42 protein-coding genes (2 of these 42 cut by a window edge) are annotated in these 57,671 nt (G+C 41.9%); 5 read left to right on the forward strand and 37 right to left on the reverse strand.

Translation table 11 applies throughout. The annotated features are described in order from the left end of the window. From ligA to JOE49_RS02865, 26 genes are all read right to left on the reverse strand, one after another. A protein-coding gene (gene ligA / locus JOE49_RS02745; protein WP_209940510.1) for an NAD-dependent DNA ligase LigA crosses the window boundary here: on the reverse strand, nucleotides 1-156 show its start. Its footprint begins 1,860 nt before the window's first position; the window shows 156 of its 2,016 coding nt (coding positions 1-156); the start codon lies at nucleotides 154-156; its stop codon lies beyond the left edge, outside the window. 89 nt (nucleotides 157-245) lie between these two features. After that, nucleotides 246-2,570 (reverse strand): DNA helicase PcrA, encoded by a 2,325-nt coding sequence (gene pcrA, locus JOE49_RS02750; protein WP_023990577.1) that lies wholly within the window; start codon nucleotides 2,568-2,570, stop codon nucleotides 246-248. A 41-nt stretch (nucleotides 2,571-2,611) separates the two neighbouring features. Continuing rightward, nucleotides 2,612-3,304, reverse strand: coding sequence for a heptaprenylglyceryl phosphate synthase (gene pcrB / locus JOE49_RS02755; RefSeq protein ID WP_481856216.1), 693 nt, complete (start codon nucleotides 3,302-3,304; stop codon nucleotides 2,612-2,614). A gap of 144 nt (nucleotides 3,305-3,448) precedes the next feature. After that, entirely contained in the window at nucleotides 3,449-4,321 is an 873-nt protein-coding gene (locus JOE49_RS02760; protein ID WP_209940511.1) for a phosphatidylinositol-specific phospholipase C/glycerophosphodiester phosphodiesterase family protein, read from the reverse strand. Between the two features lie 106 nt (nucleotides 4,322-4,427). Continuing rightward, nucleotides 4,428-5,828 carry an undecaprenyl-phosphate glucose phosphotransferase gene (locus JOE49_RS02765; RefSeq protein ID WP_209940512.1) on the reverse strand — a complete coding sequence of 467 codons (1,401 nt, stop codon included), beginning with the start codon at nucleotides 5,826-5,828 and terminating at the stop codon, nucleotides 4,428-4,430. Beyond that, a complete protein-coding gene (locus JOE49_RS02770) occupies nucleotides 5,825-6,733 on the reverse strand; it encodes a glycosyltransferase family 2 protein (RefSeq protein ID WP_209940513.1) in 909 nt (302 codons plus the stop codon). The genes JOE49_RS02765 and JOE49_RS02770 overlap by 4 nt, the downstream gene beginning before the upstream one ends. A 371-nt stretch (nucleotides 6,734-7,104) precedes the next feature. Beyond that, on the reverse strand, nucleotides 7,105-7,197 hold the full coding sequence (locus tag JOE49_RS26885; RefSeq protein ID WP_219727884.1) for a putative holin-like toxin: 93 nt from the start codon (nucleotides 7,195-7,197) through the stop codon (nucleotides 7,105-7,107). A 184-nt stretch (nucleotides 7,198-7,381) separates the two neighbouring features. Next, nucleotides 7,382-8,293, reverse strand: coding sequence for a glycosyltransferase family 2 protein (locus JOE49_RS02775; RefSeq protein WP_209940514.1), 912 nt, complete (start codon nucleotides 8,291-8,293; stop codon nucleotides 7,382-7,384). 191 nt (nucleotides 8,294-8,484) lie between these two features. Continuing rightward, nucleotides 8,485-9,357, reverse strand: a complete 873-nt coding sequence (rfbD, locus tag JOE49_RS02780; protein ID WP_209940515.1) for a dTDP-4-dehydrorhamnose reductase — start codon at nucleotides 9,355-9,357, stop codon at nucleotides 8,485-8,487. A 1-nt stretch (nucleotide 9,358) separates the two neighbouring features. Continuing rightward, on the reverse strand, nucleotides 9,359-10,378 hold the full coding sequence (gene rfbB, locus JOE49_RS02785; RefSeq protein ID WP_209940516.1) for a dTDP-glucose 4,6-dehydratase: 1,020 nt from the start codon (nucleotides 10,376-10,378) through the stop codon (nucleotides 9,359-9,361). A 27-nt stretch (nucleotides 10,379-10,405) separates the two neighbouring features. Further along, a complete protein-coding gene (gene rfbC, locus JOE49_RS02790) occupies nucleotides 10,406-10,954 on the reverse strand; it encodes a dTDP-4-dehydrorhamnose 3,5-epimerase (protein ID WP_209940517.1) in 549 nt (182 codons plus the stop codon). 23 nt (nucleotides 10,955-10,977) lie between these two features. Further along, the gene (locus tag JOE49_RS02795) at nucleotides 10,978-11,721 is read right to left on the reverse strand and encodes a sugar phosphate nucleotidyltransferase (RefSeq protein WP_160788780.1); all 744 of its coding nucleotides are present in this window, start codon (nucleotides 11,719-11,721) and stop codon (nucleotides 10,978-10,980) included. Continuing rightward, on the reverse strand, nucleotides 11,718-12,539 hold the full coding sequence (locus JOE49_RS02800) for a glycosyltransferase family 2 protein (RefSeq protein ID WP_025723449.1): 822 nt from the start codon (nucleotides 12,537-12,539) through the stop codon (nucleotides 11,718-11,720). Before JOE49_RS02800 ends, JOE49_RS02795 begins: the two co-directional genes overlap by 4 nt. Before the next feature lie 20 nt (nucleotides 12,540-12,559). Further along, nucleotides 12,560-13,375, reverse strand: coding sequence for a sugar phosphate isomerase/epimerase family protein (locus JOE49_RS02805; RefSeq protein ID WP_160788781.1), 816 nt, complete (start codon nucleotides 13,373-13,375; stop codon nucleotides 12,560-12,562). Continuing rightward, the gene (locus JOE49_RS02810; protein ID WP_209940518.1) at nucleotides 13,375-14,154 is read right to left on the reverse strand and encodes an NAD-dependent epimerase/dehydratase family protein; all 780 of its coding nucleotides are present in this window, start codon (nucleotides 14,152-14,154) and stop codon (nucleotides 13,375-13,377) included. Before JOE49_RS02810 ends, JOE49_RS02805 begins: the two co-directional genes overlap by 1 nt. Nucleotides 14,155-14,170: 16 nt before the next feature. Continuing rightward, complete coding sequence (locus tag JOE49_RS02815; protein WP_160788783.1) at nucleotides 14,171-15,145, reverse strand: glycosyltransferase; 975 nt, start codon at nucleotides 15,143-15,145, stop codon at nucleotides 14,171-14,173. Continuing rightward, the gene (locus JOE49_RS02820) at nucleotides 15,142-16,254 is read right to left on the reverse strand and encodes an FAD-dependent oxidoreductase (protein ID WP_209940519.1); all 1,113 of its coding nucleotides are present in this window, start codon (nucleotides 16,252-16,254) and stop codon (nucleotides 15,142-15,144) included. Before JOE49_RS02820 ends, JOE49_RS02815 begins: the two co-directional genes overlap by 4 nt. Nucleotides 16,255-16,301: 47 nt before the next feature. After that, nucleotides 16,302-16,652 (reverse strand): DMT family transporter, encoded by a 351-nt coding sequence (locus tag JOE49_RS02825; RefSeq protein WP_053326203.1) that lies wholly within the window; start codon nucleotides 16,650-16,652, stop codon nucleotides 16,302-16,304. A 440-nt stretch (nucleotides 16,653-17,092) separates the two neighbouring features. Next, nucleotides 17,093-17,407, reverse strand: coding sequence for a hypothetical protein (locus tag JOE49_RS02830; RefSeq protein ID WP_209940520.1), 315 nt, complete (start codon nucleotides 17,405-17,407; stop codon nucleotides 17,093-17,095). Between the two features lie 78 nt (nucleotides 17,408-17,485). Further along, a complete protein-coding gene (locus tag JOE49_RS02835) occupies nucleotides 17,486-20,503 on the reverse strand; it encodes a hypothetical protein (protein WP_209940521.1) in 3,018 nt (1,005 codons plus the stop codon). Then, nucleotides 20,475-21,587, reverse strand: coding sequence for an acyltransferase family protein (locus JOE49_RS02840; protein WP_068938847.1), 1,113 nt, complete (start codon nucleotides 21,585-21,587; stop codon nucleotides 20,475-20,477). Before JOE49_RS02840 ends, JOE49_RS02835 begins: the two co-directional genes overlap by 29 nt. Before the next feature lie 151 nt (nucleotides 21,588-21,738). Beyond that, nucleotides 21,739-24,078, reverse strand: a complete 2,340-nt coding sequence (locus JOE49_RS02845; protein ID WP_068938849.1) for a glycosyltransferase — start codon at nucleotides 24,076-24,078, stop codon at nucleotides 21,739-21,741. 9 nt (nucleotides 24,079-24,087) lie between these two features. Further along, nucleotides 24,088-25,584, reverse strand: a complete 1,497-nt coding sequence (locus JOE49_RS02850) for a hypothetical protein (protein WP_209940522.1) — start codon at nucleotides 25,582-25,584, stop codon at nucleotides 24,088-24,090. Next, nucleotides 25,584-26,573 carry a class I SAM-dependent methyltransferase gene (locus tag JOE49_RS02855; RefSeq protein WP_069080808.1) on the reverse strand — a complete coding sequence of 330 codons (990 nt, stop codon included), beginning with the start codon at nucleotides 26,571-26,573 and terminating at the stop codon, nucleotides 25,584-25,586. The genes JOE49_RS02850 and JOE49_RS02855 overlap by 1 nt, the downstream gene beginning before the upstream one ends. Nucleotides 26,574-26,577: 4 nt before the next feature. Further along, a complete protein-coding gene (locus JOE49_RS02860) occupies nucleotides 26,578-27,882 on the reverse strand; it encodes an ABC transporter ATP-binding protein (RefSeq protein ID WP_081376926.1) in 1,305 nt (434 codons plus the stop codon). Further along, entirely contained in the window at nucleotides 27,879-28,682 is an 804-nt protein-coding gene (locus JOE49_RS02865) for an ABC transporter permease (RefSeq protein ID WP_025723433.1), read from the reverse strand. Before JOE49_RS02865 ends, JOE49_RS02860 begins: the two co-directional genes overlap by 4 nt. Nucleotides 28,683-28,817: 135 nt before the next feature. Between JOE49_RS02865 and JOE49_RS02870 the strand changes: the two genes are divergently transcribed. Further along, the gene (locus JOE49_RS02870; RefSeq protein WP_053326210.1) at nucleotides 28,818-31,274 is read left to right on the forward strand and encodes an O-antigen ligase family protein; all 2,457 of its coding nucleotides are present in this window, start codon (nucleotides 28,818-28,820) and stop codon (nucleotides 31,272-31,274) included. A gap of 83 nt (nucleotides 31,275-31,357) precedes the next feature. Here the strand turns inward: JOE49_RS02870 and galU are convergent, their stop codons facing one another. From galU to JOE49_RS02890, 4 genes are all read right to left on the reverse strand, one after another. Continuing rightward, a complete protein-coding gene (gene galU / locus JOE49_RS02875; RefSeq protein WP_028542106.1) occupies nucleotides 31,358-32,239 on the reverse strand; it encodes a UTP--glucose-1-phosphate uridylyltransferase GalU in 882 nt (293 codons plus the stop codon). Between the two features lie 197 nt (nucleotides 32,240-32,436). Then, on the reverse strand, nucleotides 32,437-34,947 hold the full coding sequence (locus tag JOE49_RS02880; RefSeq protein WP_013312213.1) for a U32 family peptidase: 2,511 nt from the start codon (nucleotides 34,945-34,947) through the stop codon (nucleotides 32,437-32,439). Between the two features lie 703 nt (nucleotides 34,948-35,650). Beyond that, a complete protein-coding gene (locus JOE49_RS02885; protein WP_209940523.1) occupies nucleotides 35,651-37,564 on the reverse strand; it encodes a stalk domain-containing protein in 1,914 nt (637 codons plus the stop codon). A 48-nt stretch (nucleotides 37,565-37,612) separates the two neighbouring features. Then, nucleotides 37,613-38,857 (reverse strand): S1C family serine protease, encoded by a 1,245-nt coding sequence (locus JOE49_RS02890; RefSeq protein WP_209940524.1) that lies wholly within the window; start codon nucleotides 38,855-38,857, stop codon nucleotides 37,613-37,615. 359 nt (nucleotides 38,858-39,216) lie between these two features. Between JOE49_RS02890 and JOE49_RS02895 the strand changes: the two genes are divergently transcribed. Next, nucleotides 39,217-40,842 (forward strand): nitrite/sulfite reductase, encoded by a 1,626-nt coding sequence (locus tag JOE49_RS02895; RefSeq protein WP_209940525.1) that lies wholly within the window; start codon nucleotides 39,217-39,219, stop codon nucleotides 40,840-40,842. A gap of 112 nt (nucleotides 40,843-40,954) precedes the next feature. Here JOE49_RS02895 and JOE49_RS02900 read toward each other — a convergent pair whose 3' ends face one another. The 3 genes from JOE49_RS02900 to uvrB all read right to left on the reverse strand — a co-directional run bounded on the left by JOE49_RS02900 (nucleotide 40,955) and on the right by uvrB (nucleotide 47,603). Continuing rightward, nucleotides 40,955-42,166 carry a hypothetical protein gene (locus tag JOE49_RS02900; RefSeq protein WP_023990602.1) on the reverse strand — a complete coding sequence of 404 codons (1,212 nt, stop codon included), beginning with the start codon at nucleotides 42,164-42,166 and terminating at the stop codon, nucleotides 40,955-40,957. A 412-nt stretch (nucleotides 42,167-42,578) separates the two neighbouring features. Continuing rightward, nucleotides 42,579-45,440, reverse strand: a complete 2,862-nt coding sequence (gene uvrA / locus JOE49_RS02905; RefSeq protein ID WP_023990603.1) for an excinuclease ABC subunit UvrA — start codon at nucleotides 45,438-45,440, stop codon at nucleotides 42,579-42,581. 171 nt (nucleotides 45,441-45,611) lie between these two features. Beyond that, a complete protein-coding gene (gene uvrB / locus JOE49_RS02910) occupies nucleotides 45,612-47,603 on the reverse strand; it encodes an excinuclease ABC subunit UvrB (protein WP_160789175.1) in 1,992 nt (663 codons plus the stop codon). Nucleotides 47,604-47,811: 208 nt separating this feature from the next. Between uvrB and JOE49_RS02915 the strand changes: the two genes are divergently transcribed. Then, the gene (locus JOE49_RS02915; protein ID WP_160789174.1) at nucleotides 47,812-48,639 is read left to right on the forward strand and encodes a flagellar motor protein; all 828 of its coding nucleotides are present in this window, start codon (nucleotides 47,812-47,814) and stop codon (nucleotides 48,637-48,639) included. Next, nucleotides 48,623-49,438, forward strand: a complete 816-nt coding sequence (locus JOE49_RS02920) for a flagellar motor protein MotB (RefSeq protein ID WP_160789173.1) — start codon at nucleotides 48,623-48,625, stop codon at nucleotides 49,436-49,438. The genes JOE49_RS02915 and JOE49_RS02920 overlap by 17 nt, the downstream gene beginning before the upstream one ends. A 236-nt stretch (nucleotides 49,439-49,674) precedes the next feature. On the opposite strand, the gene JOE49_RS02925 is transcribed toward JOE49_RS02920, so the two are convergent. Together JOE49_RS02925 and JOE49_RS02930 are read right to left on the reverse strand one after the other, a co-directional pair. Next, the gene (locus tag JOE49_RS02925) at nucleotides 49,675-49,902 is read right to left on the reverse strand and encodes an aspartyl-phosphate phosphatase Spo0E family protein (protein ID WP_023990607.1); all 228 of its coding nucleotides are present in this window, start codon (nucleotides 49,900-49,902) and stop codon (nucleotides 49,675-49,677) included. A gap of 204 nt (nucleotides 49,903-50,106) precedes the next feature. Further along, entirely contained in the window at nucleotides 50,107-51,516 is a 1,410-nt protein-coding gene (locus tag JOE49_RS02930) for a DNA-binding protein (RefSeq protein WP_028542115.1), read from the reverse strand. A 254-nt stretch (nucleotides 51,517-51,770) separates the two neighbouring features. On the opposite strand from JOE49_RS02930, the gene JOE49_RS02935 reads away from it, so the two are divergent. Then, entirely contained in the window at nucleotides 51,771-52,151 is a 381-nt protein-coding gene (locus tag JOE49_RS02935; protein ID WP_028542116.1) for a helix-turn-helix domain-containing protein, read from the forward strand. An 88-nt stretch (nucleotides 52,152-52,239) separates the two neighbouring features. Here the strand turns inward: JOE49_RS02935 and JOE49_RS02940 are convergent, their stop codons facing one another. Continuing rightward, the gene (locus JOE49_RS02940; RefSeq protein WP_209940526.1) at nucleotides 52,240-53,637 is read right to left on the reverse strand and encodes a DNA-binding protein; all 1,398 of its coding nucleotides are present in this window, start codon (nucleotides 53,635-53,637) and stop codon (nucleotides 52,240-52,242) included. Between the two features lie 187 nt (nucleotides 53,638-53,824). After that, nucleotides 53,825-57,671 carry the 3' portion of a glycosyl hydrolase gene (locus tag JOE49_RS02945; RefSeq protein ID WP_209940527.1) on the reverse strand. It continues 209 nt past the right edge of the window, so the window shows 3,847 of its 4,056 coding nt (coding positions 210-4,056); its start codon lies beyond the right edge, outside the window; its stop codon occupies nucleotides 53,825-53,827.

Here is a 57,671-nt window from a genome sequence, read left to right on the forward strand (position 1 = left end):
CAGCACAAGACCGCTCGTCTGTTCAAGCGCTACCAGCTCGTCATAAAGCACATCATATTCTTTGTCGCTGATCTTGGGTTCATCCAGTGTGTAGTAATGATAGTTATATGTGTTCAGTTCAGCAACAAGCTGCTCCATCCTGTGCATTGGGTTCATGCAGGCGTATCCCTCCGGGAACTTCATCAGGGCAGAGGCCTAAGCCAAGCTGCCACTCATGAGGTTCGAGATTTAATGATGTTTGAGATTTATTCTACTTTTGTAATTGGTGCAAAGCCAGCCAGCAGTCGTTTAACCCCTACTGGAGCCGGGAAAGCAATTTGAAGCTCCATATCATTACCCGTCCCTTTTACAGCGACAATGGTTCCAATCCCCCATTTGCCATGCTGTACCTTGTCTCCAGCCGCAAAAATGGAGGGGCCTCCTGCCGAAGCAGCCGGAGTTGCTTTCGCAGATGAAGATGTCGTTACTGTTACGCGGGGTGACGCGGAAGCGGACGAACCACTGCGGCTCATCGTATCAAACGAGCGTTCTCCACCAAAGTTGCTGCCACTACCTTTATTCAGTCCGCGCCCACCATAAGATCCGCCTACATTGCCTGAACGGCGGTAGCGGTCACGTTTAATGATCGTATCCTCTTTTAACTCGTCCGGAATCTCTTCGAGAAAGCGGGAAGGCGGGTTAGCTGTGGTGCGGCCAAACAGAGTGCGCATCTGTGCGCATGTAAGGAACAGTTGCTCCTCTGCACGGGTAATCCCGACATACGCCAATCTGCGCTCCTCCTCCAGCTCTTCGTTATCCAAAAAGGCACGACTATGAGGGAATACTCCCTCCTCCATACCGACAATAAATACGATAGGAAACTCCAGTCCTTTGGCGCTATGCATGGTCATCAATACAACCGCATCGCTTTGTTCTTCTTCATCGTCATTCATGGAATCAATATCGGCAATCAGAGCAAGGTCGGTCAGGAAGGAGACGAGTGACTTGTCTTCCGCTCCTTTTTCAAATTCCATGGTTACCGACAGGAACTCATCAATATTCTCCAAGCGCGAGCGTGACTCAAGTGTATTCTCGTTTTGCAGCTCCAATCGATATTGGGTGGTTTCCAACATTTTTTCTGTTAACTCGGTAACCGACAGGTAGTCTACCATCCGACTTAAACCTTCGATCATATCGTAAAACTCTACCAACGCATTGCGCGTACGTCCTGCAAAGCCCAAATCGTCTACAACTTGAAGGACACGGAAAATCGAAACTCCACGTTCCGCTGCAGCTGCCTGCAATTTACCGACGGTCGTGTCTCCGATGCTTCGTTTTGGCACATTAATGATTCGGATCAAGCTGATGTCGTCGTCAGGATTGGAGAGTAGGCGAAGATACGCCAGCAAATCCTTAATTTCTTTACGATCATAGAACTTGATACCGCCCACGATCTGGTAAGGAATATCCGATTTAATCAAAATTTCCTCGACAACCCGAGACTGAGCATTCGTACGGTACAAAATGGCATGATGGCTATAGGTTTTGCCCGCATTAATATTCTTATGAATTTCTGAGGCGATAAAGTAGCCCTCATCATGCTCGGAGTCAGCACGGTAAACTTTAATCTTGGCTCCGCCTTCTTTGTCAGTCCATAGTTTCTTCGGCTTGCGGCCTGTATTTTGACCAATAACTTCGTTGGCAGCATTGAGAATATTTGAGGTGGACCGGTAGTTCTGCTCCAGCAAAATGGTGCGCGCTTCCGGGTAGTCCTCTTCAAAATTCAAAATGTTGCTAATATCCGCCCCCCGCCACCGATAGATGGATTGGTCACTGTCACCTACTACGCAAATCCGGTGATGCTTGTCGGCCAGCATTTTGCACAGCATGTACTGCGCACGGTTCGTATCCTGATATTCATCAACATGAATGTATTGAAATTTCTTCTGGTAGAAATCCAGTACCTCAGGTACTTCTTTAAATAGCTGAATCGTTGCCATGATCAAATCATCAAAATCAAGAGAGTTGTTGTTTTTGAGCCGTTGTTGGTACTTGGTATATACCTTCGCCACAATCCCCTCAAAATAGTCGCCAATCTTGCGCTCATACATTTCGGGAGTGACCAGTTCATTTTTAGCCGTACTCATCATAGACTGAACCGCTTTGGGTTCAAACTTTTTGGTGTCTATATTCAGGTCCTTCATGCAGCTCCGAATGACAGACAATTGATCCGTAGAATCCAAAATGCTGAAATTGGAGGTGAAGCCAATCCGCTCGATATCCCGACGCAAAATACGCACACACATCGAGTGGAAGGTGGATACCCACACATCTCTCCCCTGCGGGCCAATCAGCTTGGATACGCGATCTTGCATTTCACGCGCAGCCTTGTTCGTAAAGGTAATCGCCAAAATGCCCCATGGAGCCGTCTTGCGGGTCGCGATGAGGTAAGCTATTCGGTGCGTGAGCACCCGTGTTTTACCACTGCCTGCGCCAGCCATAATCAGCAGCGGACCATCTACCGCCTCCACAGCCTGACGCTGAGGCGGATTAAGGCGAGCTACCGCCTCGTGTATATCTATTGATTGCATGCGTGCATGCTCCTTTCCCTGAGCTTCCATAAATTCACGTTCTATACTTCCAATTTCACAGCTATCGTCTCCAGCGCCTTCGCCAAATCACGATAAATGATGTTACCTACTACAATGGTGTCACAAACAGCAGCCGCTTGTAACGCGGTAGATTTATCCACGATTCCTCCCCCGTATAGGACACGAGAGCGCTCAGTACTGCGATGTATTTTTTGCACCAGCTCCATATCTCCAAAAGCACCGCTATATTCCACATATACAATCGGCAGATGCATGAGCTTGTCAGCAATCTGTGCATATGAGGCGGCAGATGAAGCATCCAGCGAAGCATCTGCTCCGGTAAGCTTAGCGACCGTAGAATCACCGTTCAAAACAATATATCCTTCCGCCACAAGCAAATCCCACGGGATCATATAACCAAACTGTTCAATCGCACGTTGGTGCTGCCCTAGAATCCAATTACTGTCAGTGGTATTCAGTACCATGGGAATCATATATAGATCAAACCCTGGCACTACAGCCTCCAGATCGGACACCTCAAGCACACACGGCACCTCATAACGCCGAACCCGTGACAGCAAATCCACCGTATTTTCATAGGTTACGCCCGATGAACCTCCTACCATAATGGCGTCCGTACCAGACATACACACGGCGTCAAGTGCCTCGTCATCCAGTTCCTTGTCAGGATCAAGCTTAAACACATGCTTCCATGATTGAATTGAATCTGCCAACACACATTCCTCCAGCATCCATTGCTTTTGTTATGATCCAGTCGAGCCGAATTCCAATATCCAAAAGCGTTCTATGCTAAGTCTATGACAGTGCTTAAAAGGTGTCAATGTTCGTATCAAATGGGAACACCCCGTTCAGACAGCTCATGGTCGTAGCGCATACAACCAACTGCGTTTACTAAGTTCTTTTTCCGTTAAAATATCTGTATAGAAACCTCGCACACCCATCTGTTCATACTCAGCCGCATCCTTCAACTCATTAATGGTATTTACGTAGCACACTGCTCCTGCCTGGCGCAAACTTTCCACTAAAGCACCACTCACCCGATTCTCTGGTAAAGTTACTGCCGTTATATCATTTTGCTGTACAAATCGAAGGATCTGGTCATCTTTATCCTCTGTGGCGTAGAGCGTATAAATAACGGATGGATAGGGATAAATACTCCGCAACGTTTGCAGCATTTCTTCATTGTAAATTTGAGGAACAATACGGGACAAAAGCTCGGGGTTTTTCTCCTGTGCCTGACGGGTCAGTTGTGCAAACAACTGTTTGATTTGGGCAGGGTCCTGTTCTTTCGTATCGGTCACAATATAAGCATCCGGGTATGTTTCCAATAGATCCAATACATCCTTCCAATCTACTGGAGTATAGGAACCGTGTATGGGTGTGTTTTTAAATTGATGATAGCTCCAAGGTTTTCCGCCCTGTTCTGTAGCAACTGCGTGTTCCTGTTGCATTTGCTCTGTAAAAGATTCTGTCCATTCATGGCGCGCCACCAAATGTCCGTCCGAAGTAAACATCAGGTCGACCTCGAATACGCGGCTGCCTTTTTTATAATTTTCCACAAACGCTTCACGCGCATTAGTATAGGCCAAACCATCAACGGCTCCCATGGCATGCGAAATCACACGGTGCGTGGTAAAGCCAATATGTTCTTCTGTAGATTGCCCTTTGTAAGCCAGTAAAAATGTGCCGATTAACATTAAAAGAATGACCGTAGCAATCAATCGTTTCATAGGGTGTCACATCCTTTTCGTACAGGTCAATACCCCACATACGCATACTCAAAACAACTGCCAGACGCAAAAACACCCTCCGGCTAAACCGAAGGGTGACTCTGGATTAATACGCGTTCTTGAAACCATTGCGAATCGTACGGAAAATAATTTTAATATCGAATAAGAGCGACCAGTTCTCAATATAGAAAATGTCATGCTTAATCCGTTCCTCAATAGATGTATCTCCACGCAACCCGTTGCTCTGTGCCCAGCCTGTGATTCCAGGACGAACATGATGCTTCACCATGTATTTTGGAATTTCCTCACGGAACTGATCCACATAATAGGGTCGTTCTGGGCGTGGACCAACGACACTCATATCACCCAGCAGAACGTTGAAAAATTGCGGCAACTCGTCGAGACTCGTTTTACGAATAAAAGTACCAAAACGTGTGCGTCTTGGGTCATTAACAGTCGTCCAGCCCGTATCTTCAGTTCCAGGGGGCAGCACCTTCATCGAACGAAATTTGTACATTCGGAAGGTGCGACGGTTCAAGCCTACCCGCTCCTGCTTAAAAATGATTGGCCCTCTGGATGTAATCATCACACCAATCGCCACCCCTAGCATGATCGGAGAGGTCAGGAGAATCGCGAATAAAGAGAATAAAATATCGAACAGACGCTTAAACAATCGATTCCCCGCCACATCCAGTGGAATATCCCGTACATTGATCATCGGCATACCTGCAAAGTTGTCAAAGTACGGGCGAGCCGGCAAATAATCGAAAAAGTCGGGGATTATAAGCGTGCGCACTCCAGCTTTTTCACACATGTTGATAATCTTGGGGTACTTATCATGAGCATCCAGCGGCAGCGCCAGAATGACCTCGTCAATCATCAGACGCGACAGCGTAGCCTCCAATTGATCTAAGCCTCCAAGAATCGGGCGAAAATGCGCCTCTTCCTCTTCACTCCAATGCCGCTTATCATCCAGAAAACCCACTACCTCGTATCCCAGATCAGGATACTGTCCAAGGTTATGATAAAATCGTTGGCCTAGAGTACCCGCCCCGAGAATAAGCATGAATTGCTTGTTGTACCCTTTTTGACGGAGAGCTTTAAGAACTTGCTTCAAAAAAAATCGGTAAAACAAAATAAGCAGCACGTTTCCAACCATATAGATTGCCAAATAGGACCGCGAAATGTCGATTTGCTTCACGAAGAACATCACACTCAATAGCACGAACAGGCCAACGATATGAATCTGGGTGACGCGGAATACGTCGTCTGCAAACCGTTTTTTGCGTTTGGGCGAATAGAGCGAAAATAACATCCCCAACACTACAGCAATCAGGCCGTAGATTAAGCTCCAGCCTCCATATACTTGAATAGGAAGCGGTTCTTTATAGGTGATCCATTCACTTTCAAATTTGAAAAACCAAGCGATCAGAAAGGACAACTGAATGACCGCGAAATCCGCCACAATATATAATTGGGTTAGAAAACGCTGATTTCTGCGTATCATGCTTTCACCTCAGTACGAGATTGTTCCCCGCCGTCTGGCTTGACCGGTGCGGACAACTTATTTTTTAGAAAGGCCATTCCAAATTTCACGGTAATTCCCGCATATACAGCCATATTGGTGATCCAACTGTATTGCTGTTTATAATGCTTACGATGAAATACCCACATTGCTCTATGAAACTCATAAATAATTTTCAAAGGACGACGGCGCGCGCTGCCCCCTTTGATATGAATAATATATGTGCGCGGGTAGTAGTAAATGCCCCACCCAGCTTGCTTAATCCGGTAACACCAGTCAATATCCTCACCATACATAAAAAAGGTTTCGTCCAAACCCCCGACCTGGTCAATCGTCTCCCGGCGCACCAGCATAAAAGCACCTACCAGTACATCTACAGGATACTCATCGTCCGGGCTTAGATGCCCAAGTTGATATTGATTGTACTTCGGGTTATCCGGGTAATGCTTCGACCAGCCGAAAGCGTAGTAAAAAGAAGCTGACGGCGTTGGAAATCCTCGCTTACAAGCCTTGTCTAATGATCCATCCGGCAAGATGACCTTGCAACCCGATGCCCCCATCTCCGGATGCGTATCCATAAACTGAACCATTGTATCCAGCGTGTCCGGTTGCACCAACGTATCGGAGTTCAATAACAATATATAACGCCCGCTGGCTACTTCCATCCCCTGGTTGTTCGCCTTGGCAAAACCTGTATTATTCTTATTGGCTATCAACGTAATCTCCGGGTATGCAGCACGAATAGCCTCAACAGATCCGTCACTGGAGTGATTATCAATAACAATCACTTCATATCGGTACTGCGACTTTGACGCATACACCGATTGCAAACAATCCAGCGTCAATTGACACGTATTATAGTTGACGACCAGTATGCTTACATCCATATTTAAAACGCTCCTGACAAATTCAGTAATCTATTCTACTATCGCCTATTATAGCATACCGCGCAGACCACGGGGCGCAAAAAAGCACATAACTTGTAACCTTACATAGTTAGTAGAATTTCACAAAATTCGATTCCTGTCGCTCCAAAGTGCAAATATAGACAAACGAAACCATTTCGATCTATATATTGTTCATTGGGAGTCGTTTATTAGATTTTTGTAAAATCCTCGGTTGAGGTCTAAAATTCATCGTGGTAAGATATACATGGAAAAAGGGCTGGTGCCAGCCAGCCCCTGCGCAACCAACGCTCCAAGAGCGGACGGTTTTGGAACAATCAGGCCGAAAATAGACCCTTCCTTGCGGGGGCGGTCTATTTTCGTTTGTTAAACTCTAACAGTGTGACGATTAACGCCCCGAACGTCAGCATTAAACTGAGCGCCTCAAACACTGTCACAGGCTTCACCCCCCTCCTCGGGAGAGTTAGCCGACCGCCCTTGCCAGCTCTATCGGTTGCACGTTTCAATTATACTATATTTTTCCATAAAGGAACACGCATTCGATGGTATTTTATCTAGTATTCATTTGCACCTTTGACTATTTGACGCTCATATATGGAAAAAAGTTTCAATATTTTTCTTTCCATACCTCTATAACTTCCTCATTATGAAAACCAACTTATAAATCCAGTTGTCCAACCGTGACTGCCTATAAAATGGAGACTGCCAAATATATTTCATACGAGAAAATACGCCCTTTTGGTAGCTTTCCAGGAACTGATCCATATCTTTATACATTTGAGGAGACATGTCTTGTCCATAAAGTTGAATAAATTGCTGGGCTTGTTTGCTTAAAATATAGCGATTTTTTCCTTTTATAAATCTACTTAGTCTTTTCCTCCACTTGCTAACCCAGCCATCAGTAGAACCTCCCAACACATTGTTTTGATGCTGCCGATACAAAATGGACGGCTCGGGGTCAAAAACAACCTCACCAAAAGAGGAGGTGCATAAGTAAATCCACCAGTCATGCATAATAATGTTATCCAAAGAAGTCGGAATTCTCTTTTTCACGAGCTCGAGTGTTTCTGTATTGATCACCATGGTACAACCTACACACACATTCTCAATGAGAGCATTATAGAAGGATACAGGTCGCGGGATGTCAGCTGGCCATACTTTGAGTGGTTCCAATGTTTGAGAGACCATTTGTGTAGCAGAACAGTACATCAGCGGCCGACTTCCATCCTGATCCCTGAGATGAGACACAGCCTGAGCGAGTTTGTTCGGCATCCACACATCATCCTGATCACAAAAAGCGTAATAGTCGAATGTCTCAGACGATCTTTGAATCAAATCAAAAAAGCTTTTAATAACCCCTACATTGCCCTCGAGGCATAAAATAATCTGTTGAGGATAACGTTGCTTCAGCACTCTCAACTTGGCAACCGTATCATCTGTCGAGCCATCATCACGAATTAGAATCTGAACTTCTACGTCTTTTTGATTGATGAGACTTTCTATTTGCTCATCTAAATAAGCTGCTCCATTATATGTAGACAATAAAATTTGTATGTTAGGTCTGTTCAGAGTAATGACCTCCTTCTTTTAAAATGTGTAATAGAGGGACAATAGGTTCCATCTGCTTATACATTATAATGCTCAGCGTCCTTAATCAACATAGGCTTTAATATAATAAAATCTCCCAATCATGAACTGATGGGAGATTGTTGATATTTATAATAAGGTTTTAATTACTCGGATTTACTAAGACACTCCTGCAAAAAATCACGCAATCCCTCACGCCAGTCGCGCAAATCATTTAACCCGTTGGTTCGGATCGCTATATGCTCCATAACAGAGTTGCGTGGCCGCGCTGCCGGTCTGGGGAATTGCTCTGTGCTGCACGGCTCCAATTTCGCTGTGATCTTGGCATCTAATATTTCCGCCGCATCCTGTAAAATAGCTTGCGTAAATTCATACCAGGTACAGGAGCCACTATTGGATGCATGGTATACGCCATACTTCTCCGTTTGAATCAATTCCGCCAAAAAACGTGCCAAATCCACTGTATAGGTAGGTGAACCCTTCTGATCATTCACCACCTGCAGGAGCGGCTTCTCCTGACCAAGCTTCAGCATCGTTTTGACAAAATTGTTCCCGTGCAATCCATAAACCCAAGATGTACGAACAATAAAATACCTAGAGGAAAGTGTTTGGGTCAATACCTCTCCCGCCCGTTTGGACTTTCCGTAGATACTCTGCGGATTGGTATTATCGTACTCATGATATGGCTGCTTTGCCGTTCCATCGAACACATAATCTGTACTGATATAAACCAGCTTGGCCCCAACCTTTTCCGCAGCCAGCGCCATATTACGTGTACCTGCCACGTTGACTTGATAAGCCCCGTCTACATCGGTCTCCGCTGCATCCACAGCCGTATACGCTGCACAGTGGATTACGACATCAGGTTGATATTGTCCTACAATCTTCACCGTCTGCTGCAAATCCGTGATATCCAATTGTTCGCGATCGTAACCCAGGACATCATGTCCTTGCTCCTGAAAAACCTTTACTACGTCTTTACCAAGTTGGCCGGATGCTCCAGTAACCAATACCTTCATTCTACGCATCCCCCAAGCGGGAACCGTACTGCTTTGCATAGTATTGTTGATATTCGCCAGATTGAATGCGAGTCCACCATTCTTCGTTGTCTAAATACCAGCGAATCGTTTCTTTAATGCCGGTTTCAAAAGAGTGCTTTGGCTTCCAGCCCAACTCATTCATCGTCTTCGTTGGATCAATACCATAACGGCGGTCATGACCTGGACGATCCTGCACATACGAAATCAGAGATTCTGGCTTGCCCAGCTCCTCCAATACCGTTTTGACGATATGCACATTTGTCCGCTCGTTATTTCCCCCGATATTGTATACTTCACCCAGTTTACCCTGATGAATGACCAGATCAATTGCACTGCAATGATCCTCTACATACAACCAGTCGCGAATGTTCAAGCCATCCCCGTATACAGGTAACTGTTGATCGCTCAGTGCACGTGAGATCATTAGCGGGATCAATTTTTCAGGAAACTGGTATGGACCATAGTTGTTAGAACAACGCGTGATATTCACTGGTAAACCGAAGGTTTCATGATATGCACGAACTAGCAGATCGCCACCTGCCTTGGATGCAGAATAAGGACTATTAGGCTGCAACGGAGTTTCCTCCGTAAACAATCCTGTTTCTCCCAGAGAACCGTACACCTCATCTGTTGATACCTGTACAAACTTGGTCACGTTATATTTCTTGGCTGCGTCCAGTAGCACTTGCGTACCCAATACGTTTGTTTTCACAAACACTTCCGGTTCCAAAATACTCCGATCCACATGTGACTCCGCTGCAAAATTAACTACCACATCGATTCCCTGCTGCATCAGCTGGTCAATCGCTTGTGCGTCGGTAATATCTACTTTGATGAAGCTATGTTTGGGGTTATTTTCAATGGATTTCAAATTTTCCAGGTTACCTGCATAGGTAAGAGCATCTATATTTACAATTTCATAATCTGGATGGTGTTTTAACATATACAATACAAAGTTACTACCTATAAATCCGGCCCCGCCGGTGACAAGAAGTTTCATACAGACCTCCTAAATCTTATTATTCCTCTAATCAAAATTAATGTTTGCGTCAGCCAGTGCTGGATGCTTCTGATCCTTCTCCGAAAGAATAGCATGAGAAGTTGGCCAATCAATCCCTAGTGCAGGATCATTCCACAGAATTCCACGATCATTTTCAGGTGAATAATACTCGTCTACCTTATACAGCACTTGAGTGTTAGGAACAAGCGTACAGAACCCATGAGCAAAACCCTTAGGCACCAGTAGCTGACGTCTATTATGCTCGCTTAAGATGACTCCGACCCATTGACCGAACGTCGGAGAACTTTTACGAATATCCAAAATCACATCGTAGATAGCTCCAGAAAGCACACGAATGAGTTTGGTCTGTGCTTTAGGATTAAGCTGGTAATGCAAGCCACGAATCACACCGGCTTCTGCAGACAAGGATTGGTTATCCTGAATAAAAGCATGGTCTATTCCGTTTTCTTTCATGATCTGTTCATTGTAACTTTCCATAAAAAAACCACGGTGATCACCATGAACCACGGGTTCAATGATTTTTGCATCTTCTAGTTTCAAAGGGATTACCTTCATTTCGTTCTCATCCTCCCTTTATTTTAAATCTTTAGCTTTCCAAACTCTTCACCAAACACGATATCCTTAGCCAATTCATTAGCTCGCGCAAGAGATGGGTGAGTTCCTGCATCTGTCCACCAGCCTTGAAGAACATCGTACGTCAATGTTCCATTAGCAATATATGCATTGTTAACATCAGTGATCTCAAGTTCTCCTCGAGCTGAAGGTTCGAGCGTTTTTACAATTTCAAACACACTATGATCGAACATATAAATGCCTGTTACAGCATAATCACTTTTTGGTTCTTTAGGTTTTTCTTCAATTGACACAATACGCTCCCCTTGAAGCTCGGCCACTCCAAAACGATGTGGATCCTGTACCTGTTGAAGAAGAATTTTTGCACCCGTGGTTTGATTACGAAAATTATCCACGAAAGGTGCAATATCATCTTCAAACACATTATCGCCTAAAATAACAACCATTTGATCATCACCTACAAATTGCTCAGCCAGATCAAGAGCTTGTGCGATCCCGCCTGCCTCATCCTGAACTTTATAAGTGAATGTTACTCCCATTTCACGCCCGCTACCAAGAAGGTTAACGACATCTCCCATATGCTCTTTACCTGTAACGATAAGAATATCTTGTATGTCAGCTTGCTTGAGCTTGGATACGGAGTGGAAAATCATTGGATATTTACCCACAGGCAGCAGATGTTTATTTGTTACTTTGGTTAAGGGGTAGAGGCGAGAGCCTGTACCTCCTGCAAGAATTATACCTTTCATTGCTCCTCCTTAATTACTTTCAGATTATTTTTGGTATCATATTTGCGCAAATATAAGTTTAGCAATATTTTAATAAGTAGTAGATTTCCTCGAAGTGGGCTAATCTTAGTAGGTACTTTCCCCTTTGGATATGAACGTTCAACAGGAATTTCCGTAACTTTATAGCCTAATTTGGGCGCTTTAACTGACAAATAGCCCAACAGCTCATAAGTCTCGAAAACATCTCTAAAGGGATGTAATTCAGGATCTTTTAAAAATCGAGCAGAATGGGCTCTAAATCCATTGGTAGTGTCTGTATAATGATATCCTGCAACTAATGATATAAACGGGGCATGAATAAGTTTAATAGCAAGTTTTCTTGATACAGGAGTATTTATTTCCTTACCTCCTGGTACATATCTTGAACCTTGCACAAAATCATAGCCTTCATCAAGTTTCTTAATGAATTCAGGAATTGATTCAACACTATCTTTATTATTCCCATCCACAGTAATGATGCCCTCATATTGCTCTTGTAATGCGTAAGCGAACCCTATCCGTAATTGTGCACTCAACTTACCCTTATCTTTTTTCACTAGGATAGCTCTTACACGATTATCTAAAAGAAATGATTCATCCAAAGAACCATCGGTGCTCCCACCATCTAAAATGATAATATCAACAGTTTCTGCAAGTGATTTTAACTTGCTAAGCTGCTTTTGAATTTTAATTCCCTCATTAATAACAGGAATACAAACACAGTATTTACTACCTTTTGACTTGAACTCTTTAAGCTCAAAATTAGGTATTGACCAATTTTCATTTTGTATAGCATTCATTGGTAGGATTTTCCCCTTAATTATACATAAATTTCTGAAGCATATTTTAGGGCCCGCTCAACTGTTCCAGCATTCGAATTGTCCCCGTTCTTCATTTCAATAGACACCCAGTTTTTATATTCGTTTTCTTTTAGCACCTCTGCTATTTCCCTATGTGGTGACACACTTCCCTCGCCACCGACCTTATTAAGATAAGGTTCGCTAATATGAAAATGACTCAAATAAGGCATACTTTTTTCAATAGCAGAAGAAATATTTTCGTTATTTAAAGTAAGAGCGCCCGCATCCAGATGCAATTGAAAACCAGCATGGTTTACTTCCTGAACCAATTGTATACCTTCATCACTATTCGTAATGAAATCACAACCATATTGGGATGGATTAGGCTCTATACATAAGGTTACATTTTCTATAACAGCAGCCTCAGCAAGTTCCGCAAAAAATGGAATAGCAATGTCCAGTTGCTCACTCTTAGACAGTCCATTGGAAAGTCGGTTCTTAGGAGATCCAAATACCAGCGCTTTAACTCCTATTTTTCCCGCCAAGTCCATTATACCCAGTACATATTCCTTTAGCTTGTTACGAGATTCAACATTTGAAAACAAATTCAGCCCATGCTGTCCAAATAATAATGATTGCATAGCAATTAGTTGAATATTTCTTTGTTCCCAATATTGCTTAAATTGTAGTAATTCGTTAGGTCCGCAATCTAATGGTCGTTCCCAAAATTTAGTAGGGGCAATTTCTAGTCCACGAATGCCAAGTTTATTAAGCAACAGAATGATCTCTTCATCCTCATTACTATTCCACGCAATATTGGAAATAGAAAGTTTCATTAAAGAGCCCTCTTTTCTTCCTCAATAAATGCTTTAATCTCCTGTAGAACTTCTTTCTTAGATTTCATATATTCTTTATTGTCACGGTCACTGAAAATATGTGAATACAAACTCCTCATATCATATAAAACAGGCTTCTTCTCCGTTTCATTGGAAAAGTTAATATTCAGTCCAGCCCGAGCAATTTCTTTTGCACTCACAGGCTCTGTAGCAAAATTCACTATGCTTAGCGAATTATCAAGTGCGATTTGAATATCATCCCACAAATGGTTCATATTATAAAATTGAAATTCACTTAGGTGATGAGTTAGATGTAAAGCATTGTCGTGAATTAAATCATAAATGAAGTTTTTCTTAAGTCCTTTGCCAAATAGACCAGGGAGACGAATAATCAAATGGTCATGAAAAGTTTTGGTAACGAATTGTTCTAAATAAAAGCGATGTTTTCCGTAAGGTTCTGCTGTTTCTGTTTGTATATTCGCAGACTCATCAACTTTAATAGGAGTACTATATACATCAACTGTAGAGATGAGCACAAACTTTTGAGCCTTGACCTCTTTTAAACAGGAAATAAGTTGATTAATATTAGCGAGATCTTCCTCTGGAGCTTGATTAGCCTTCCATTTCACAGCTGGTGCAGCCGCACATACCACTAAATCATATTCCATGCCTTTAATAGACTCAATATTGGACGAATTATATAACTCATCAAATGTGGTCTGTGCAAGTAAAGTGGAGCCTACATACCCAGTAAACCCTACAAGACAATTTTTCTTCACAACACTCTCTCCTTCCTTATTGACCAGAAGCACTCTCTTTTTCTTTAATTAATTCTAGTCTAGGCTTTTTCTCTTTATACATTTCTACAGACTTGGTACTGTAAAAAGGACGATTTTGGATTTCAATTAATATACGCGAAGTGTACTCCCCAATAATTCCGCCAATAAAAAACAAACCAGCAAAACCAAGAGAGATTAAAATCATAAGTGTAGTCCAACCTTGTACTACTGACTGATTAAAAAAGTAATTATATAAAGCGTACCCTCCCATGAACAAGGAAAACAAGAAAAATACACCTGTAAGAAGATGAGCTGCTCTTAATCCAAAATGAGAAAAGGAGACCAATGCATCTACAGCTAATGAAATATTCTCCCGATTTACTTTCCTACCCGTCAGTCTATTTACGGCCTTGTAGTTAATCAAATTTTTAGAATAACCTGTAAGCTCATAAAGCGCTTTTCTATACCTTACTTTTTCCTTCAAATTTAGCATAGCGTTTAAAGCACGACGCGTTACTAAGCGTGCTGTCTCCGTAGAAAGAGATAAATTCAAGTAAGACACCCTATTCAGTATTCTATAAAACATTCGAGATTTCCAGCCAGCTTGTCCAGAGGTAGCAGCGACTATATCAAACCCTTTTCCGGTTGCCGTTTTAAACATCTCGTAGAGCAGGTCCAAATTAAAATCAATAAATAAAGACTCAATTTCAAACACAAAGTCACCCATTGATTTATTAAGTCCGGCCATCATAGCATGCTCAACACCATGTTTTCTGGACAGATTAATAATCGTAGTGTCCCCATAAATATTTTCCATAGCACTATGTGCGTTTTCCAGCGTCTTATCTTGGCTAAAATCGTTAACCAGTATGATCTCATAGTGTTGAAAATATGTCATCATGGTGCGATCTAATTCAGTTAATGCCTGCACAATTTCGTGCTCATTATTGTGCGCATACAGAACAGTAGAAACAAAAACCTGCTCTTTCATAGTACTTCCTCCAAATCATAGATGGTGTTAAACTTTCCAGAAAAAACAGATACAAATCTCGGGTTTTCTGAAAATTCCTTAATAACGGTAGGTCGAGAATCATCAAGTTCTGAAGCACTAATCAATGCTTTTACAGCAAATAGAGATTTTTTGTAGGTTATTTGAATTTCAGGATTAAGATACTTTTTAGCCAACTGGCTCATTCTTGTCCAAGCTGTGTAAGGTCTAACCGAACAAGTGTTACAATTGCTTAATTGTCTTACATTACAAGCATCATTGTATTTCTGACAAGAGAATTCAGGTAAAGCGTTAAAAGACGACTCATGCGGAGTATGTCCAACAGATGTAAGAGAATGATACCCACTTTCTCCAAAAGGCATCAAAGAAAAAAAAGGCCCATCCATTACAGTAATGCCTACATTTTGAACGTTTTCGGTTACTCCTGTCATAATCACTTCACATATTTCATATTTTGTTGAAAATAACTCATAGTCAAACTTACGTAAAATCTGGTTAATACTCGCATAGGTTGCATTAAGTATGTTGGTAGCTGTACAATCAGATCCATCAGTGAAACGAAGTGCATAGCGTTCCTCTTCAATGCTCACTTTATCAATTAGTTGATTGAAAAACAGCGACACATTTTTAAAACCCTGTAACTTCTCCATATACCAATTACGAATTAAATTAGCATCATAGCTATATTCCATCGTTTCGAATGCTGCTTCCACTGTTCCTGGATTAAAATATACTCTGCTGTTAACCTCTACCGCAGGTACTTCAACATAATCGCAGAAATGTTGAAACTGCTCAGCATTTGTTAAGGAATCATTCGCTGAAATCGCATATATTTTCTTAAATCTATCGTTTATAGCAAAAGAAAAATCACGGACAAACCGTTCGTAATAATGAGCAGATTTTGCAGCAGTAGAAACACTTCTTGGGTAATGATACCCGTTGTGAACTCTCGCTTGGTTAATATAACTCGCACGTTGTAAAGGTTTGTCATCAAATTCAATTACAGCTATTTTCAAATCTTTTTTTGCTAATAAGTGAGCAGCATATAGACCGTATATTCCAGCGCCAAAGATAACATAATCGTAATTCAAAAAAGTCATTCCCCTTTTGTTAGTGCCACTTTTTTATATATTTTTAGCTAATAAAAAATAATAACAGTTCCAACAATCAGTAAGATAATGCCTACAAGTTTAAAAGCGGTTATTGGTTCGTGAAAAATCAAAACAGACACCGCAACAATACCTAGTGTAGTCAATGCCTGCGATACAGGTGAAATCCTCCCCAATTCCCCCCGAGACAAAGCAAAGATATAGAATACAAAGCTAACACCATATAAAATTGCTCCAAACCAAATATAAGGTGAGGTAGACAACTTTATAAGTGACTGCAAGCTAATTCCGGTAAAACTCAATACATTTATTCCATGCTTTAAAGTGATTTGAGCGACAATGTTAAAAAGCATTGCTAAAAAAAGCAACAATAATAGCATTATGATCCCCTAACAGTTTATTTATTGTTTATTCTATCACTTGTAAAAAAAATTTGCATTATGAAGAATTATGTCAAAACATCAAGGCAAAATTGCAAAAGACTCAATTATTTTATGGTAAATAAAAATTTGGAAATTTCAACTTTTGAATATCTTTTTTTAAGATTAAGCTGAATCCAAGGTTCATTAATGGAAAAGTCCAAAATGTTATTTTGGAATAAAATTATTGAGTTATTACGATGAATTCCTGAATGTCAGTTATTATCGCTAAAATCTGCTGCCGTAATATTTCAAAATTTCAAAAGTATATCTAAGAATATTATTAAAGATGAAATTCCGATTGATAATAAGTCTTGAAGTTATTGACGACAATAATGTCTCTAGTTTGAAAGTAAACAACAAATTACTGCCAATTTTTAGAATAGATCCTCAAGGTATTTTCATTTAAATAGTATAATGACCAAAAAATAGAAAGTAAATTTTAAATTAAGATAAGGAACGATAAAACCAAGTTGAGGAAAAGAAGTATAAAAATAATTTCCCTTTTTATCAGAAACAGTTGCACCCCAAGAAATATACTTGTCTTCCACTAACCCCAATGAAACAATAGGTAATAACAAGTGGTCTTTGATGGAATTCTCTTTAAGTGCATCAATGGTTAACAGAACATGATAGGAAGCATCAATAATATTTATATTTGAGTATGGTTTTAGATTAGAAGTTCTTACGAATATAGTTTTTTGAATTCTTTGCATTTAGTTCCTCTATTAGTAGCACATAATGAGCATGAAATACATAAAGTATGATGCATGCTCTTATGTGCCCTCTATCAGTCAATTTACTAGCTTAACCAAATTAATAGAGTTAATTTTAACTTTTACATTTGCTTTATCTCCAATGTCGAATCTTAGTTCATTGTGGCTATTTTTTAGCCAGTCAGGATCCGAACCTAAAGGAATTAATAATTGACCACTAACCACATTGAATAAGAAAGAATGATCTTCATCATATTTCTCACTTTTTCTGTTACTACTATTCCAAAATAGTTGGCCTTGGAAGGGTTCCTGAGATCCTATAATATTGAGGTCAATTAATAAAAAGTCAGCATCTTTTCCTTGCATAGAGGAATCAAATTTAAAGCTCACATATGGATCATTACCGTTGGTCACTATACTCCCATCTGCTTCTTTGATAATCTCATTAGATTCTGACAATGACATATAGTCGTCCGGTAAAGATTGAAATCGATCCTTCATTTCTTTAAAGTTTCTTCCCCAAGCAACTGGTAAAGATTGTAAATCCTTTTGATGAAAAACTGCTCTTAATTCGTTTTCATCGGTATCAGTTGTACCATCATAAGCTTTAGTTTCCAACATTCTCTGCTTGCTCACCAAAAATTGAAGAGAATTATATTGATAGTATACGTAGTCTCTTTCTAAAAACCATTTATATAATCTATAGGCACGAATTGAAGCGGGGCCTCCATCATGCCTTATTGCTGGACCAATAAAAACTAATGGCGGTGCTTCTTTATCAAGATTTTTTATCATTTTTTCTTGAATCTCTTTATTGGCAGCAAGATAATCTGCAGAGTAGAAAGTAGGAACCTTTTTGTTAGTTATCTCATAAAAAAGCGTTCGATTTGTTAAATCAGCATAAGTCTCTCCTGTTTTCAACATTTTTGAGAGTACTGTTTTAAAATCCAACATCTCTTGCCATCTTTCCTTAGCAATAAATCCCTCACCAACATCCGGAAGACCCTGTTTTGCACCATTTACAAAAATAGCGTTCTCTGGCACTACCATTGGTTGTACTAGTTTTTCTGTAATTCTAAAAGCCTGCTGCTGTCCGAAAGTTGCCACAGAACCTAACAATATTGCAAATACGATTAAATATATATGATGAACTGCACCATTAAACTTATTTTTAAGAAAAAAGACATACAGAGCTGGTATTAAAAAAGAAAAGCATATAAAAGTAATTGATCCGGAGCGATGCATTGAACCAGAATCTAAACGACCTAAGCTATATCCGGTAATTAATATTAAGAATATAATCGATACAATACAATATAAAATCATGAGATAAGTTTGATTTTCTTTATTGAAAGACACTGCTTTTTTCACATTAAAAATCATTAATCCCACAAAAAGAAGTAGCGTGAATAACCATCCTCCAATTCTAATAGCTTCCCAAAGCAATCTATTCAGTTTATCGTAAGGGAAGGGCTTAGGAAACCATTCTGGAGAAGTTTGGGATTCAGAAAAAAGACTTATCCCGTATGCCAGTGTATTAGCAGAACCATTATCAAGAATAAATTGAATAGTCCCCAATAATGTTGGGAGTAACATTGCTAATATACAAAGTTGAATTACCAATAAAGCACAAAATAATAATTTGTGTTTAAGAAATACCTTACTCCATAACTTAAGCTTTATCGTCCTATATAACATCACACCAAACAGAGGAAAAAAGGCTACTGTTAAAGCCGCACCCATGGATGGATTATACAAACAATGAATTAAAGACATCCAAAAATAAAGAATGACCCACTTTACAGGATTGGAAAGTGTCTTTTTGTGAAAAAGAATTAGCACATAAGGAACAATTAAATAAGTTCTGTTCATACCTGATTCATATAATATCGGTAAAGAAAATACAATAAATAAAAAGGCCCATTTAGAGCCATATAATTTTTTTATAAGCAACACTACCAGGGCACCCATAATTATAGGAAATGCAACAAACGTATAGTTGATACTTGATAGATTTCCATTAAAAACGTAGTCATTAATAAGACTATACATTGGACCCATTATTCCCTGAATTGACATTATATCTACATTGAGCTTCAATCCATAATTCAACATCTGTTGCAAGGGCATGAAAATTTCGCCTAAATGGAAATCATCTGAAACAAAGCCACTATAAACAGGAGTGGAGTACAACATAATGATCGTCATCGGTATTAATGAAGGCCAGAATATGTAATCCCACACATTACTAACTTCACATTTTCTGTGTTTTAAAATCAAAAGAACAGTGTAAATAAACAGTATAATAGCTATAGAAGCCATAATAGCTAATGTAAAATTATTTCTATGCAATTCAATTTTATTTCCTGTCTGATATACACCAAACACTAACACTAACGTTATAAAAGGAAGAATTAATTGAGATAAATACATTAAGGTTTTTGTCAGAGTGGTAAGTACGCGCTCTTTATAAAAGTAAATTACAACTTGAATCATCCAAACTAACAGAGTCAGAACTTCCGGGAAAAACTGCGCTAATTTGTAAGAAGAATTCGGGTTAACAAAGCTAAAGACGAAAAGCAGCGTTATAATTGCGAAATAAGTAAAAGTAAGAGATACAATAATACTTGTAAAGACTTGCTCTTTATCTGTTGTATCATTTTTTTTACATTCAACAACAAAATAGGTTATAAACATCAAAATAGAAATATAAATGAAAGAACTATTCCCACTAAAAAAATAAAAACTGACCGCGTAAAATAAGAGAAAGAAGCTGACCAATAAATTTTTGGATACGAAAAGTCCTGCTGGACTCATTTGTAATTCCGTTATATTTTTTTTATTCACAAAATATATTAAGGGAATTAAAAACAAACAGAAGCAGAGAATGAAAAAGTAGATTATCGAATAATCCAAACTCTTAAATTGATCAGACCATACGATGTTGCCTGCAATGATGTCATGATAAACTTGCTTGCCGTTAGCATAAACCTTTAAAAAAAACACGGTTGAAATTAGCGATATAAGTACAGCCAACACACTTGATATTAAAAGGTGCATTGAGGATTTAGGAAGAAAGGACTTCAAATTGCTCATGCTCAGGCTCCCTCTTGTTCTTATGAAGTAATTTTAAACTTAAAAATTTCTTTTCAACTAGATGCCAAGATAAATACGAACAAGCCAAACAAATAATAAAAGAAATAGAAAAATGAAAAAAGGTATTCATTTTGCCACCACCGAAAATCCATATAACAAATTGTTGAACAGGAAATGCGTAAATATACATACCGTAAGTAAAATCACCATACTTATTTATTTTATACATTTTTATTTTCTGAGAATAAGCAAAACAAATAATAAGATAGCTCCCAAAGATCATAAAAACTTCTTTCAAACCACCAAATTTAAAACTTATTAATATAACTATAAAAGAACATAGCATTAGCTTTCTCGAAATAATAATTTGATCTCTATAGCAATACATAACCGTACCTGCCAAGAAATAGCCTAAGAGATAATTTGCGCTACCCATACTTATCCCGTAAAAGTTATAATTATCAAAAATATGAGGAGAGAATATATTTAGATATAAAACCAGTACAAATAAAAGCAATAGGGTTTCGCGAGTTTTATGACTAAACCAGCCAATAGATCCTATAATCAAAACCAATGCATAAAATAGAACCTCATAAGGCAAAGTCCACAATGAGCCATTTACTGAATTGGGATAAATGTTTCCAGTAAAAACACCTGGTAATTCATAGTAAACAGGGAAAAGGAATGAACTCTTTAAATAATCATATGTCTGAGGATTAGTTAAATAATCATTTAAATTATTATTAGTTACAACAGCTCCAATGATGAAAGTTGAAAACAAAACGGCACAAATCAAGCCCGGAAAAACTCTTAATATTCTATTGAAAACAAACCTAAACTTACTATGCGTTTTATTAAAACTCATACTTATTAAAAAGCCACTAATAACAAAAAAAATGGCAACAGATACTCCTCCAAGTGGCCACTGGCCATTTGTTATTTTAGCAAAAAACTCATTTGCATTCCCTGAGATTGGATAAGAATGCGAAAGCAATACCATAACTGCAGCGGCAAGCCTCATAAAATCAAAATTATTCTCTTTACCAATCATTCGATTTTCAAGTAGTGCTGATTTCTGGCTCAAATAATCAACTCTTTCATTAGAATTATTACTCCCAACACAAGTACATCTATAGATAATGTAAAAAAGAAAAAATCCTACATAGGAAAGCAGGATTCATCTGTCCAAATTTGCTAATAGAATATTTATAAAAATATGCTAATTCACATCGAATCTATCTTTTTGAGGCTTTGAACTTAAGAATAAAATAAATTAGCTTCTTTCCCATTTTCAAAGAACCTTTATTATTGTTTCTAAGTTTAGTCAAAACCTTCCATCCAATTGTATTTCTCATGTTCATTAATTCTGTTTCCAATTGGTTAAGTTGGTTATGGTACTCATGTGATGTTATATTACTATCATGAGGGAAATAATATTTTAAGGATACAAGAAGATCAGCATTATCAAATACAGTTATTGTTTTAATCGGCTCTTTAGAACTCTCGAACCTATCGTACAATTCTTTATATTGAGCTACCATCTCTAATTTTGTTTTAAAGTTATACTCACTAATATTAATTTTAATTTTAGCCAGTTCATTTTGCCCATGATCAATAATTTCATCCATTTTCTTCATAACATCGCTTAGTTCAAGAGATTGGGATACCCATCCACCGCCTACCTTATTAACTCTTTCCTTAAGGGCTCCCATAGGAGTAACCAGAACAGGTATATCATGCAACCACGCTTCAGTTAACGTATAAGAAAAAGTCTCTGGCCATGGAGATAACAAACAAATTAAATCCAGATCCAGTTGTTTTATAATATGGCTCAGTTCTTCTCTTTTGTACTCCCCATGCTTATGGAGATTATTTTGATTCAATAAATTTAATTTTTGATCTCCCAGACCACCAACTAAATGCCAATTAATATGATTCCTAGGGTACTTTGTGATCAATTTATAAATCAAATCACTACCTTTATTAGGTGCAAGCCCGCCTAAAAATCCAATATTCCATTCTTTAATTTCTTTTTCCTCTGATTTCACATATGAAATTTCAGAGCCTGTTAAATTATTCTCAATAGTAACACCATGTTCGATAGCAGAAATCTTGTTTTCTAAAGAAGGAAAGTACTTTATAAATAAATCTTTTGAAAAATCACAAGGTGTAATAAATTGGTCTACTTTACTAGTCATACCTTCAACTTTTTCTCTCCATTTCTTTATAAATGGAGTATGAAATCCATAAGCAGCTCTCAAGGAGGAATTGAATTTTTCTTCTTCATTTCCACTTTCTAAAATGTACTTATTATTCTCATCCAATAAATTCACTTTAGGACTGAATAAATAGTAATCATGTAAAGTGAAAATTACTGGTATATTTAATTTATGAGCAATATGAGGGATATCAAAAGAATGCCTGATCAAATGATGTATATGCACAAGGCTAATCTCAAAAGTCCCCAAGATTTTTTCTACAATTTCACTATATTCTTGATGATGAAAATGTTGTATAGAGATAGAATCACGTAAAGGAAAATGATACTTTGCAATAAAATCACCCTTAAGATACTGCTTTAGCACCAACTCATTTCCATTCGTCACTAATACAAAAGCGTAATAATCTTCTAACTCCGATACAATATCCTTAACATGATACTCCGTCCCACCAATTGGCTGAGTATAGCTCTCGTCAAAGAAATTGTGAAGAACATAAAGTATATTGCCGCGGGTTTTGTAAGAATCAACATAATGTGGTAATCTAATGTTTATATTTTCATGTATACGTTTCAATGGATTTTTAACAATGAAATCATGAACATTTTTATCGTAATAAGGATATCTGGCATTTAAAGTTTTTAAATTTTTATTTAATAAGGCCAGTTTGTCACCTTTAAAAGACATAGATCCTTTATGGTATATAAATGTGTGATCATCAATCACATTTTTATAGCCATGCTCAATAACTCTGCAACAGAAATCATTTTCTTCTGCATACCCTTTACCAAATGTCTCCTGATCGAACAATCCGACTTCATCAATGATCACTCTTTTAATATACATACAAAAACCAACTGCGGTAGGCACTTCAGGATATTCTTTCAGAGAGATATTTTCAATAAAGTGTGCGAAGCTTTCTACTGTATAACCCTCGGGAATTGAGTTATCTTCTAAAAATTTTGGAACAGAGCAAATACTTCCATTGTTTGTTAGTGGTGTGACTGTTGCAATAGATTCATCTAAATATGCAACTTCTTTTAACTTTTCCAACCATCCAGCTGTAACGACCGTGTCACTATTCAACAGTACTACGTCGTCCTGCGAGAAGGACATACCTCTGTTAACTGTACCTACAAAACCTAGATTTTTTTCATTTTGTAGAATAATTAAACCTTCCTGTTTATCTAGGGTAGCGAGATATTCATTCACCTTAGAATCAGGACTGCAATCATTAATAATTACAACTCTATTTTCTTTTAAATTAGTGTAACGAAATAATGACTGTACACATTCTTCTAATTCTTCCGGTGCATTATACACAGGAATAATAATATCACAGGATCGCACTTCCATTTTTAATTCTCACCTTTTTCTAAATTCTTGAAAAGCTCTAACAAATGGATTTTGATTTAGTTTTTCTTGCAAGCTCGTAATAAGCTGTTCATGTTGCACCAACTGCGCTTTCAAGTCTGCAAGTGTTTGTTCTTTTTGTGAGATATTCTCTTGTAAAACCGCTAAATGCTCATCTTTTTCTTTTAAAGAGTCATGGCACAACGAGATATAACGATTATTCTCCTCTAATTGTCCATCTTTCTCAGTAATTGTAGCATGGCACTGTTCAATATATTCAGTGTTTTTCAACAGTTCCTTGTCTTTCTCGACTACCACCTTATGACAATGCTCTATATATTCGAGGTTTTGTGCCAGTTGTTGATCTTTTTCCTGAATTGCGGCTTCGTAATTTGCAATTACATTTTGGCACTTACCATACTCAATTCTAACCTCTTCATTAGTCATTTCAACTACTTTACTCTCATAAACAGCCAAATTAACTTCATTATTTTGCAAAACATCCAGCGAGATAGTCAACAGATTATTGGTTTGCACAACAAAGTCATCATTAATAAAATCAGTTTCATCTAATTGAAGTTGTAAATTGCTCAACAAAAATAAAGACATATAACTAAAAAACGATTCTTGTCTATACCCTTCAATGGTTGCCTCAAAAAACTCATGAACCATACTCTGTGTGATTTCATTTTCCGCAAAAAAATGATAGAAGCTTGCTTCACATGAAAGGCCACGGAACAAATTCAATTCATAAAGTAAATAAAAATAATAAAAACTAAATCTTAATGGATCTAGAAAATAGCTTTTAGAAGGGATACTGAATTCAAAATCAATAAGGTTGAGTTCCCCTTTATCTACCAATATATTGGATGGGGTTAAATCAAAATGCACCATTTTTGTCGGCTGGTCGGTTTCCTTATCAACCTCAACCAGCTTATTTAATATTTTACGATTGTTATCAGACAAACTTAATAAAGAAGTTAACTCACTATAGTTTTCTACTGCTTTGTGTGCGTAGTTACTATTATCATCTATTTCTAGAATCGGTATCTCTATATTTGCAAAGCGATTCAGTAAGACTCCAGTATTTCGAAAGTCTGAACGAACATGATCAATAACATCTTCTAAATTATTTAAAGAAAGCTTGTTGACTGTCCGCTGCAATCTGGACTTGAGGGAAATGCCTGGCTTAAATTCTTCAAATGAAACATAACGATTGTTGATTCTTAACAAATCAAAAGGTTGAGGAGCTTGACCCCAACCACTTATTTTATCAAGAATTTTATATTCACTAACGATCTTCTCCTGGCGTCCCTTACGATCCCTTAAAAATTTAGCAACTAGGGTAGGCTTGGCTTCGTGGTTTTTAAAAATAAGCACTGTGCATTTTCCATGCGTAATCTTTTTCCCCTGAGGATTAGATAATAAAAGAAATTGAAGTGTCGAAGGCTTAATTTCGAAAAATCGGTTCCAGTTTGTTTCTACATAATTTTTAATCTGAGGTATCATTAGTTCTCCTCCTTACGAGCAAAGATACTATAAGAAGCAGGAAATGGACTTAACTGTTCATATTCGATTAGAAACTTCTCCAAATCATTTACACGTTCACTAATTGAAGAGCTGGATTTTGTGTAACGTAAAAATTCGACTAAATAGCTTGATACGTTTTTTTCGGACAGACTGTACAGAAACTCAATCCTTTTGTAATCTGGATGCGGATAAAAAAAGTCAATGTTACTGAATCCTGAAATCTCCAACAGTTGCTGATAACCCTGCTTTGTGTACGTATAAGTACTATATTCATTTTTATTCCACTTTAAACTTATTTCATTGGCTTCTTCTCTACTCAAATAACTAATATATTTGATCCCCGTATGATCGTCAGGTTCGCCAAGCAAATATTTTAGCCCCAGAGCGTTTTCAATCCCAATGTATAGATAGCCTCCAGGTTTGAGTAAACTGTAAGCTATTCTTAAAGCCTCATTCTGTCTTTCTTGTGGATTCTGGCCCAGATCATTAAGTCCCACCCACTCTAATACCCCATTAAAGGAAACTAAGTCAAAACTCGCTTCTTTAAAAGGATGCTTAAATATGTCCGCGTGAATAACCGTAATATTTTCTATATTCTCTTGCTTTGCTCTGGTAGACAGAAATTGAAGACGGTCTAAGGTTCCATCCAATGCAACAACATGTTTAATATTACGTGCAAGCGGAATGGAAATAGTCCCCCAGCCAGCCCCAATATCCAGTGCTACTGAATCTTCAGTTAACGGCAATAGATACTGCCAATCTGCTCTGGATTCATCTGTAATGATATTGAATAAAAAAGGATTATCATAAAAATTTTCCTTAACAGCCGTTCTCCATCCTTTAGAGATACATTCAGCAACTAGTTTACTCATCCGCTTATTATCTAAGTCAGAATAATAATGTCCACTTTCAGAACATAAATAAATTCCTTCATGTATAGGATAAATTTGTTTGAATAAATCATTCATAAGATCACTCCGAGTTCTCTAAAGTTAAGTTATTCATTACTTTGCTTACGTTTATTTCAACTTTAGGATCTACAAGGCCGGCTGCTTTTTTGGTTTCTGCGACTTTAAAAGTTAAAACATCATATCTTCTGTCCATAACTACGATATTATCATCAACTAATTCAATAAATCCCAAAGATACAACATAATCTCCTGCATTTAATATTGTGTTTTGAGTAAAGACAACATTTAAAATATCATCCTTCTTATAATTTTTTAAATCCAAACCCTCGAAGCTGGTATTCGTTCCGGTTATTTCGACCCCCGAAACAGTTTTAATCGTATAGGCTGCAAGTGAAGAATAAGTGTCCTTATAATACTGAAGTTTGAGGGAAATGGTTATTTTTTCGCCATGCCTGTATATTCTTGATTTATTCCCGTCTTCGCCATCTAACCTAAAGGATATAATCTTCCCTTCCCCATTGCCGTATCTATACTCTGAAGGAGCTTGTTTGCTATCCAACAATTTTGATTCGCCCAAAATCGGGATGTCACTACTTTTTTCTGTTGGCTTAGTGACCTTCACTCCATTTTCCATTTCAGCAATAAGCTTAGTGTAAACATTTATGACGTGATTCGGATGTCCTTGCTCAATAAGTTCCCCTTTATAAATTAAAACTGCTTCATCACAAAATTGCTTAACTAACCCCAAACTGTGAGTTACGAATAATATAGTGACGCCCTTTTCTTTTAGTTCCTCGAACTTTCTAAAGCATTTCCTTTGAAAACTTTCATCTCCTACTGCGAGTGCCTCATCAACAATGAGAATGTCAGGGTCCACATTGATGGCAACCGCAAATGCCAACCTCACATACATACCACTACTGTATGTTTTAACAGATCTATCAATAAAATCGCCAATTTGAGCAAACTCAATTATTTCATCTATCTTTGTTTCAATCTCCTTTTTCTCTACTCCTAGTATGGAAGCATATAAAAATATATTCTCCCTCCCAGTATAATCTGGATTAAAACCCGCACCAAGTTCTAACAGTGCAGATATCCTACCTTTCACGTTAAAATATCCAGATGTAGGTTGCAAAATCCCTGTGAGGATTTGAAGAAGTGTGCTTTTCCCAGAACCATTAGGACCAACTATACCGCATGTTTTCCCTTTTTCCACTTTAAAAGAGATTCCTTTCAAAGCGTTTATTTCAGTATTTTTTTTTCCTAAATTGAAGATCTCAAGCAATTTATGATAAGGCTTATTGTATACTTTATATGTCTTCGTTATATTTCCAATTTCTATTGCCAAGTCGTTTTTCATCATAGTACATCAACAAATCCTTTTTTCGATTTTTGGAATATATATTGCCCCAAACAAAACACTATAATTGAAAAAGTATAAAGATAAATAAGCTCCCTGTCCTCAATGAACTGTAATTTAAACAAAGCATCTCTTATTCCTTGTACCACATGTATTAACGGGTTCCAGAAAAACCAACCTTGGAATTTTTGTGGTACAACATGTATAGGATATATAATTGCACTAGCATAAAAAACAATATTTAAAACTACACTTACAATCTGTCCCAAATCTCTAAAGAAAACATTTAAACTGGCACATAACCAGCAGAATCCAAGAGTAAACAACACCAAAGGGAATATATATACCAATACATACAGTAACGAAAGGCCCGAGACATGTTGACCTAAGAAAAACATTCCGCCAATTAATATTAGAAAACCGATCAGAAAATTCACCGCGTTAGAAAGCAACAAAGAAATCGGCAAAATTTCAGAAGGAAATACTGTTTTCTTAATTAAGTTACTATTATCAAGCACAACTGAGGTAGCGCGGCTAAGAGTTTCCGAAAAGAAAATCCATGGGAGCAACCCTGCGAACATCCACAGTGTAAAATTATTGGTTCCCAGTTCCACACCCACTCTCATTTTTAGCATCCATGAGAAAACAAGTGAGTAGACTGCAAGAGTTGTCAACGGGTGGATGATTGACCACAAGAAACCCATCATGGAACCTTGATAGCGATTTTTCAGATCCTTGACCATAAAATTTTTAATAAGATATTTATGGTTAAAAATACTTTTTAATGTTGTTCTTAAATACATTCTCAATATCTCTTCTTCCTATAATTAAGTTTTTAATTTAAATGAGTTAGCATGTCTTGATATACTGCTAGTTGGTTCCAAAGCGTCATTATGCTAAAATGTTGACGTATCTACAAGAAAAGGAGATTGTAAACCTTGTCGAATCCAGTATACGGGAAACAGGCCAAAACGTCGACCCGTGACGATAAAAGGCCGGCTATGTTTTGGGTGTTAATTGTTGGCATGATTCTGTTTTTAGCTTGGGCTCCCTTCCAGGCTGCACTTTTTAATGGGCAAATGCTCGATTTTGAAAAGCCTCTCTATTGGGCTGTTATCATCGCCTCGATTCTGTTGATCCTGGCAATCGTATCTTATTATAAGAAATTCAAGCTGGAAGAGCAAAGGGATTGGCTGGCTGTATTAGTACTGCTGCTTCCCCTGTCTTATGTGCTTTCACTGACTTCAGCAGCTTCGCATTACCTGGCCATGAATATGGTGGTGGTACAGTGCATATATGCCGCTCTGTTTATCATCTCAATCTATCTACTACAAGATCGCTTAGGCAATAAGATTATTCACAACCTGATTATGACTGTTGCTTATGTCATTGTAGGCTTTGGCTTTATTAACTGGTTTGGACAGTGGGTACTTGCCGGCAAGATGGTAGGCTGGTTTACCCAATATGTGTATCAATATCGTTATACCAATGCAGTTATGACAGATACAAATGGTCTCCGGCTGACATCAGTGTTTCAATATGCGAATACATATGCCGCCTTTCTAATGGCTTTCCTATTCGCTGCCGTTTTTTGTTTAATGAAATCAAAATCATGGTATGGCAAGGCTACTCATGGTTTCATGTTGGTGCCCATCCTGGTCTCGCTGTTCCTGACCTTGTCACGGGGCGGTCTGGTTATGTTGCCAGTCGTTTTCGTACTGCTTTTGCTCTTCTTTAAACCAGCACGTCAGATTATATGGATTTTGCATTGTGCCATTGCTGGTGTAGCGTCAATATCTATCTTGGCGCCAATTACAAATATGGGTTTACAACTCAACAAGACCTACAACGGCGGAGAGGCTGCGAAGGCTTGGGGGTTACTTATTGGTGTCTCCCTGGCTGTAGCTGTCGTACTGTGGCTTGTTGAACGTTATCTGGCACCGAAGTTGGAAAATGCCCTCAAAGGATGGGCCTCCCGCAAGTTATCCAACCTGTGGCTACCTGTTGGATCAGTTGTGGTGATTGGCTTGCTGGCTTTTCTGTTTATTGGAACTGGCCTGCGCAGCGTACTACCAGAAAACGTCCAGGTCCGGTTTGAAAATATCAATTTCCGGCAGCATAGTGTACTGGAACGTCTTGTATTCTATCAGGATGCTGCCAAATTGATTAAAGATCATCCTGTTATTGGCACCGGCGGCGGCGGTTGGGCTACTTTATACGAGAAATACCAAGATTATCCTTACACAAGCCGTCAGGCCCATAACTTCTTCATGCAGTATCTGGTTGAAGTTGGTATTCTCGGTTTTGTAATTTTCATGTCATTTATCTTATATATTTTCTATAAATATATCCGTAGCTATATGAGACAAGATGATGAAGAACGGGATTCTCACTTCCTGTATCTCATTTTGGCACTCTCAATCTTACTTCATAGCTTGCTAGACTTTAATCTGAGTTACGTGTTCATGGGCATACTGGTATTTGTGAGTCTTGGTGGTATGGCCGCTGCTATGGACAGCAAGCCGCTTAAACGCCTGTCCATGAGTGCTTCCGGATTCCGAATCATGTATAGTGCAGTCATCGGCATTCTAAGCATTGTGGTGCTTTTTGCAGGTCTCCGCTTCGTGCAATCGGCCAATGCTGCCACATCTGCCAAACAGATCATGGCGGTCAGCACATCTTTTGAGGAAATCCAAAGTGCCATTAATAAGGATCTTGAACTTCGTCCTACGCACCCAGATTCGGTTATAAGATTGGCTGCACTGTACAAGAATGTGTATGATCAAACGAAAAAAGAGGAATTTTATAACGCTGCAATAGAGGTACTTAATACGGGCCTGAAGGCAGAACCGTATAATAAAATCATGTATAACTCCAAAGTTAACCTTTTAAAAGCAAAAGGTGAGCATGAGCAAGCCTTCAGTATTTTGGAAAATAACATTTCCAACTTTGTCTGGGACAATGACTGGTACAATATGTTGATTACCCAAGCTTACACTATTGGTAATAAGGCACATGAGCAGAAAGACACAGCCAAGGAACAGAAATATTTCCAAGCAGGTCTCGCTGCTTATCAGAAGGTTCTGGATGGGGTAGCTCATATTAAGACGGTTCCACCTGAAATTGAGTTGACACGTACTTTTGAAGTAACTCCGGGTATTGCGCTCAGTACTGGAAAAATTGAGTTCATGTCAGGTAAGCCTGCTGAGGCTGCAAGCATCCTCAAAAACGGCTTGAAAGACGACCTGAGCGACGCTACAAATCGTGAGATTGCTCGATATTATATCGTCGCTCTGCAAAAGCAAGGGCAGGATGACAAAGCATTGTACGATAAACTAATAAAAGCTGATCCGAAGGAAAAAGAGCAAATTGCTCAGTTAAAATCGGAGAAATAGCAGAAAAAAAGAGACTATCAGATGATGTTATATCATCCGGTAGTCTCTTTTTTATTTTGATAAGGTGAGGTTAGGTGAGCTGTCTATTTTTGTTGGTCAATCTTTTCAATAACCTGTCTCATATAAGCCAGTACTTCATCCTTGATTTCGTTATGCTGCAGAGCATAATGAATAGTAGTTTCAATGAATCCCAATTTCTCGCCAACATCATGGCGATTCCCGTCAAACTCGTAGGCCAGGATCGGATTCTTTTCTCCCAGCTTGGACAATGCGTCCGTCAATTGAATCTCCCCGCCTACTCCCGCAGATTGCTGGCCCAGGATATCAAAAATATCAGGCGTCAAGATATAACGTCCCATAATCGCCAAGTTGGAGGTTGCTTCTTCCTTCTTTGGCTTTTCTACCAATCGTTCCGCCTCAGAGATTTTGGAAGTAAGTGCATGACCTTCAACTATGCCGTAACGATGTACCTCGTTCCAATCCACTTGTTTTACACCTACAACAGAACGCTGATACTCATCGAACACGTCTATCATCTGTTTGAGGCACGGATTCTCAGACTCAACGATGTCATCCCCTAAAAGGACGGCAAAAGGTTCGTCACCGATAAACTTACGTGCACACCAGATAGCGTGCCCCAACCCTTTGGGTTCCTTTTGACGAATATAGTGGATATCTGCCATCTCCGATGGTTTACGCACTTCATTGAGCAGATCCCATTTTTCCTTCGCAGTCAAATTATGCTCCAGCTCAAAGGAGTAGTCAAAATGATCCTCAATCGCCCTTTTGCCTTTACCAGTAACGATAATGATATCCTCTATACCAGATGCAACAGCCTCTTCAATAATATATTGAATTGTTGGTTTGTCTACAATGGGAAGCATCTCTTTAGGCATCGCTTTTGTAGCAGGAAGGAACCGGGTTCCTAATCCCGCAGCAGGAATAATCGCTTTACGGATTTTCATAGGTTAAAACTCCTTTTGTCTTCAATATAACGGATAGATATACTGTCTATGATTATAACAGGAAGATAGATGAATTTGATAGGTTAAAGAAGAAGACATCTTCCCTCAAAGAGAACATGTCTTCTAATCACTTGCTTTCTATATTAATATATTATGCTGCCGGAATCTTTCTGGCTCCCGAACAAATATACAGTTATTTACTTCACCAGCTGCCCACGTGTAACACCCAACTGATTCGTCGCTTTCAGCGTTTTCCATACTTGTGTTCCGCTGATTTCTCCGCGCAGGGCACGGTTATAGAGATCAATAACCTCATGCACTTGCTCCGGTGTCTCCTCCAAAAATTCCACGCGGTAACGGGACACGCCCAGCTCCAGGAAGTTGGACAGGTATTCCGCGCCGGATTGCTCAATCGCGTTGTATACCGTGTTGCGGCAGCCTTCGTCCACACGGACCGGATGAGACATACCAATTCGATCACGCAGGGATGCGCGATGGTCCTCACACGGACGTCCACAGTTAGTGTAGTCGGTGCCTTCACTCATAAAGGTACAGTATACGCAATGTTCAGTATGGAACATTGGCATATGCTGCTGGATCACGATCTCCAGCTTATCGGTACGCGTACGTCTGAGCATATCAACCATTTGCTGAATGTTCAGATCGTACGAAGGCGTAACCAAGTCGCAGCCGGAATCCAGGAACAGATCAGCCGCTTTATGATTGGCTATATTCAGCGAGAAGTCACCAATCAATTGCGGGTGATGTGCGTCCGGGTTCTCCAACCGGTGTCGCAAGTAGAAATACAGTGCCCCTGGATTGCGTACCAACACAGCATCCGGCTTCAGGCGTAGGATGTTGTTGTGGTAGCCATTTTCACCCGGCATGTGAATACGCGGGGTCGCCAGCGCAATTCGGCGGCCTGCAGCATGCACAGCCTCTACGGCTGCCGGGAATTGCTTGATGAACTCGAAATCGGCGTAAATGAATTCCACGCCGGCCTCAAGCGCAGCCTCCACCTGAGGGAGGCTACGGCACAGCGCGGTCAGCTCTGCCTGACCGCGTGCCACAGACGATGCCGGAGTCGATGCATCGTCATACACCTCGACCGTCCGCTTCGTGTACACGGGCGGTTTGGGGCGCTCGCCCGCGAGCAGTTCCACCGCCTGACGGCGGATACCGTTCAGCTCGCGCATCGGCACGATGACGTCCCCATGCAGATGGACGTCCAGCTCTTCCAGCTGGAACACCGTTCCGCCCAGTCGGCCGAACTGCTCTTCGAGCAGTTCGTGCGTCATCGGACGCTTCTGGGCAATCTCCAGTTCCAGCTCGGAGTCCACGCGGACCGTTGTGCCCTTCTGCACGTCGGTCCACCACGTCGACAGCGGTTGCCCCGGGGAGCCGCTGACCCGCACATGTACCGGGAAGACACGGTACGGCTTGTCCGTGTCATATGACTGGCGCAGACGCTTGTCCAGCGCCGGGTCGTTGGTCTTCCAAATGCGGTCGCCCACGTGTACACGGCGCAGATCCACATCGTTGCGTCCCGCTACGATGTCAATGATCCAGCCTTCTCCGGCTTCGCCTTCAATCTTCACGCCCTTGCGACGGATATCGTATACGCGTCCGCCTTCTTCTTTTTGCGTGGGATCTCCCGCATCGAATACAATACCATCGCCACGCTTGAGCGGTGCATCAATACGGCAAACTACGCCATCACGAAGGATTTGTTCCACTCGCCCAAGATACACACCCCGGCTTTTCGGGAACGTACCGTCAACCAGCTTCTTGTTATTGGTTCCTTCGAGAAAACCGTGCGTAAAGCCGCGTGAAAAGCTCTGCTGCAGCTCGCGAATATCTTCTTTGCTGGTCTTGGACGTATCGCCATCAAAATACTTATCAATGGCCTTGCGGTACTTGCTGACCACATTCGCCACATATTCAGGTGTTTTCAGTCGCCCTTCAATTTTAAAAGAAACAACACCCGCGTCGATCAGTTCAGGCATCAAGTCGATCGCTGCTAGATCCTTAGGTGACAGCAGATACGTCACATCTGCCATTGGCTTCTGCTCTCCATCCACCATCAGATCGTAAGGCAAACGACATGCCTGTGCACATTCACCACGGTTAGCAGAGCGGCCGCCCCACATTTCTGAAGTCAGGCATTGGCCAGAATAAGATACGCATAATGCTCCATGTACGAATACCTCCATTGGAAGTCTCGCCTGGTCGCCTATTTTTTGGATCTGTTTCAGGTTGTTTTCGCGTCCAAGCACGACCCGTTCCATATTGTACGGCTTTGTAAACTCTACCGCTTCCGGCGAGGTAATCGTCATTTGGGTAGAACCATGGATCGGAAAATCCGGTGAAATGTCGCGGATCATTTTCACCAAGCCCATATCCTGGACAATTAAGGCATCGACTCCAGCATCAATACAGGCATCGACCAGCTCCTTAGCGTCCTCCAACTCGTTTTCAAATACCAATATATTGAATGTTAAAAAACCTTTAACCCCATAGCTATGCAAAAACGCCATAATTTCAGGCAGTTCCTCCATGCGGAAATTATTCGCCCGTGCCCGTGCGTTGAACTTTTCCACCCCGAAAAAGATCGCATCAGCCCCGTTTGCCACCGCCGCACGCATACAATCCCAGTCACCGGCTGGTGCCAGAAGCTCAACATCTTCTCTTCGTACTACTGATTTCATCTTTGTCCTCCCTATATGGAGAAATAACTGATTAACCTTGAGCTAAACGTTATTTTCCAGAGCAGCGATGCTGCTTATTTTATAGCCCTATGAATTATCATCCTATCCGATCATCCCCACTCTGAACCACTAGCTCGAGGGATAAATGGCATCCAACTCAAAAAATCCGCATCACGAACATTTGCGGCATAATCATTCTTATCTTGTAACTAATCTAGTGTACCAGACTGCGCCCCAAGCTTCTACACTTTCCAAGCGATTCCTCGTAAAAATCTCTTACTAAAACATAAAAAACACCCCCATTCCCGTCAAACGGTACTTTGGAGGTGAGGAATCATATAAAACAAGAGGAACAACGAAGTAAACAGTGCTATCCAGCAAGAAGCCAAATGGAGATGGAGACTAGGCAACTTAGACGCGCTAGTAGGCAGGCCTAAGCCTTTTAGAAAAAGGCATCCTTGTGCGGTACCAGCGTACTCGACAATGAATCCGAAAAAAGGCGTTCGCGTTCGCTGATCTAAGTATCGTAAATAGCTGCCTACGCCCTTCCCTGCTTACCTCACTCTTTAAAAAGATTGGAAATCTTATGGCGGGCGCCAGCGAAGCGGGCCATTTGAATCCGAAGAAGCGTCAGCGATCGTAGGATCAAATGGCACGCGTAGCCTCTTCCCACCATACCTCGCCAATCTTTTACTTACACCTTCTACTTCACAAAATTAAACGAATTTAACGTCGAATCCAGTGCGTTAGACTGTACAGCCGTGTTGTTCGCATCATTCAATGTCGTTGTCACAGTATACGTTTTTCCGTCACGTTCCAAAACCAATTGGTGGCCTGTGTAGCCAACGCCTTCCTCTATACGATGGAATGTAAAGGAAACTGCCGGAACACCAGCAAACGTTACGTCCTTAACCTCCTCGACTTTGAGGTTTTTGTAGTTCTTTGCTTGCTTATCGTAGAAGTCCTTGAGCTGGGATACCGTTAGTTCAAATGATTGGTCGTTGTCGATTTTGACGGAAAAACGTCCTCCAGTAAACTGGTACTCTACATCGCCCAATTCAAATTGATCGCTAATCGCGGTCCAATATCGTGGGATATTCACCGTATATTCATAGGCTTTTGAAGTCTTTTTGACCGTTTTCGTTTTATCTGTCAAATAGTCGTCTTCTTCCAACTGTCCAAAGTTACTCGCTACGGTTTGAAAATCGATTTGAAGCGAGGAAATGAGCGCGTTGAACTGATCATTTCCTTTGCTTACTTTTTCAGGCACTGCGTATTCAGCCAAATAGCGGTATCCATTTTGCTGAATCAGCACGTTGTACTCCTTGACCCAACCATCGCCAAAATTATAACGGTACTCCTGTACTAACCCTTGAACGCCTGCAACCTCCAGCGGATACGTCTTCTGTGCCTCATAAGCCGTGGACACAAAGGAATCGCTCAGCCATTTTTGCAGCTGCTGGCCCCAGTTTTCCAACTTTCCATCCGCTGGAGCTGAGGTTATTTTCACGCGGAAGCTCGATCCATCATTACTTTCATATTGCATCCGTTGATCGTCCATTTTCCAGCCTGCGGGTATGCTGAGTGACACACCGTAGTCTGGATTCCCGGCCTCGCGTGTGCCTCCTACAACAGTAGACAAGTCTTTAATACTTTTATCCTGCGCATTAAAGGAGGTCTTGAAGGAATTTAAAAGTCCTGCATACTGGGCCAGATCTTTATAATTCGTTGCTTTAGCATCGGAAAAATAAACTACATACAATCGTCCGTTGTCATAGTACTGACGATTTTCCCACAATACGCCGTCCCCATCCTTCGTAATGACACGAGCATAAGGTACCTTCGCTTTCGGGAAGGATTTTCGATCGATCACAGTTTCTCCCGTTTCCTTGGCTGCCTGCACTAATTGTTGCAACAGATCGTCCGCATTCAGTGGAACCGGCTGTGACGCTGTGTGCACCTCCATATAGTAGGCACTGTTCTCATCCATAAAAGTGGAGATACTCTCATCTCCACCTCCCTGACCGATGACGAGCCCTGTTGGATAGTTCATAGACCAGTCATAGTAACTGTTCCCGATCTGCGTCTTGCCCTCATCATTATCAATGTTCGGTGTCTCTTCAGCTACCGTGCCCGCCTCTTCTTGTGCTTCCATCCGAATAATGATTCCGGCACCATTCTTCTCCAACTTACCGCCAAGCCCTTCTGCTACTTGACGCAGAGGCACCATGAGGATACCTGATGACATTTCCGGTGGAGCTGGAAGTGTTACCTTGTGACCTCTCACCCATGCTGTACGGCTACCAATGGTTAGCGAAACAACATGAGTTCCGCTGGTGATTTTAACCACATTATCTTCAGCCAATCGGATTTTGCTGTTAAATGCCTTTTTAAACACACCAGCCGGAACCATCAGTGCACCACTTTTGGAATAGGGCTTCGTGATATTTGCATTTTGGCCGTTTACGACGGCTGTATTGCTGCCGCTTTGCAGACGCAATTCCAGCATGTTTTTATCTTGATCTGCTGCAACTGCTGGCAAAGCAGAAAGCAGAAGGGACAATGCGACAGCGCCGACCCCCAGCTTACGCATCATTTTTCTTTGAATATGCTTCACAGTAAATCTCCCTTTAGCTTTATTTTATAGATTCAAGAGCCGTTATTGTCACTTTCCAGTAGTTGCCCCTTGAGCTGGCTCCGATGCTTCCTTAGAAGGCGCTACACCACCATCTTCAGCGGCTTCCGAACCGTTCGAATCTTCTCCATCTTCTCCAGACTGAATGGACTCATAGATTTCACCATTATCCTGTGTCAGTACCAGCTTGCGCTTTACAATATCACCGTCCGACTGCATAAGCACATTCACCGTTTGACCCGGTTGATAGTTTTTAAGTAGCTCATTGACGTCAATGGCCGAAGCTACACGCTTACCGTTAATACTATACAGCTCATCGCCTTCCTTGATTTTTGCCTGAACGGCATTGGCTGAAGTAATTTTCGTAACTTTCAAAGGATCCTCGGTAGGTAATCCGACGATAGCTGACCAGCTCTCTTCCAGCCCTAGACCAAGACTGGCGCGCCGAACCTCTCCGTATTTGAAAAATTGGCCGATGACATATTTCACTGTATCCGACGGAATCGAAAAGCCCATATTTTCAATACCGACCGCCGAGAATTTCATCGTATTGATCCCGATGACCTCACCCTTGAGATTGACCAGCGGACCGCCGCTGTTACCAGGATTGATCGCGGTATCGCTTTGGATCAAACGATAAGCAGCGTTGACACCACGATTCAGCCCGCTAACGACACCCGAGGTTGCCGAATTGCGAAGTGAAAAGGATATAGGCGTACCAATAGCCACTACCTGCTCACCTACCTGTAGACTGTTCGTTGAAGCTGCCAAGGTAGCGGGTTTGAGGCCGCTTGCCTTGATTTTGACTAATGCCAAATCACTGATCGGATCGCTGTAGCTGTCGGTGATTCCGTAAGATTTTCCGTCCGAGGTTACAACCACGGCATCACCTAATCCTTCGATAACATGCGCATTCGTCACAATCCATCCATCTGTACGAATGATGACACCCGTGCCGTGAGCCAGATTGTAGCGATCTCCTCCCGCTACGGTCTCTCCCGTGGCTGAACGGCCAATGATACCGACCACAGAAGGAGATACATTTTTAACAACCTGCGGCACACGATCGGCCGATAACGTATATGTACCATTTGCGCTGTTATATGCGCCGCTGGTTCCTAATGCTTTATTCATATCGCTTACGTTAACATAGACCCCACCATTAATGACTTTGGCCTTTAACGCAGTTCCACTGCTAGCTGCACCTGCCGTTCCAGAAACACATAGAGCGCTGCCCAAAGCCAGAACAACTGCCCTTTTCCCCATCTTACGCATATACTCACCATTTCCTCTCTTACATGACCCTGTTCTATCAGTTAGTCCAAATCTACCATAGAGGGGACACGTATACAATCGCTTTAAGCCCTATCTTTTTCTAAAAGGCTCCGTTTGCTACATCCCTGTCCTCCCATGCTATTTATATTATAAATTTTCCAAATCCTTATATCAAAAAAATAAGCAAAAACGATAAATAATCGTTATACCAATTAGGTCATTCCTTCGTTTACGAGCATAACCAACTATGATACCATCACATTATATCTTAGTTTTATTGTCGGAAATAAAGAATAAAATCATGAGTCCTCTATCCAAAACACTAAAGTATAAATAAACACTTGAAGGAGGTTAAAAGAATGGCCTACGAACCAATCTGGAACGCTCATCCCGATAAGCTTAACAAATTCGAGTTGGTCAAACTGGAAAAGGACGGTCTCGACGTTATCCGTACCATTATCGAAAACTATGCCAACGATGGCTATGACTCGATCTCTGCGGACGATATGGACCGTTTCAAATGGGCTGGGGTATACCAGCAAAAGCCCAAGGATGGTCATTTCATGATGCGGGTCCGCATCAACACAGGGATCATGACTTCAGCACAGGCACATGCATTGGCGGACATATCCGCGCTATACGGACGCGGTCTTGTGGATGTCACCACTCGCCAGGCGATTCAATTTCACTGGTTGACGGTCGAAAGCTTGCCCGATATTTTCGAAAGGCTGGAAAAAGTCAATTTGTATTCCTTTGAAGCCTGTGGAGACTGCCCGCGTACCATTGTCGGTAATCCGCTGGCTGGCATCGATCCCAATGAATTGGTGGATACCCAGGAGATTGTAGATGAAGTAAATCGTTTTTTCTTATTAAATCGAGACTTCTCCAATCTGCCGCGTAAGTACAAAATGTCTATCTCCGGTAATACGTACAACAATGCACAGGCTGAAATTAACGACCTGTCCTTCACTCCGGCCACCAAGATCCTCGATGGAAAAGAAGTAGTCGGCTTCCATGTGATGGTTGGTGGAGGTTTGTCCGCCAAGCCGCATATGGCACAGTCTCTGGATTTGTTTGTTCGTCCTGAGGAGGTACTGAAGGTTGCTATTGCTGTCACCACCATATTCCGTGATTACGGCTATCGGGAAAAGAGGCACCATGCCCGCCTAAAATTCCTTGTTGCCGATTGGGGCCCAGACAAATTTCTGGCTAAGCTCACCGAGTACATCGGTGAAATGCCCGGCCGAGGCGAGGACAAAACAATTGGCTGGCAAGCCGCCTATTTTGACGGTGTGCATCCTCAAGCCCAAAAAGGCCTGAACTATGTCGGTCTGAACGTGCCTGTCGGTCGCCTTAGTGCTGACGAGTTGCATGAACTGGCCGAACTGGCTGACCGCTATGGCGATGGGCAGATTCGTACCACGATGTCGCAAAATATTTTGCTGAGCGGCGTGCCGAATGAGCAAGTGGATGAACTACTGGAAGCCCCCGTGCTGCAACGCCTGACACCACAGCCCAAGCATTTTATGAGCCGTACGGTATCGTGCACAGGAAATGAGTTTTGCAATCTGGCGATTGTGGAAACCAAAAAACGGGCGGTTGACGTCGCCGAGTATTTGGATCAGCACGTGCAATTGGATGAAAAGGTGCGCATTCATTTTATCGGTTGCCCGAATTCCTGCGGTCAAAAGCATATTGCGGACATTGGTCTGCAAGGCTCGCTCATAAAGACACCGGAAGGCTTGGTCGACGCGTTCGACATCGCTGTCGGCGGAGCGCTTGGAGCAGGCGCCCAGTTTAACAAAGCGCTCAAAGGTCGCGTACGCGGGGATCAGGTTGGACCTGTACTGGCAGAGCTCATTCTGTTCTACAAAGAAAACAGGAGCGCTGGCGAAAGCTTTTACGCATATGTACAGCGTGTAGGGATTCCGACTTTTCAGGAAAAGCTGTCTGCTATTTTACAGTCCAGCCACGTTGCATCCTAAATATAGAGTCTATTAACAGCCTGCTTGTATGACATATACAAGCAGGCTGTTTCTTATCCTCATGGAGCCCCGCAATATTGTTTCCCTCACTTTCATAAAAAAAGACACCGGATTACTCCGGTATCAATATTTTCGCAAAATCGAGTACTGTTGGCTTATGAGCGCCTGTTGTAGATGTCACCACCGCGTAGCCTGAAGGTATCTTATATATCAATCCCGTATCATACCGGATGCCGAAGGAATTATCCTCCTTATAATGAGTCCTCGTTTCCCACACCTTCGTACCGTTTCCTTTCAAGCCTGTAATGGTGATACCATGCATCTTCGTGGTTTTACCCAGTGGATCATATTGATCACTGAACTGGACATACAACTGCTCCTCAGGCAGATACACCCGGTCAGCCGCATAGTCCTCTGTATTACTAAATAATTGCAGACCATTACTTAGCACCTGTGTACGCTTGCTGTTTCCTTTAAGCCCTGTTACAGCAATATGACCGCTCGGCAACTCACGTACTGCGGCAATTTCTTTACCTGATCCTAAGTCCAGATGGATGTCACGAATATCGCGACCATATACATCTGCTTGTACCCCAACGGGACCATCTGAACTGTTCAAAAGCGCATAATATCCATTGTGACTGCCGACCAGCCAACCCGAGGTCACTCCGGCCGTCGTTCGATTCCATTGTATATCGCCAGCTTCAGTGTATTTGAGTACAGTGAAGGACTGCTCCGCAAGGTTTAGATAGGAGACCAGGAAACTGCCATCCTCCAGTGGCTCCAAACCAACCTGCGAATCCTGCCCATGAGATATCAAGCCATCTGTGGGTAATGTTTTGGACCACAAGGTGTTTCCATCCTCGTCCAATCGTGAAGCCTGCACATCTCGTATTCCGTTCGGTTTTGTATAATCAATCAGAAACAGCAAGCCCCCATCCGACGTCTCCCGCTGGACTCCACTGCTGCTTGTTCCGGGTTGTACGTTCAGATCCTGTTGATGTTTCCATACAGCCTCCACAGAACTGTCCAGCTTGCCATATGTGACGTGTACTACACTTGCTTCTGTATCGTCCTCGACGTTCAGCATAAAGAACCCACCATTCGCTGCGGGTTGAATGTAATTGTGAGCGTTTCCTAAATCCTTAATACTACCAATTGCCGCACTTGTTTCGATTTCGGCTTGTTTGGGCGCAAACGCCTCGGACACCTCGGAGGCATAGGACGGTGCAGCACTATATCCCATCAAACATGCCGCCAAAGCAGCTCCTGCTGCCCATGTATACACACGTGTACGTAAAACTCTACTTTGCTTAACCTTCAAGCGTTCCAGCTCCCTTCATGACTTCCTCAGAGATGTTGTATGAACCTCTTAGATGTGATAAAACTACAGACGGTTTCGCTTCAACTTGTAATGGTTGTCACGCGGGCACGGAACTTCGTATGATGCTATATAATCATGAGTTATATATTTACCTTTTCAAGCCCGAGCCTAAACATCCAAAACTCCAAAATTTAGAGACCACTCAGAGACTTTCTGTCGATGAATATACGTATATACTTATTATTCCAGCGCTTGGTAAACTATGTGTCACATGCTTTAACGCAGGAATTTGATAAAAGTTTTCTTTTTTTACAAAAAAAATAAAACCCTGCCAAGACGAAGGCATCAATACACTAGTTCGTATTCTGCCTTCCTGCCTGTGCAGGGCTTTTAAAACTATGCTAAACGGTATCTATAGATCGACTGTCTGAAGCGCTTGACTACGCTCTGTATCCCGTTCAAGGATCGGCTTTAAGTATCGACCTGTATAGGATTCTTCGACTTTCACGAGCTGCTCCGGTGTCCCGGTAGCCAAGATCGTTCCACCGCCACTTCCGCCTTCCGGTCCCAAATCAATTAGATAATCGGCTGTTTTAATCACATCCAGATTATGCTCAATGACCAGCACCGTCTCTCCTGAATCAACCAAACGATGCAGCACCGTCAATAATCGGTCAATATCGTGAACATGCAGGCCGGTTGTCGGCTCGTCCAAAATATAAATGGTTTTGCCCGTACTGCGACGATACAATTCGGAGGCTAGCTTCACACGCTGTGCTTCACCGCCAGACAAGGTAGTCGCAGGCTGACCCAGCTTGATATACCCCAAACCTACATCCATCAGTGTCTGGATCTTGCGATGAATCTTCGGAATATTTACAAAAAACTCCGTTGCATCCTCTACCGTCATCTCCAGCACATCGGCAATACTTTTCCCTTTGTATTTAACCTCTAGGGTCTCCCGGTTATAACGCTTGCCTTTACACACTTCGCATGGAACATACACATCCGGCAGAAAATGCATCTCAATCTTGATGATGCCATCGCCTCTACAAGCTTCACAACGACCTCCCTTAACGTTAAAGCTAAAGCGGCCTTTCTTGTAGCCTCGTACTTTGGCCTCGTTCGTCTGCGAGAATAAGTCACGGATATCATCAAATACACCAGTATACGTTGCAGGATTGGAACGCGGTGTACGACCAATTGGCGATTGATCGATCTCAACAACCTTTTCTATATGTTCTAGTCCGCGAATTTCTTTATGCTGCCCTGGACGTACTCTCGCACGGTTCAGATCACGCGCCAACGTTTTGTATAAAATTTCATTGACCAGCGTCGATTTTCCAGAACCAGATACACCAGTAACAGCTGAGAAAACACCCAACGGAATTTTGACATTCACATTTTTGAGATTGTTCTCCTTGGCTCCGCGAATCTCCAGCCATTTATCAGCAGGCTTGCGCCGCTCGGTATTGACCGGAATGAACTTGCGTCCGCTCAAATACTGCCCGGTTAAGGAATTCGGGTCTTCCATGACTTCCTGCGGAGTCCCCTGCGACATGATCATCCCACCATGGATTCCAGCTCCTGGCCCGATATCAATGATATAGTCCGCCGCCATCATCGTATCTTCGTCATGCTCCACCACAATCAACGTATTGCCAAGATTACGCATATGCTCCAAAGCACTAATCAGACGGTCATTATCTCGCTGATGCAATCCTATACTAGGCTCGTCCAAAATATAAAGCACACCCATCAGACTGGACCCGATCTGTGTCGCCAGTCGGATACGCTGTGCCTCACCGCCTGACAACGTGCCTGCCGCACGGCTTAAAGTCAGGTATTCCAGACCAACGTTAACGAGGAATCCCAGGCGGCTGTTAATTTCTTTTAAAATGAGATTGGCAATCGACTTCTCCTTCTCACTCAGCTCCAGTGTATGGAAAAAGTTTGAGGCTTCACCGATAGACAAAGCTGTCACAAAAGCTATATTACGCTCTTGAATGGTTACCGACAGGCTTTCTTTTTTCAGTCGGTGTCCCTTACAAGTGTTACATGGCTTTGCACTCATAAAGCCTTCAATAAATTCACGTATACCCTCAGAAGCCGTATCACGATAACGACGCTCCAGATTGGGGATAATCCCCTCAAAGGTCACATAGGCTTCCTTACGTTGACCAAAATCATTCTCATAGCGGAAACGGATCTTCTGCTCTCCCGTTCCATGTAAAATGAGGTTCATTTGCTCTGTCGTCAATTGACTAACAGGAATGTCCTGTGGAATACCGTAGTGCTCGCATACTGACTGTAAAAATTGAGGATAATAAGTGGAAGTTCCACCACTCCAAGCCTGAAAAGCCCCATCCTCGACACTTTTTTCAGGATCGGGAATGAGCAAATCAGGGTCAACCACCATTTTAACTCCTAACCCATCACAATCCGGACAAGCGCCGAACGGACTATTAAAGGAAAACATTCTTGGAGACAGTTCATCTATGCTGAATCCACAAATAGGGCATGCAAAGTTGGAGCTGAACCGCAACTCCTCTTGCCCCATAATGTCTACAAGCAACTGCCCACCTGAAAGATTTAGTGCCGTCTCAATAGAGTCGGATAGACGCGCACGCACATCTTCCTTGACTACGATGCGGTCTACGACCACTTCAATCGAGTGCTTCTTGTTCTTTTCCAGCTCAATCTTCTCAGACAATTCACGTAGTTCTCCATTCACACGTACCCGTACAAAGCCCTGCTTGGCTATATCAGTGAACAGTGTTTTATGCTCACCTTTGCGGCCGGATACCAATGGAGCCAGAATCTGCAGTCTTGTCTTTTCAGGATACTGCAAAATGCGGTCCACCATCTGTTCAACGGTCTGTGAAGTAATTTCAATGCCATGTTCAGGACAATGAGGATGACCCACCCGGGCAAACAACAACCGCAGGTAGTCATAGATTTCGGTAACCGTTCCGACGGTAGAACGCGGATTCCGACTTGTCGTTTTTTGGTCAATGGAAATGGCAGGAGACAGACCGTCAATCGAATCAACGTCCGGTTTCTCCATTTGCCCGAGGAATTGACGGGCATACGCAGATAAAGATTCCACATACCGACGTTGCCCTTCCGCATAGATCGTATCGAAAGCCAGTGACGATTTACCTGAGCCACTAAGCCCTGTCAGGACAACGAACTTGTCCCGTGGAATCGTCACGTCAATATTTTTGAGATTATGCGCGCGTGCGCCTTTGATGATGATGCTTTCATTCGCCAAATGTTTCATCTCCTTAGCCGTAGTTCACGTCATGCTATATCGCATTGGATTATCCCATGGAAGTGATATATCGCAAAGAGAACGACCACATAGGCCGCCCTCACTATTTTAAAAGCAAAGCAATCAAACATTTTATTTTCATATGTTTTGCTTCTAGCTTATTCTCAATGTTTAATCAGCTCGCAACTCCAGCAAAGCATCACGCAGCTCGGCTGCCCGCTCGAACTGTAGGTTCTTGGCGGCGTCTTTCATCTCTGCTTCCAGACGCTGAATGAGTGATTGACGCTCCTTCTTGGAAAGTTTACCCGTCTCATTAGGAAGGTAATCATTCTTTGACTCTGCCACCTTAGTTGCTTCAATAACATCACGAATCTTTTTACGAATGGTTTGCGGGGTAATCCCATGTTCTTCATTATACTGAATTTGAATCGCACGACGACGTTCCGTTTCCTTTAGCGCTTTATCCATAGAATCGGTAATCTTATCGCCGTACATAATAACACGACCGTCACTGTTCCGTGCTGCCCGTCCGATCGTCTGAATCAGAGAGCGCTCAGAACGCAGGAAGCCTTCTTTGTCCGCATCCAAAATTGCAACCAGCGATACTTCCGGCAAATCAAGACCTTCCCGCAACAGGTTGATCCCAATTAGTACGTCGAAGGTCCCTAGACGAAGATCCCGCAAAATAGCCATCCGCTCCAACGTCTTAATCTCGGAGTGCATATACCGAACCTTGATGCCCACTTCTTTTAAATAGTCAGTCAAATCTTCAGACATCTTCTTCGTAAGTGTGGTCACCAGTACCCGTTCCTCACGTTCCATGCGAAGCCGTATCTCATTAATGAGATCGTCAATCTGCCCCTTGCTCGGACGCACCTCAATAATCGGATCAAGAAGCCCGGTAGGACGGATAATCTGCTGTACCATCGTTTCGCATTTCTCCATCTCATAGGGTCCTGGAGTAGCCGATACATAGACGATTTGACTTACCTTGTCCTCGAACTCTTCAAACTTCAACGGACGATTATCCAATGCAGATGGCAAACGAAAACCATGTTCTACCAGTACATTCTTACGTGCTTGGTCACCGTTATACATGGCACGAATCTGCGGCAACGTAACATGGGACTCGTCAATGACGATCAGCATATCATCCGGGAAATAATCCATCAGCGTATATGGTGTTGCTCCTCGCTCGCGGAATGTCAGTGGACCTGAATAATTCTCGACACCGGAACAAAAGCCAACCTCTTTCATCATCTCGATATCATAGCGGGTACGTTGTTCCAAACGTTGCGCCTCTAACAGCTTCCCTTGCTCCTTCAACTCCGCTAACCGCTCTTCAAGCTCACGTTCAATGTTGACCAATGCTACCTTCATCGTATCCTCATGAGTAACGAAGTGAGATGCCGGGAAAATGGCAATATGATCACGTTCACCGATCAATTCACCCGTAAGCACATTAATCTCGGTAATTCGTTCAATTTCATCCCCGAACAGTTCTATACGTATAGCGTGTTCCCCTTGGGAAGCCGGGAATATCTCGACAACATCCCCCCGTACACGGAAAGTACCCCGCACGAAGTTGATATCGTTCCGCTGATATTGAATATCGACCAAGCGGGACAAAATCTGATTGCGGGGTTTCTCCATGCCGACTCTAAGCGAAAGCAGCAAGCTTGAATATTCTTTCGGGGAACCCAAACCATAAATGCAGGAGACACTCGCTACAATAATAACGTCACGACGCTCAAACAGAGAGCTTGTCGCTGAGTGGCGAAGTTTATCAATCTCCTCATTGATGCTGGAATCCTTCTCAATATACGTATCGGAAGACGGAATGTATGCTTCCGGTTGATAGTAATCATAGTAGCTGACAAAATAATCGACTGAGTTATTCGGAAAGAACTCTTTAAACTCACTCGCCAGTTGAGCAGCCAAAGTCTTATTATGTGCAATAACCAGCGTAGGCCGATTCAACTTGGCAATGGTCTGTGCGATGGTAAACGTCTTACCTGTTCCCGTAGCACCCAATAGCGTTTGATGCTTCTTTCCTTCTGCAATTCCCTCTACCAATTCAAAAATGGCCTGAGGTTGATCGCCTTGAGGTTGGAATTCCGACTGAATTTCAAAAGTCTTATCGCTAACAACGATATCACTCATTGCCCTGCATCACCCTTATCGTCTAAAATGGAAACATCATGATTTTACACCAGTCGAGCTTTAACGTCTTTACCTGTAACTCTATGTCGATATTTCCCGAGCAATGATACTTGGGAAATATGGTTGGATAAGAATGTTTGTTCCCGTATTATACCTCTTTCTTACCGTGGATGCAAACGATAAGTCTTGAATAGGAGTGAATTAAATTTTGGATATCACCATCGTATTGGGCATCATCGCCGGAATCATAGCATTAATCGGTGGCTTCTTATGGGAAGGCGGCGAATTTACAGGGCTGCTTCAAGGTACATCGGCTCTAATTGTATTTGGGGGAACTTTCGCCGCAGTTGTGATCAGCTACCCAGCTTCCAAGCTGAAGACGATCCCCACCGCTCTACGGATGGCATTTAGCCGTGAGGAGAATCCTACGAAGCAATATATAGAAGATTTGGTTTCCATGGCTGCCACCTCACGCCGATCCGGTGTGCTTGCGCTAGAGCGTACTTCATCAGAGCATCCGAATGCATTTTTGCGTGAAGGTCTTCAGTTGGTCATCGACGGCACCGAGCAGGAGCAGATCAAACAGATTTTAGAGCTTGAGTTAGATGCCATTGAACACAAACATGAAGGATACGCCAAAATATTTGAATCCGCAGGCGGTTATGCCCCTACGATGGGGATTATCGGTACTGTCATGGGCCTGATCCATGTACTGGGCAGCCTGACCGAGCCTACTGCGCTTGGTCCGTCCATTGCTGTTGCTTTTATCGCAACACTATATGGCGTTGCTAGCGCCAATCTGATCTTCCTGCCCATCGCATCCAAAATAAGAGCTGCCAGTGAGAGTGAAATTATCACTATGGATTTGCTGCTGCAAGGTATTTTGGCTATCCAAAACGGAGAGAATCCAAAGCTTGTACGCAAAAAGTTGGAGTTCTTTATCCGCTCAGAGCAAAATATAGATCACAAACCGCCTCGTCGCTCACGCACAGAGGACGCTTCTCCAAAGGAGGACTTCCATGAGAGCGCGCGGTAAGCGCCGTGGGGGTCAAGGAGGCGGCGGAGACCATCGTGACCGCTGGATGATTACCTATGCCGATCTGATCACCCTGCTGCTCATATTTTTCGTTGTGATGTATGCCATGAGTAGTCTGGATGCTAAAAAATACGATGTCGTTGTTCAATCCCTCCAGGATACGTTCCACAAGGGAGATTCTATTTTGGAGCAAGGCTCGGGCATTACAGGTACTGCCGATCGTTACACCAGCAAAAATCCACCCACGACCAAGCAACCGGCAGCCAATAAAAAGGAAGCTGGATCGACAAAGCTCACCGAACGTGAACAAGCATTCCGCACGCAGGAAAAAGAGCTGCAAAATCTAATGGGTGTCATTCAAGAATATATTACGGACAACAAACTGGAAAACCAGATTTTCGTGTCAGATCAGCCGCGTGGTATTGTCATTACACTGAATGACCGCTTTTTATTCGATCAAGGTAGAGCTGCACTCAAGCAAGGCTCTGCCAACACGCTATCCAAGTTGGCCAGTCTATTTCGAGATTTGAAAACACCGATTAGCATTGAGGGCCATACAGACAACATTCCGTTCACGCGCTCCTCTAACTCATCGACGTATAAGGACAATTGGGAGCTTTCCGGTGCACGGGCACTGTCCGTACTCCGATTCTTTCTCGACAGAGAGCAACTTTCACCCTCAGGATTTCAGTATGCGGGTTACGCAGATACCCGGCCGGTTGGTGACAATAGCACCGAAGCTGGACGACAAAAAAACCGCCGTGTCGAAATCACCGTGCTTCGCCAGCTTCAACAGTAAAACCCAAAAACCTCCTGAGTCACGCAATAACGTGAATCGGGAGGTTTTTTTGATACATATTCATCATTAATACATGGCTTCCGCTCTGATGTAGACGCAGAACAATAAACCGTACGAACAACGTGTATAAGAGCGGCGTACGAGACGCAATAGAGATTATTTTGTTTATTCTATATCCCACTATGTATTAGAAGCCCTAGTGAAGTTAGGTTTTATCTTGTCATGATACTTGAAGATTAATAAGATAGGACAAGCTCGTGTTGCTTCTCTTGTATTTGTGAACTTTGGGGTATGCTCTGTTGTCTGCGATAGCTATATTTCCAGTCACTGTATTTATTAAGGAGTCGATCCAACTCCATGGACTTGATTAACACCCGCCGATCCTTCAATCCCACCTCATTCGCCAAATCATTTAGTTCCTTCCGCTTTTCTTCGATGCATTCCTCCAATTGTTTCCATTTCACATCAATAAACCTCCTGTTCGGTATGGTATTTACATTAGTTTACAAGCTGATACCTTCCCTACAGGTTAAAAATATAATAAAACCCAATTCATCCCTTTAACGGGATGAATCAAAAAAACAGCCTTACCGAGGCTGTTTTTTGATAACTATTAACCGCCCATCCCATGGCCAAACAAAACAATGTTATGAGAGTATTCTAAAAAGCTAAAGAGCCCTATAATTAGAATGAACCTCAGGTTTTTTATTCGCACTTATCAAGACCTCCTCCATGATACTTTCATATTCTGATATTTGGTCTTTTGTTGCCTGCGCTCTAAATTTCCCAAATATTGCTGTGCAGATCATAAACTTTTCTTTGTTATTGATTTGAAGACATTTTCTCAAGCATTTTAAAACATAATAAATACCATTTTCATAGGAATGGCTATTAAACATATATATTGTTAGTTGATAACAAAAATCAGCATACGTATGATAACTAAATGATGGTTCATAATAACTGGTTTCCATAGATAATTCATCATTAAATGAGTTTAATTCGCGGGAAAACTGTTGGAGGATATTTTCAATTAAAAAACCATGCTTGTTAGCCGACTCTACTATCGTTAATAACCCTAATAAAATTTCTGGTGGGTTATTTTTTAAAAATTGAATATATATTGGCAAACTACCTGTATCGCCCATAAGAATTTTCAAGTTAAGTTGATTAGCATTTGCCCAAAGGGTGAACTTTTGTACTTCTTTTTGTCCAATCTCTCCTAAATTCTCAAACCAACTCAAATCGGCATAGCCAGAAATATACTTCATTGCTTCCTCATACTTCTCTTGTTTTTCCAGAGCATTACCCTTTATTAAGTAACCTTGACCATAGTAGACCACTAAATGTCTCTCAGTTTTCAATGTAACATTCTTTTTATTAGTTTCTCTGCTCTTACAAACAATAGTTGCAAGCGCTCTTAATTCATCTGCATAACGCTCTGTTTCTTTCCATTGATGCAAGTTGAAATAAAGATTTGACAGTTTAAGCAGACCATCTAAATGATATTCTAAGGGTACCCGATTTCTAAAGGGTACAAATCTTAGTGCGGCCTCCAAATTTCTTTCCATACTTTCACTAACAGAGATTGAAAAAATTCTATAATGACTGATTGCCAATCTCTCAGAATGTTGGTACTTTTCATTTTCAATAACACATTCATAGAAAGGAATAGCTTCCTTTAGCTTTCCTTCCTCATACAACTCTTCTGCTAAAGTGAAAATTGTAGGAATATGATTAAGATCCTCCATTAATCGAGATAGTACTTTCTCCACACACCTCAGATTCCCTACTTCAACACAACGAATCAGGAACGGCTTGACCCTTTTCCAATGAGGTCTTCCATCATAAAAACATTCATCCACATACAGGTCATACAACCAGCCTTCTGGATAATTAAATGCTTTGGTAATCAAGTCCATTTGTCTTACCGAGATAGGTTTAGGCGGATTGCCATTAAGCATAGCACTAAATATGCCCCGGTTAAGCCCCGTAGCTTGTCCAAAACTATTAAAAGTGTAGCCACCAAGTTTTAGTTCTTTCTCAATTTCCGAACGGATCGTGGTTGCATTTTCCAATAAAAACACCCCCGGCGTATTCAGATGATTTTAAAAATCACCCTCCTCGACAATCAATTACAATATACTAGAAATTATATGAATAAATTGGATGGTGGTCAACCCCTTTTCTACACTGTTTTATTATATTATGGAATTTGATGTTTATTAAATAGTTCTCACAAGAACTAAATATATAACAATTTAGGCAATTTAATTACCTCCACGCCTGATCTGGCTTTGTCTACACTCATACTATAGGAGTGTGGAGGTCTATGGAAACGACGAAACTTATAGGAACGAAAATTCGCCAATTTCGAAAATTGCGTGGTATTACACAAGAACAGTTAGCAGAAGCATCCGATTCAACAGGTTCCTATATCGGCAAGTTGGAGCGCGGTGAGGTCAATGTGCAGATCAAAACACTGGAAAAAATAGCAGAGGCGCTGAACACGAACGTATTTGCATTTTTTGACTATAATCCATATGAAGAACTCAAAAGCCAGCCCTGGATTTGGGAATGCATTCATATCCTTTCCCAGCAGAATGAAGCAGGGCAAAATAAAGCTTATCGCATATTGAAGGAACTGTTCTCTTCTTCACAAAGCGAGCTTTTGGAGAGTAGCTCCGACACCCCTGATACACATGAGGAATAGTAAATTTCACTCAATTAACATGCACGAAAAATTAAAAGAGCTATGTGATCTTCTACTCTAGGTAGAGAAACATAGCCCTTTTTTTGCTCTAAGAGGTCATTTGCCTCATACTAATTTCCACTGCTTGTATCACTTTTTTATATTCTGTTCGTTGTTCTTCGGTCGAGTGATCCTTATATTTCTCAAATAATAGCGTGATGGACTTGATATAGTAATTCTTATCGTTTAACTCTGAGGAGGCTTTTAAACTAATCAGCATACTGTCTATTGCCTCGGTATAGCTTCCTTTACTGAAATAGTATCGACTAAGCTCAAGAAAAAAACGAGAATATGTCAGCAGATCATTATTTGTATGATAATACGAAATATTTGTACGTAGCTCCCTAAATTCATTAATATTCTCAGCAAAAAGAACCAGAGTTTCGTCTACTGAGTAACGGTAATGATTGGCCGATTCTATAATAGTCAATAGCCCAAGTAATATTTCCTGAGGATTATTTCTAATAAGTTCAACATAGGCAGGCAAACTAGCCGTATCCCCCATCAGAATTTCTAAATTCAAACGGTTTGCTATTCCCCATATTTCGAATTTCTGTGCCTCTATCATTCCAATCTCATCCAGACCTTCAAATCCAGTTAGATTTTCATAGTAAGGTATGAACTTCATAGCTGCTTCATATAGCCCTTGTTTTTCGAAGGAGTTTCCCTGCATTAAATAGGCTTGACCATAATAAACGATTAGATGTCTTTCTGTATTTAAACGTATAACTTCGCGATTCTTCGCCCTCGCTTGAGCTTGATGCCAATAAATGCTTGTGACTAGTACCTCAAGTTCCTTCGCATAGTGTATAGCCGCCTCATAATCATAAAATTGGAAATATGCATTAGTCAATTTTAACAACGCGTCTAATTGGTAATTCTCGGGAAGATTCCTCCGAAACGGTGCAAACTTTATAGTTGCTTGACGATTATTATCCAAGTCAGTATTCAGAGAATAACAAAACAAACGATACTGGCAGATTGCCAACCGCTCCGAGTGGTAATATTTTTCATTTTCAATTACACACTCATAAAAGGGAGTAGACTCCTTTTTCTTTCCTGCTTCGTGTAGTTCTTCTGCAAGCTCAAATATCGTCGGTACATAGGACAAGTCCTCGGTCAGTCTCCACAATACCTTTTGAATACAGTCTTCCCTCCCTAACTCTACACAACGTAATAAAAAAGGCTTAATCCGTTTCCAGTGTCCTTTTCCCTCATAAAAGCATTCATCTATGTATAACTCATACAGCCAGCCTTCGGGATATCCCAATGCCTTGGTAATCAAGTCCATCTGCCGAACCGAGATCGGCTTAGGTGGGTTGCTGTTAAGCATGGTGCTAAATATGCCACGGTTAATTCCAGATACTTTACTGAAGCTGCTAAATGTATGCCCCCTTTGCTTTAGTTCTGTCTCTATCTTCGAGCGGATCGTAGGTGTATGTTCCATGCTAATCCCCCTCTTTAGCTTGAAGAATTATATTTTTCGTCTCCACTAACATTATAAGGTAATTTTAGTTCGTGATTTCTTAAACCTGAATATAATAATCAAACATATCTCTTGGAGTATTTTTGTACAAAAAAATGAGCAGGTGGGATACTAAATCCCCTGCTCATTTCAACGATGGACGCCTGTCTTAATTAGCTGTCGGTTCGGTTCCCCAAACAAGTACACCATTATGATACAACGTAGCCTTCGTATGATCGGCATATGAAGTTTGCGTGCCTTTATACGAGTAATCGTCACTTTCGTTGTAGTTCGACCAGTCTGTTTTATGAATACGAGTTTGAATTCCGCCCGTGCTTCCTCCAGAGGCTAACACGCCTGCATCCGAGTTGAAGCTGACTTCCAAATAATAATCAGCGCCAGTTACGGCTTTATCCATTTTAACCAGTTTACCATTCAGCTTCGAGCAGCTCAGCACCGCATAGTCGCAGTTAAATGTCTGCTCACGGTCACCGTCGATCGTGTAGTAGTAGCGAATTTTCAACTCGTTGATCGGTACGGAGATTGTACCTTTGTTTACAATTTGGAAATGCGGGTTCAAGTGATTGTCGTTCACATTTGTATCCGCTGTGCGATACTGGAGCACCAATCCCGTTGTCGGCTGCTGAGTATCCGCTTTCGGCGCTGCGCTAGCCGTGTTCGAAACCGTTTGACCTGCATCGTTCTTCGCTACGACTTGGTAATAGTACGTCGTGTCTGCTGTTACGGCTGTGTCGGTGTAGCTGCTTCCGTATACATCGCTCGCTACTGTGGCGAAAGCGCCGTTTTCAACCGTCGAACGCTTCACTTCATAGCTTGCTGCATTCGCTGATGCTGTCCAGCTCAGCTTTACTTTCGCCGTTTCGCCCGCTGCGTTCAGCGTGAAGCTGCCCGGTACTGACGGTTGCTCGGTAATGCCATACGTTTTTAAGTTAGTCGGGAGCTTTTCAAGCGTAATGACGTTCGGATGATTATACACTTTTTTCAGATGCTCAAGACTGTTTTGTTTGCCGTCTCTCAAGAAATCCCCATACCATGTAGCGAACCAGCTCCAATGGGCTTGATACGCCTTCATCAGATCAGGGTCCGGGATAGGCCCGTTTTCGCTCATGGCAACTAGCTTTTTGTCCTTGCCCAATGTAACAAGGTCTTCATATTTTGCAATTTGCGGGCTGTAGTCGCCTGCTTGCGGATAAGAGTCGAAGCTCAAAATATCCACATACTCATCTCCCGGATACCAGTCGGGAGCAACAGAGTTCCAGACCCAGATCAGATTGTTCAATTTGTGCACATTAGTCAAACGGTCGTGCATCAAAATATACAATTTTTTAACAGGCTCAGGACCTTTAGCGCCCCACCAGAACCATTTGCCCTCCGCTTCGTGCAAAGGACGGAACAGAACAGGAACTTTCGCATCCTGCAACTTCTTCAATTGCCCTGCAATCACATCGATGTCGCGAATAAGCAATTTATAATCTTCGGACTCTGGATGATTCATTGCATATTCTATATCGAATGTAGTCGAATCGGCATAGAAGCCTCTCCACCATTCTTTTCCCTGCGTATCGATCAGACCTTTCGGCGCGTTCCAGTGCCATGCAAAGGTAACGATGCCCCCTTGCTTATCCCATTCAATCGCCTTTTCCGTCTCTGTGGAACTAAGACCGTGTTCCGCTCTGCTTGGGGAATAGTCAATCAGGTCAAGTGCCGCAATAGCCGGCTTTTTACCTACATTCGCTTGAAGCCAATCAATTTCGGGCATATCCTCTTGACCGGAAAGCATATTCTTCCCGTATTGATCAACCAGATAGTTCATCAATGCTCTTGCTTCTACCGTCGCATTCGGATTGGTGAGCGTTTTGGTTACTGCATGTGGTGGGCGGTCAGTAGCAGGCTCCAGCTTGACATAGTCGATATCATACCAGCCCCAGCCTGTTTCAAAACCGATCGTATTCGCCCCTGCATTCAACAGAACCTTACCACCGGACGTTTCTTTAAAATCAGCCGTTTTCCAAAGTACCAGCTCTCCAGACGCTTTGCCATTTAAAGAGAAATTCGTGCGTTTGTCATCATGAGGAGAACGGTATCCGATTGTAAGATTGTACAAGCCTGCCGTGGGAGCCTGGATCGTCATCGTCAGGGAATCCCCTGCATTGTGGAAATTAGTTACATAACCAGTACCGGAGAAGCCGGTCCCACTGGATTCCACAACGGTCCCCTTCAGCGTGCCATCTTCCGCTTCATAGCGATCCGGACCGTCTACAGGCGCCCGCGGAACCGCTTTCAAGACATTGGATGCGCTCGTTCCTGCCTTTGTTTTTGCGGTTATTTTATAATAATAAGAAGTGCCGTTCGTTACGTTCGTATCCGTATAAGACGTTTCGACCAAGTTGGATGCTACAGCAGCAAAAGGACCGTTTTCATACGTTGCCCGCTGTACGCTGTAACCTACAACTCCGCTGGAAGCGTCCCAGGATAAATCGACTTTCCCATCGCCAGCCTCAGCCCTCAGCGCAAAGCTTTCAGGATTTTCTACAGGCGTATCATTGCCGGCAGTCAACACGATGTGATAAGCCGTCAAAGGCGGTACTGTATAGGTAAAGCGGTTGCCTGAAATTTGCGTGATTGGCGCTGCTTCCTTAATTTGCGAGCTATTTTTGTCGAAACCCCATACTTTACCGGAACCGTAAGTCGTCTCGCCGGAAAGATCAAATTGGGCGTCGAATGCACTGTCCATGCTTTTATTCATGACAACGAGGTGCAGTTCTTTGTAGGATGCATCCGTTACGGAAGCATGTACCGAGCTATTAACAATATCCGACGTTTGTGCATGAACGCTGATATCACCGAAAGTAGAGCTTTTTCCGTCATAATTGCGGTAAAGCTTGTAAGCGGCACTAACGTAGTTGTTGGCACCATCCTTCAACTTCCAGTAGTTTGCCATATAGACGTCGTTTTTGCCCAAGATGCCCAGCACATCAGTCATAGCGATACCGCCGGAAATATCATTTTCGCCACCATAGCTATACTCAGTCAAAGCCAGCTTGGTTCCCGGGTAATACTGATTCACCGACTGCTTTAATCGAGGCAGTAAAGGCAAGAATTCACTGTTCCATTGAGCAATCCAGCTATCTTCCTTGTAGGTCGGGTCCCACAAGGTACGAGGCGCCTGCATTCTGGCTTTCTTCGTTTCGTCATTGCCTACCTCATTCGTAATTCGTATGCCTCCGCCCATCGCTTCAGGATACCAGTGTACATCGAAGACATCCAGCAATCTCTTGCCTTCGGCTTGCGAGCTGAGGCGCATTTGATCGAGGTAATAGTCCACGAACCAGCTGTAGTTGCCTTTTACAGAGTTCCAATCAGGTGCAGTTTGAAGATCTTTATAGGCGCCAAAACCGTAAAGAACGGGCCCAAAAATTTCCGCACCCGCGTCAACCGCCTTAACGGCTTTGGATAAACTTACCGACCGGTCTACCAACTCTTTCGCTCCGACCTTTTCACCATGAATGCGCGGATGCGTATGCGACCAGAGAGCGGGTTCATTGTCGAGCGCATATCCTTTCACGCCCGTTTTTGTTGAAGCAACGCCGTACTTTTTCACTAAAAAGTTGACGAATTCATCCGCATAAACCTGATTGTCATTCAGATCAGGCTGTAGTTGGAACGGCGCATTTTTAGCGTTTACGACCTGATTCCAACGAGCAGAAGGGGCCTTTTCACTTTCCTGCACACTTCCATTTCCATCTTTCGCCACATAACCGGCCATCGGCAGTGTGACTAAAGAATATGTGCCCTGCTTCAGCGATTGATCGTGAAACGAGGTTGCTACCGCACCTGGCTTTTCACATTCGGCTTTTGTCAATCCGGCGTTGTCGCATAAATAGCTATCGCTGGACTGCATCCAGTCGCTTCCTGCATTGGACATATTGTTTTCCCAGTTATATCCGGTCATTCGATTGCCACCAAGTCGTCTGGCAGTCAGATTCTCATCGCCT

Origin of the sequence: Paenibacillus sp. PvR133 (assembly GCF_017833155.1) — a bacterium.
In the GTDB taxonomy this organism is placed as follows: Bacteria; Bacillota; Bacilli; order Paenibacillales; family Paenibacillaceae; genus Paenibacillus; species Paenibacillus polymyxa_B.

Coding starts and splice junctions, on each gene's coding strand:
- JOE49_RS02920 (WP_160789173.1), top strand. CDS start 48,623: ATGAGAGCGCGCGGTAAGCGCCGTGGGGGTCAAGGAGGCGGCGGAGAC.
- JOE49_RS02895 (WP_209940525.1), top strand. CDS start 39,217: ATGGCCTACGAACCAATCTGGAACGCTCATCCCGATAAGCTTAACAAA.
- JOE49_RS02830 (WP_209940520.1), bottom strand. CDS start 17,407: ATGCAAAGAATTCAAAAAACTATATTCGTAAGAACTTCTAATCTAAAA.
- JOE49_RS02850 (WP_209940522.1), bottom strand. CDS start 25,584: ATGATACCTCAGATTAAAAATTATGTAGAAACAAACTGGAACCGATTT.
- JOE49_RS02880 (WP_013312213.1), bottom strand. CDS start 34,947: ATGAAATCAGTAGTACGAAGAGAAGATGTTGAGCTTCTGGCACCAGCC.
- rfbB (WP_209940516.1), bottom strand. CDS start 10,378: ATGAAACTTCTTGTCACCGGCGGGGCCGGATTTATAGGTAGTAACTTT.
- JOE49_RS02935 (WP_028542116.1), top strand. CDS start 51,771: ATGGAAACGACGAAACTTATAGGAACGAAAATTCGCCAATTTCGAAAA.
- JOE49_RS02890 (WP_209940524.1), bottom strand. CDS start 38,857: ATGCGTAAGATGGGGAAAAGGGCAGTTGTTCTGGCTTTGGGCAGCGCT.
- pcrA (WP_023990577.1), bottom strand. CDS start 2,570: ATGCAATCAATAGATATACACGAGGCGGTAGCTCGCCTTAATCCGCCT.
- JOE49_RS02860 (WP_081376926.1), bottom strand. CDS start 27,882: ATGATGAAAAACGACTTGGCAATAGAAATTGGAAATATAACGAAGACA.
- JOE49_RS02865 (WP_025723433.1), bottom strand. CDS start 28,682: ATGTATTTAAGAACAACATTAAAAAGTATTTTTAACCATAAATATCTT.
- JOE49_RS02805 (WP_160788781.1), bottom strand. CDS start 13,375: ATGAAACTTTCTATTTCCAATATTGCGTGGAATAGTAATGAGGATGAA.
- JOE49_RS02760 (WP_209940511.1), bottom strand. CDS start 4,321: ATGAAACGATTGATTGCTACGGTCATTCTTTTAATGTTAATCGGCACA.
- rfbD (WP_209940515.1), bottom strand. CDS start 9,357: ATGAAGGTATTGGTTACTGGAGCATCCGGCCAACTTGGTAAAGACGTA.
- JOE49_RS02795 (WP_160788780.1), bottom strand. CDS start 11,721: ATGAAAGGTATAATTCTTGCAGGAGGTACAGGCTCTCGCCTCTACCCC.
- JOE49_RS02835 (WP_209940521.1), bottom strand. CDS start 20,503: ATGAGCAATTTGAAGTCCTTTCTTCCTAAATCCTCAATGCACCTTTTA.
- JOE49_RS02815 (WP_160788783.1), bottom strand. CDS start 15,145: ATGAAAGAGCAGGTTTTTGTTTCTACTGTTCTGTATGCGCACAATAAT.
- JOE49_RS02770 (WP_209940513.1), bottom strand. CDS start 6,733: ATGGATGTAAGCATACTGGTCGTCAACTATAATACGTGTCAATTGACG.
- JOE49_RS02845 (WP_068938849.1), bottom strand. CDS start 24,078: ATGGAAGTGCGATCCTGTGATATTATTATTCCTGTGTATAATGCACCG.
- JOE49_RS02855 (WP_069080808.1), bottom strand. CDS start 26,573: ATGAATGATTTATTCAAACAAATTTATCCTATACATGAAGGAATTTAT.
- JOE49_RS02800 (WP_025723449.1), bottom strand. CDS start 12,539: ATGAATGCTATACAAAATGAAAATTGGTCAATACCTAATTTTGAGCTT.
- rfbC (WP_209940517.1), bottom strand. CDS start 10,954: ATGAAGGTAATCCCTTTGAAACTAGAAGATGCAAAAATCATTGAACCC.
- JOE49_RS02765 (WP_209940512.1), bottom strand. CDS start 5,828: ATGATACGCAGAAATCAGCGTTTTCTAACCCAATTATATATTGTGGCG.
- JOE49_RS02825 (WP_053326203.1), bottom strand. CDS start 16,652: ATGCTATTATTGTTGCTTTTTTTAGCAATGCTTTTTAACATTGTCGCT.
- JOE49_RS02940 (WP_209940526.1), bottom strand. CDS start 53,637: ATGGAACATACACCTACGATCCGCTCGAAGATAGAGACAGAACTAAAG.
- galU (WP_028542106.1), bottom strand. CDS start 32,239: ATGAAAATCCGTAAAGCGATTATTCCTGCTGCGGGATTAGGAACCCGG.
- uvrB (WP_160789175.1), bottom strand. CDS start 47,603: ATGAGTGATATCGTTGTTAGCGATAAGACTTTTGAAATTCAGTCGGAA.